This is a genomic window from Afipia sp. OHSU_II-C1 (genome assembly GCF_000497575.1).
Classification (GTDB): Bacteria; Pseudomonadota; Alphaproteobacteria; order Rhizobiales; family Xanthobacteraceae; genus Afipia.
The window spans coordinates 1-57,671 of the sequence record NZ_APJI01000001.1; the positions used below are offsets into that span (position 1 = coordinate 1).

Annotated in this window: 46 protein-coding genes and 1 pseudogene (1 of these 47 running past the window's edge); 19 read left to right on the top strand and 28 right to left on the bottom strand. The window is 61.3% G+C overall.

The window, feature by feature from the left end; genetic code table 11:
• Positions 1–170: 170 nt before the first annotated feature.
• The 3 genes from I554_RS0100005 to I554_RS0100015 all read left to right on the top strand — a co-directional run bounded on the left by I554_RS0100005 (position 171) and on the right by I554_RS0100015 (position 3,790).
• Entirely contained in the window at positions 171–1,994 is a 1,824-nt protein-coding gene (locus I554_RS0100005) for an IlvD/Edd family dehydratase (protein WP_024573894.1), read from the top strand.
• Between the two features lie 121 nt (positions 1,995–2,115).
• Entirely contained in the window at positions 2,116–2,850 is a 735-nt protein-coding gene (locus tag I554_RS0100010; RefSeq protein WP_024573893.1) for an SDR family oxidoreductase, read from the top strand.
• A gap of 193 nt (positions 2,851–3,043) precedes the next feature.
• Positions 3,044–3,790, top strand: coding sequence for an SDR family NAD(P)-dependent oxidoreductase (locus I554_RS0100015; RefSeq protein ID WP_024573892.1), 747 nt, complete (start codon positions 3,044–3,046; stop codon positions 3,788–3,790).
• A gap of 16 nt (positions 3,791–3,806) precedes the next feature.
• Here the strand turns inward: I554_RS0100015 and I554_RS0100020 are convergent, their stop codons facing one another.
• The 12 genes and pseudogenes from I554_RS0100020 to I554_RS0100080 form a co-directional block, all read right to left on the bottom strand.
• Positions 3,807–4,232: a DUF4399 domain-containing protein gene (locus tag I554_RS0100020; RefSeq protein WP_024573891.1), complete on the bottom strand. Its 426-nt coding sequence runs from the start codon at positions 4,230–4,232 to the stop codon at positions 3,807–3,809.
• 8 nt (positions 4,233–4,240) lie between these two features.
• Positions 4,241–5,644, bottom strand: a complete 1,404-nt coding sequence (locus I554_RS0100025; protein WP_192817747.1) for an SUMF1/EgtB/PvdO family nonheme iron enzyme — start codon at positions 5,642–5,644, stop codon at positions 4,241–4,243.
• 302 nt (positions 5,645–5,946) lie between these two features.
• Positions 5,947–7,263: an MFS family transporter gene (locus tag I554_RS0100030; protein WP_024573889.1), complete on the bottom strand. Its 1,317-nt coding sequence runs from the start codon at positions 7,261–7,263 to the stop codon at positions 5,947–5,949.
• A gap of 54 nt (positions 7,264–7,317) precedes the next feature.
• Positions 7,318–9,030, bottom strand: coding sequence for an IlvD/Edd family dehydratase (locus tag I554_RS0100035; RefSeq protein ID WP_024573888.1), 1,713 nt, complete (start codon positions 9,028–9,030; stop codon positions 7,318–7,320).
• A 118-nt stretch (positions 9,031–9,148) separates the two neighbouring features.
• Positions 9,149–10,129, bottom strand: a complete 981-nt coding sequence (locus I554_RS0100045; protein ID WP_024573887.1) for a fatty acid desaturase family protein — start codon at positions 10,127–10,129, stop codon at positions 9,149–9,151.
• 40 nt (positions 10,130–10,169) lie between these two features.
• Positions 10,170–11,693 carry an altronate dehydratase family protein gene (locus tag I554_RS0100050; protein WP_024573886.1) on the bottom strand — a complete coding sequence of 508 codons (1,524 nt, stop codon included), beginning with the start codon at positions 11,691–11,693 and terminating at the stop codon, positions 10,170–10,172.
• Positions 11,694–11,864: 171 nt separating this feature from the next.
• Complete coding sequence (locus I554_RS0100055) at positions 11,865–12,641, bottom strand: aldolase/citrate lyase family protein (protein ID WP_024573885.1); 777 nt, start codon at positions 12,639–12,641, stop codon at positions 11,865–11,867.
• 92 nt (positions 12,642–12,733) lie between these two features.
• Entirely contained in the window at positions 12,734–13,819 is a 1,086-nt protein-coding gene (locus tag I554_RS0100060; protein WP_024573884.1) for a malate/lactate/ureidoglycolate dehydrogenase, read from the bottom strand.
• Positions 13,820–13,821: 2 nt separating this feature from the next.
• The gene (locus I554_RS0100065; RefSeq protein ID WP_024573883.1) at positions 13,822–14,550 is read right to left on the bottom strand and encodes an ABC transporter ATP-binding protein; all 729 of its coding nucleotides are present in this window, start codon (positions 14,548–14,550) and stop codon (positions 13,822–13,824) included.
• Between the two features lie 3 nt (positions 14,551–14,553).
• A pseudogene (locus tag I554_RS25355) lies at positions 14,554–16,331 on the bottom strand (branched-chain amino acid ABC transporter ATP-binding protein/permease).
• Complete coding sequence (locus I554_RS0100075; protein WP_024573882.1) at positions 16,328–17,203, bottom strand: branched-chain amino acid ABC transporter permease; 876 nt, start codon at positions 17,201–17,203, stop codon at positions 16,328–16,330. The pseudogene I554_RS25355 and the gene I554_RS0100075 overlap by 4 nt, the downstream one beginning before the upstream one ends.
• 163 nt (positions 17,204–17,366) lie before the next feature.
• The gene (locus tag I554_RS0100080) at positions 17,367–18,512 is read right to left on the bottom strand and encodes an ABC transporter substrate-binding protein (protein WP_024573881.1); all 1,146 of its coding nucleotides are present in this window, start codon (positions 18,510–18,512) and stop codon (positions 17,367–17,369) included.
• 299 nt (positions 18,513–18,811) lie between these two features.
• On the opposite strand from I554_RS0100080, the gene I554_RS0100085 reads away from it, so the two are divergent.
• A complete protein-coding gene (locus I554_RS0100085) occupies positions 18,812–19,315 on the top strand; it encodes a hypothetical protein (RefSeq protein WP_024573880.1) in 504 nt (167 codons plus the stop codon).
• Positions 19,316–19,389: 74 nt separating this feature from the next.
• On the opposite strand, the gene I554_RS0100090 is transcribed toward I554_RS0100085, so the two are convergent.
• A complete protein-coding gene (locus I554_RS0100090; RefSeq protein ID WP_024573879.1) occupies positions 19,390–21,744 on the bottom strand; it encodes an MMPL family transporter in 2,355 nt (784 codons plus the stop codon).
• Between the two features lie 244 nt (positions 21,745–21,988).
• Between I554_RS0100090 and I554_RS0100095 the strand changes: the two genes are divergently transcribed.
• The 8 genes from I554_RS0100095 (at position 21,989) to I554_RS0100130 (ending at position 29,459) form a co-directional block, all read left to right on the top strand.
• On the top strand, positions 21,989–22,786 hold the full coding sequence (locus tag I554_RS0100095) for a rhodanese-related sulfurtransferase (protein ID WP_024573878.1): 798 nt from the start codon (positions 21,989–21,991) through the stop codon (positions 22,784–22,786).
• Entirely contained in the window at positions 22,779–23,000 is a 222-nt protein-coding gene (locus tag I554_RS0100100; protein WP_024573877.1) for a SlyX family protein, read from the top strand. The genes I554_RS0100095 and I554_RS0100100 overlap by 8 nt, the downstream gene beginning before the upstream one ends.
• Positions 23,001–23,133: 133 nt before the next feature.
• Positions 23,134–24,315, top strand: a complete 1,182-nt coding sequence (locus I554_RS0100105; RefSeq protein WP_024573876.1) for a substrate-binding domain-containing protein — start codon at positions 23,134–23,136, stop codon at positions 24,313–24,315.
• A gap of 192 nt (positions 24,316–24,507) precedes the next feature.
• Positions 24,508–25,275, top strand: a complete 768-nt coding sequence (locus tag I554_RS0100110) for an ABC transporter ATP-binding protein (RefSeq protein ID WP_024573875.1) — start codon at positions 24,508–24,510, stop codon at positions 25,273–25,275.
• Between the two features lie 178 nt (positions 25,276–25,453).
• Positions 25,454–26,176, top strand: coding sequence for an ABC transporter ATP-binding protein (locus I554_RS0100115; protein ID WP_024573874.1), 723 nt, complete (start codon positions 25,454–25,456; stop codon positions 26,174–26,176).
• Entirely contained in the window at positions 26,173–27,195 is a 1,023-nt protein-coding gene (locus I554_RS0100120) for a branched-chain amino acid ABC transporter permease (RefSeq protein ID WP_024573873.1), read from the top strand. Before I554_RS0100115 ends, I554_RS0100120 begins: the two co-directional genes overlap by 4 nt.
• A 10-nt stretch (positions 27,196–27,205) precedes the next feature.
• Positions 27,206–28,264, top strand: a complete 1,059-nt coding sequence (locus tag I554_RS0100125; protein ID WP_024573872.1) for a branched-chain amino acid ABC transporter permease — start codon at positions 27,206–27,208, stop codon at positions 28,262–28,264.
• A gap of 34 nt (positions 28,265–28,298) precedes the next feature.
• Complete coding sequence (locus tag I554_RS0100130) at positions 28,299–29,459, top strand: hypothetical protein (protein WP_024573871.1); 1,161 nt, start codon at positions 28,299–28,301, stop codon at positions 29,457–29,459.
• 7 nt (positions 29,460–29,466) lie between these two features.
• On the opposite strand, the gene I554_RS0100135 is transcribed toward I554_RS0100130, so the two are convergent.
• The 6 genes from I554_RS0100135 to I554_RS0100160 all read right to left on the bottom strand — a co-directional run bounded on the left by I554_RS0100135 (position 29,467) and on the right by I554_RS0100160 (position 34,698).
• On the bottom strand, positions 29,467–30,240 hold the full coding sequence (locus I554_RS0100135; RefSeq protein WP_024573870.1) for an alpha/beta hydrolase: 774 nt from the start codon (positions 30,238–30,240) through the stop codon (positions 29,467–29,469).
• 203 nt (positions 30,241–30,443) lie between these two features.
• Positions 30,444–31,733 (bottom strand): DUF445 family protein, encoded by a 1,290-nt coding sequence (locus I554_RS0100140; RefSeq protein WP_024573869.1) that lies wholly within the window; start codon positions 31,731–31,733, stop codon positions 30,444–30,446.
• A gap of 240 nt (positions 31,734–31,973) precedes the next feature.
• The gene (locus I554_RS0100145; RefSeq protein ID WP_024573868.1) at positions 31,974–32,462 is read right to left on the bottom strand and encodes a phasin; all 489 of its coding nucleotides are present in this window, start codon (positions 32,460–32,462) and stop codon (positions 31,974–31,976) included.
• Between the two features lie 162 nt (positions 32,463–32,624).
• On the bottom strand, positions 32,625–33,221 hold the full coding sequence (locus I554_RS0100150) for a GNAT family N-acetyltransferase (RefSeq protein WP_024573867.1): 597 nt from the start codon (positions 33,219–33,221) through the stop codon (positions 32,625–32,627).
• Positions 33,218–34,312, bottom strand: coding sequence for an alpha/beta fold hydrolase (locus I554_RS0100155; protein ID WP_024573866.1), 1,095 nt, complete (start codon positions 34,310–34,312; stop codon positions 33,218–33,220). The genes I554_RS0100150 and I554_RS0100155 overlap by 4 nt, the downstream gene beginning before the upstream one ends.
• Entirely contained in the window at positions 34,309–34,698 is a 390-nt protein-coding gene (locus I554_RS0100160; protein WP_024573865.1) for a hypothetical protein, read from the bottom strand. Before I554_RS0100160 ends, I554_RS0100155 begins: the two co-directional genes overlap by 4 nt.
• Before the next feature lie 177 nt (positions 34,699–34,875).
• Between I554_RS0100160 and I554_RS0100165 the strand changes: the two genes are divergently transcribed.
• On the top strand, positions 34,876–35,787 hold the full coding sequence (locus I554_RS0100165; RefSeq protein WP_024573864.1) for an alpha/beta hydrolase: 912 nt from the start codon (positions 34,876–34,878) through the stop codon (positions 35,785–35,787).
• Positions 35,788–36,740: 953 nt separating this feature from the next.
• Here I554_RS0100165 and I554_RS0100170 read toward each other — a convergent pair.
• The 4 genes from I554_RS0100170 to I554_RS0100185 form a co-directional block, all read right to left on the bottom strand.
• Entirely contained in the window at positions 36,741–39,980 is a 3,240-nt protein-coding gene (locus tag I554_RS0100170; protein WP_024573863.1) for a cytochrome P450, read from the bottom strand.
• 133 nt (positions 39,981–40,113) lie between these two features.
• The gene (locus I554_RS0100175; protein WP_024573862.1) at positions 40,114–41,115 is read right to left on the bottom strand and encodes an alpha/beta hydrolase; all 1,002 of its coding nucleotides are present in this window, start codon (positions 41,113–41,115) and stop codon (positions 40,114–40,116) included.
• Between the two features lie 15 nt (positions 41,116–41,130).
• Entirely contained in the window at positions 41,131–42,672 is a 1,542-nt protein-coding gene (locus I554_RS0100180) for a wax ester/triacylglycerol synthase family O-acyltransferase (protein WP_024573861.1), read from the bottom strand.
• A 113-nt stretch (positions 42,673–42,785) separates the two neighbouring features.
• Positions 42,786–43,586: an alpha/beta hydrolase gene (locus I554_RS0100185; protein ID WP_024573860.1), complete on the bottom strand. Its 801-nt coding sequence runs from the start codon at positions 43,584–43,586 to the stop codon at positions 42,786–42,788.
• A 279-nt stretch (positions 43,587–43,865) separates the two neighbouring features.
• Here I554_RS0100185 and I554_RS0100190 point away from each other — a divergent pair, with 279 nt between their 5' ends.
• Positions 43,866–46,568 carry a bifunctional acetate--CoA ligase family protein/GNAT family N-acetyltransferase gene (locus tag I554_RS0100190; RefSeq protein ID WP_024573859.1) on the top strand — a complete coding sequence of 901 codons (2,703 nt, stop codon included), beginning with the start codon at positions 43,866–43,868 and terminating at the stop codon, positions 46,566–46,568.
• Positions 46,569–46,574: 6 nt separating this feature from the next.
• On the opposite strand, the gene I554_RS0100195 is transcribed toward I554_RS0100190, so the two are convergent.
• Positions 46,575–47,630 carry an alcohol dehydrogenase gene (locus I554_RS0100195; protein ID WP_024573858.1) on the bottom strand — a complete coding sequence of 352 codons (1,056 nt, stop codon included), beginning with the start codon at positions 47,628–47,630 and terminating at the stop codon, positions 46,575–46,577.
• A 207-nt stretch (positions 47,631–47,837) separates the two neighbouring features.
• Between I554_RS0100195 and I554_RS0100200 the strand changes: the two genes are divergently transcribed.
• Positions 47,838–48,746 carry a LysR family transcriptional regulator gene (locus tag I554_RS0100200; RefSeq protein WP_024573857.1) on the top strand — a complete coding sequence of 303 codons (909 nt, stop codon included), beginning with the start codon at positions 47,838–47,840 and terminating at the stop codon, positions 48,744–48,746.
• A 33-nt stretch (positions 48,747–48,779) separates the two neighbouring features.
• Here the strand turns inward: I554_RS0100200 and I554_RS0100205 are convergent, their stop codons facing one another.
• The 3 genes from I554_RS0100205 to I554_RS0100215 form a co-directional block, all read right to left on the bottom strand.
• Positions 48,780–49,691, bottom strand: a complete 912-nt coding sequence (locus I554_RS0100205; RefSeq protein ID WP_024573856.1) for a FecR domain-containing protein — start codon at positions 49,689–49,691, stop codon at positions 48,780–48,782.
• A 9-nt stretch (positions 49,692–49,700) separates the two neighbouring features.
• Positions 49,701–51,062, bottom strand: coding sequence for a tetratricopeptide repeat protein (locus I554_RS0100210; RefSeq protein ID WP_024573855.1), 1,362 nt, complete (start codon positions 51,060–51,062; stop codon positions 49,701–49,703).
• A gap of 127 nt (positions 51,063–51,189) precedes the next feature.
• Positions 51,190–53,010, bottom strand: a complete 1,821-nt coding sequence (locus I554_RS0100215) for a glycosyltransferase (protein ID WP_244432691.1) — start codon at positions 53,008–53,010, stop codon at positions 51,190–51,192.
• A 56-nt stretch (positions 53,011–53,066) separates the two neighbouring features.
• On the opposite strand from I554_RS0100215, the gene I554_RS0100220 reads away from it, so the two are divergent.
• The 4 genes from I554_RS0100220 to I554_RS0100235 all read left to right on the top strand — a co-directional run bounded on the left by I554_RS0100220 (position 53,067) and on the right by I554_RS0100235 (position 56,869).
• The gene (locus I554_RS0100220) at positions 53,067–54,233 is read left to right on the top strand and encodes a nucleotide disphospho-sugar-binding domain-containing protein (protein ID WP_024573853.1); all 1,167 of its coding nucleotides are present in this window, start codon (positions 53,067–53,069) and stop codon (positions 54,231–54,233) included.
• 134 nt (positions 54,234–54,367) lie between these two features.
• Positions 54,368–54,781 carry a Zn-ribbon domain-containing OB-fold protein gene (locus tag I554_RS0100225; RefSeq protein ID WP_024573852.1) on the top strand — a complete coding sequence of 138 codons (414 nt, stop codon included), beginning with the start codon at positions 54,368–54,370 and terminating at the stop codon, positions 54,779–54,781.
• A gap of 4 nt (positions 54,782–54,785) precedes the next feature.
• Positions 54,786–55,925 (top strand): thiolase, encoded by a 1,140-nt coding sequence (locus I554_RS0100230; protein ID WP_024573851.1) that lies wholly within the window; start codon positions 54,786–54,788, stop codon positions 55,923–55,925.
• Between the two features lie 23 nt (positions 55,926–55,948).
• Positions 55,949–56,869 carry an SDR family NAD(P)-dependent oxidoreductase gene (locus tag I554_RS0100235; RefSeq protein ID WP_024573850.1) on the top strand — a complete coding sequence of 307 codons (921 nt, stop codon included), beginning with the start codon at positions 55,949–55,951 and terminating at the stop codon, positions 56,867–56,869.
• A gap of 18 nt (positions 56,870–56,887) precedes the next feature.
• Here the strand turns inward: I554_RS0100235 and I554_RS0100240 are convergent, their stop codons facing one another.
• Positions 56,888–57,671 carry the 3' portion of a crotonase/enoyl-CoA hydratase family protein gene (locus tag I554_RS0100240; RefSeq protein WP_024573849.1) on the bottom strand. It continues 5 nt past the right edge of the window, so only the last 784 of its 789 coding nucleotides appear in the window; its start codon lies beyond the right edge, outside the window; it ends in the stop codon at positions 56,888–56,890.

A 57,671-nucleotide genomic window follows, 5' to 3' on the forward strand; every position in this document is an offset into this window, starting at 1 on the left:
AAATCAGCGATTTACTTGGGGAATGTGGGATTAGACGGAGGTCTTAGCAGAGATTTTCGGCTTTGTCCCAAAGATCGGATGTTTGAGCCGCGAGCGTTGCAGATGCCGCTTCGACATGCAAACATTACCGACGCCGACACACGCGTTGTGTGCAGTGCGGGAGAAATCTTGTGAAAAAAAATGATGATAACGCCGCAACAAAAAACGGCGGGACGCGCAAACTCCGGTCCCAGCTCTGGTTCGACAATCCCGATAATCCGGGAATGACGGCCCTCTATCTCGAGCGGTATCTGAATTACGGGCTGACACGGCACGAACTGCAATCCGGCAAACCGATCATCGGCATCGCCCAGACCGGCAACGATCTGTCGCCCTGCAACCGCCATCATATCGAGTTGGCCCAGCGCGTGCGCGAGGGCATCCGCGAGGCCGGCGGCATCGCGATGGAATTTCCGACCCACCCCATTCAGGAAACGGGCAAGCGGCCGACTGCGGCGCTGGACCGCAACCTCGCCTATCTCGGCCTGGTCGAAATCCTGTTCGGCTATCCGCTGGATGGCGTGGTGCTGACCACGGGCTGCGACAAGACCACGCCTGCCTGCATGATGGCGGCTGCGACCGTGAACATTCCCGCGATCGTCCTTTCGGGCGGGCCGATGCTGAACGGCTGGTTCAATGGCGAGCGGACCGGTTCCGGCACCGTGGTCTGGAAATCGCGCGAGGAAATGGCCGCCGGCAAGATCGATTATGACGAGTTCATGGAGATCGTGGCCTCAAGCGCGCCCTCCGTCGGTCACTGCAACACCATGGGCACCGCCTCAACCATGAATTCTCTTGCCGAGGCGCTCGGGTTTTCGCTCCCCGGCTGCGCAGCCATCCCGGCGCCTTATCGCGAACGTGGCCAGATCGCCTATGAGACCGGCAAGCGCGCCGTTGAAATGGTGTGGGAGGATCTGAAGCCGTCCGACTTCCTGACCCGGAAGGCATTCGAGAACTGCATCGTGGTGAACTCGGCCATCGGCGGCTCCACCAATGCTCCGATCCACATCAACGCCCTCGCCCGTCACATCGGCGTGGATCTCTCGATCGAGGACTGGCAGACCATTGGCCACGATGTGCCGCTGCTGGTGAATATGCAGCCCGCAGGCTTCTACCTCGGCGAGGAATATCACCGCGCCGGTGGTGTGCCGTCGGTGGTGCGCGAACTGATGAAACACAAGCGCATCCACGAGGACGCGCTCACCGTCAACGGCAAGACCATGGGCGAGAACTGCAAGGATGCGACCGCTCCGGACAGCGACGTGATCCGTACGTATCACAAGCCCTTGGTGAAGGACGCCGGCTTTATCGTCCTGCGCGGCAACCTGTTCGATTCCGCGATCATGAAGACCAGCGTGATCTCGAAGGAATTCCGCGACCGTTATCTGTCCAATCCGAAAGACCCGGAGGCCTTCGAGGGCCGCGCCATCGTGTTCGAGGGGCCGGAGGACTATCACCACCGGATTGACGATCCGTCGCTCAACATTGACGAGCACTGCATGCTGTTCGTGCGCGGCGTCGGGCCGATCGGCTATCCCGGCGGCGCGGAGGTCGTGAACATGCAGCCGCCCGCGGCGCTGATCAAGAAGGGCATCACGTCGCTGCCCTGCATCGGCGACGGGCGACAGTCCGGCACATCGGGCTCCCCCTCGATCCTCAACGCCTCACCGGAAGCAGCTGCCAATGGCGGGCTTGCGATCCTCAAAACCGGCGACCGGGTACGCATCGACCTCAACAAGGGCGAAGCTAACATCCTGATCTCCGACGCCGAGGTGAAGAAACGTCACGCCGACCTGATGGCCAGCGGCGGTTTCAAGTATCCAAAGAACCAGACGCCATGGCAGGAGCTTTATCGCGACACCGTCGGCCAGCAGGCCACCGGCGCGTGCCTCGAACTCGCAACCCGCTATCGCAACATCGCCGGCACCATCGGCGTGGCGCGCGACAATCATTGAACCTCGCAATGTCATTGCGAGCGAAGCGAAGCAATCCACCTTAGGTAAAATGGATTGCTTCGTCGCTCCGTTCCTCGCAATGACAATCTGAAACGATGGTCACAGGACAGGGAATCGTCACATGTCTGATCGGCTGAAAGGCAAGCGTGCCTTCATCACCGCGGGCGCAGCCGGCATCGGCCGCGCCTGCGCCCTCGCCTTCACCCGCGAAGGCGCGACCGTGATCGCGACCGACGTTGACGAAGCCGGTCTCGCTTCTCTGAAGAAAGAGGGCATCGCCGAGGTCCATAAGCTCGACGTCCGCGACACCGCGGCTGTGAATGCGATGGCATCGAAAGCCGGCAAGGTCGACATCCTGCTCAACGCGGCGGGCTTCGTTCACAACGGCACGGTGCTGGACTGCTCCGATGGCGACTGGGACTTCTCGTTCGACCTCAACGTCAAGTCGATGCACCGGACCATCAGGGCGTTCCTGCCCTCGATGCTGGAGAACGGCAGCGGCTCGATCGTGAACATCGCGTCGGCTGCCGGCGTGTTCAAGGCCGCGCCGAACCGCTATGTCTACAGCGCCACCAAGGCCGCCGTGGCCGCCCTGACCCGCGCCGTCGCGGTCGATTTCATCACCAAGGGCATCCGCTGCAACAGCATTTGCCCCGGCACGATCGAAACGCCATCGATGCTGGGCCGGGCTGCTGCGCTGGGAGCTGGCGGGCGTGACATGTTCGTCAGCCGCCAGCCGATGGGCCGCCTCGGCACGGCCGACGAAATCGCATCACTTGCGGTCTATCTCGCCAGCGACGAAAGCGCCTTCACGACAGGCGTCGCCCACATCATCGACGGCGGCTGGACGCTGTGATTTCGACGCTCCACCAAAAGCGAAATAGAGTGAGTTATTCACCTCTCCCGTGGGGAGAGGTCGGATTGCGAAGCAATCCGGGTGAGGGCGTAGAATCTCTCGATAGATTTAGTGCCCCTCTCCCCGCCAGGGAGAGGGAGCAGTCCGCAGTTGCCGCAGCAATATCCTCGTAAGAAACCTCGGGAGAGCCACCGTGAACAAGATCGACCTCAACGGACGGTTCGCCGTCGTCACCGGCGGCGCGCAGGGCTTTGGCCGCGCCATTACCGAACGTTTCGCCGCCTCCGGCGCGAAGGTCGCGATCTGGGATTTCGACCAGGCTTTGGCCGAGAAAACCGCCAGGGAGGTCGGCGCCGCAGTGACCGTGCTCAAGGTCGATGTCACCGATCCCGCCGCGGTCGAAGCGGCGAAGGATGCCACGCTGAAAGCGTTTGGCCGTATCGACATTCTTGTGAACAACGCAGGCATTGCGGGCGTCAACAAGACCGTTGCCGATCTGTCCTATGACGAATGGCGGCAGGTGATGAAGATCAACCTGGATGGCCCTTTCCTCTGCTGCAAGGCCATCGTGCCGGTGATGCTGAAACACAATTACGGGCGGATCGTGAACATCGCGTCCATCGCAGGCAAGGAAGGCAACCCCAACGCCTCGCACTACTCGGCCTCGAAGGCCGGTGTGATCGCGCTGACCAAATCGCTCGGCAAGGAACTGGCGGGCACCGATATCGCGGTGAACGCCGTGACACCCGCCGCCGCAAAGACCGCGATCTTCGACCAGATGACGCAGCAGCACATCGATTTCATGCTGTCGAAAATTCCGCGCGGGCGATTCCTGAAGGTGGAAGAACTGGCCTCGCTCGTGGCATGGATGGCGTCCGAAGAATGCCTCTACACAACCGGCGCGGTGTTCGACATTTCCGGCGGCCGCGCGACGTATTGAGCCGATCCAACCCTGATCATTTAACCGTCACGGTGATCTTCTTCGAGACAACCGGAGGATCGAAGGGATAGTGTTTGGCGTCGCCGAGCACGAGTTGAAGCGTGTGCTTCCCGGGAGGCAATTCGATGCGCGCCTCGGTCTGTCCCGCGCCGAAATGAAGATGGGACTTGTCTTGCGGGATAGGCTCCTTGGGGTCGAGCGGTTCGTTCACATCGATCAGCAGATGATGGTGCCCGGCGTTGGTAAAGTTGTCGCCGGCGTGGGTAACGCCCATGTTGCGCAAACCGAAGCGGCACCAGAACGCCCCCTTGATCGTCGCACCATCCTGCGGCCAGACGAAATAGAGATACGCATCCTTGCCTGCCGGTGTTCCCTGGGCGTGAACCACAAATGGCAGCAGCGACAGCGCCGCCGACAGCGCGATGGTTCTGATGATCGCCATGACGCCTCCTAACGGGAAAGAGCAACGCGGAAGCCGTGGGTGGGATAGCGCACCCCGACATCATATCGGTCCCGGCTCGCCGGCCGGGCGGAACGCATATCGTTGCGCCACGAACCTGAGCGGATCACGCGCGAGGAACAATCGCCGTCGCTGACCCAGGCCGAGCCGTCGGACGGCGCACCCTGATAGTTCTTGTGCCAGCAGTCCTCGACCCACTGATCGACGCCACCGCCCATATCATGGAGTCCAAACGGATTCGCTTTGAGGCTGCCGACCTTCATCGGCTGCTCGACAGCCGCACCCTCGATGCAGTTTTTGCAGTTGACCATGCCGGGCCGGAACTGATCGCCCCACCAGTATCGTGTTTGGGTGCCGCCACGCGCGGCATATTCCCACTCCGCTTCGCTCGGAAGACGATAGGTCTTTCCCGTCATTTGCGTGAGCCATGCGGCAAACTGCCTGGCATCGTTCCAGTTCACGTCCGTCACGGGTGCGTCTTCCCTGTCCACGGCCACAAACCCGCACGCCTTGGCCGCCGTGCATTCGTTCCATTCCCTCACCGTCACGGGATATTTGCCAATCGCGAATGGCTTGATCGCCACCTGATGAACCGGCTTTTCGGTGATGTCGTCATTGCTGCCCATGGCGAAACTGCCTCCGGGAAGCGAAATCATTTCAGGCTCCTTGATCGGTTGCAGCGAAGGCTGCTGCTTCGTCGCGGGCGCAACTGCCGTGGTTGGCGCCTTTGGTGCGGCCTGAGGGGCAATCGGCGGCGGCGCCGTCTTTGCGACATCGACCGGAGATGGAGATGCCGCAGGCGACGGGCTGGCGAGCTGGCTCTCCGGCCTGACCAAAAGATACCAAAGCGCCCCGCCCGCAACAGCCAGGAGAAGCAAAGTGGCGGCAGCAAGCAATGCAATCACCAATCTGGTCCGGCCTGTCGATATCGCGGACGGATCGGGAAGAACCCGATACACCCGCACCGGGTCCGTAATGTTCTTGACCTGGCGGTCGCCGAGCGACTGATAGCCGCAAACGAGCTTGTGCTTGATCTGTTCGTAGATGCCGCCGGAAATATAGATCTGTCCCGGTGCAGCTATTCCTTCCAGGCGTGCGGCCACGTTCACGCCATCCCCATAAACATCATCATCCTCGATAATGACGTCGCCGAGGTTGACCCCGATGCGGTAAACGATCCAGTGCTCGCGGGGCAGCGACGCATTGCGGCCGACCATGCTTTGCTGAATCACGATGCCGCACCGGACGGCTTCCACCGGACTGTCGAAGATTGCGAGAAATCCATCGCCCGTTGTCTTGACCAGCCTGCCATGATGTTCAGCGATGGTCGGCTCGATCAGGTCGCGTTCAATCCGCTTGACGCGCGCATAAGTCCCGTCTTCATCCATCTGCATCAGGCGGCTGTAACCCGAGATATCGCCTGCGATGATGGCCGCGAGACGGCGCGACGACGCCTCGTGCGAAGACCCTCCGTCGTTGCTCGAATGGATATGATGGATTTCGCCGCGCATGATCAGCGCCTCGCCATCGGAACACGCAACTTTCACGGCGGCGAATGATGTTTCGCCGCTTGGCATCAAGCAGGCGCGAAAGCTACGCTGTACAGCTTGTTCCGACAATCACCTGAAAGATATTCGGCTCGGTTCCCGATAGGTCAGACTGACTGCCGGATAAGGCCGAGGTTTCGCGAACTGCTCTAGTCCGGATCAGACTCGTGACCGTGCAGATAGCCCTTGACCTTGGGGTCCGGCATCAGGATCGCAGCGAGGAACGCGATGCCGCACAGAATGGTTACGTACCAGAAGAAGCTCGATTCGATGCCGTGATCCTTGAACCACAACGCGACGTACTCCGCAGAGCCGCCGAACAGCGCATTCGCGATGGCATAGGCGAAGCCGACGCTGAGCGCCCTCACCTCCGGTGGAAACATCTCCGCTTTCACGACGCCGCTGATCGAGGTGTAAAGCGATACGATCGCCAGTGCGAGGACGATCAGGACATACGCCATGTACGGACTGGTGACGCCGCCGATCGCGTACATCAGCGGCACAACACACAGCGTCGCCAGCAATCCGAATATCCGCATCTGCGTACGGCGACCGATCCTGTCCGACAACGCACCGAACGGCGGCTGCATGATCATGTAGGTGAAAAGAACCGCGCTCATGACGATGTTCACCGTGCGGTGATCCATATGCGCCGAGTTCACCAGATACTTCTGCATATAAGTGGTGAACGTATAGAAGATCAGCGATCCGCCCGCCGTATAGCCGAGCACCAGCAGGAACGGCTTCAGGTGATGGGTGAATATGTTGCGCAGGGTGCCCGCGCCCTCCTGCGAGCGGCTCTTTTCGGACGACGTCTCGTGCAGTGACATCCGCAGATAAAGTGCGACGATGGCACAGAGCGCGCCGATCAGGAACGGAATACGCCAGCCCCACGCGCGCAATTCCGCATCCGTCATCGAAAGCTGAACGACGAGCACGACGAGCGATGCCAGAAGCTGCCCGCCGATCAGGGTGACGTATTGGAACGATGCGTAGAAACCGCGTTTGCCCGGAAGCGAGACCTCGCTCATGTAGGTCGCGGTGGTGCCATATTCGCCGCCGACCGAAAGTCCCTGCACCATGCGGGCCAGCAACAGCAGGATCGGCGCCGCGACGCCAATAGTGTCATGGGTCGGCAGCAGGCCGATGGCGAGCGAGCCTCCGCACATCATCAGGATGGATGTGACCATCGAGGTTTTGCGGCCATATCTGTCGGCGATGGTGCCGAAAATATATCCGCCGATCGGGCGCATCAGAAAGCCGATGGCAAACACCGCAGCGGTTTGCAGCAGTTGCGTGGTCTGGTTGCCCGCGGGAAAGAACGCGTGCGCGAAATAGAGCGCCGTGAACGCGTAAGCGTAGAAATCGTACCATTCGACGAGATTGCCCGATGAACTTCCGACAATGGCCCAGATTCTCCTGCGGCGGTCGGCGTGCTGTTCCGCCGTCAGTGTCATGGTGCTCATCGCTTTCTCCCCTTCGGTGAATGGTTCAAACGAAACGGTGCACTTTCCTGTGGCTCAAGCCTTGCCGGGACCCTCCCGCCGCATGAAATCGAAATCGCAGCCTTCATCGGCCTGCGTGATCGTTTCATGAAAAAGGTGCGCATAGCCGCGCGCGGCCCAGTCGGGCGCCACCGGCTTGGGCAATGCTTTCTGGCGCATCGTCAGTTCGACTTCATCGACCAGAAGATCGATGCGCCGTTTCGCAACATCGAGCCGAATCATGTCGCCAGTCTGCACCAGCGCAAGCGGACCACCCACCGCCGACTCCGGCGTGATGTGCAGAACGATGGTGCCGAATGCTGTGCCGCTCATGCGGGCATCCGAGATTCGCACCATGTCCTTGACGCCGGTGCGCAGGATTTTCTGCGGGATCGGCAGATACCCGGCCTCCGGCATACCCGGCGCGCCCTTCGGGCCGGCATTGCGCAGGACCAGCACGTCATCGGCCTTCACATCGAGATTGGGATCGTCGACACGGAGCGTCATGTCCTCAACCGATTCGAACACCACCGCCCGCCCGGTGTGCTGAAGCAGCTTCGGCGTCGCCGCCGACTGTTTGATGACAGCACCCCGCGGCGCCAGATTGCCGTGCAGCACGGCCATCGCGCCTTCGCGGTTGATTGGATTGTCGCGAGGCCGGATCGCATCCTGCCCCGGAACTTCCTCCGCATTGGCGACGACATCGCGCAGCGTTCCACCCGCGATGGTTTTCGCATCGAGATCGATCAGGTCGCCGAGCTGCTTCATCAGCTTCGGCACGCCACCCGCGTGATGGAAGTGCTCCATATAATGTGCGCCCGACGGCTTGAGATCGATCAGCACTGGCACCTCGCGGCCGAGCTTGTCGAACGCATCGAGGTCGATGCGATGCGGCGTCCGATTGGCTATCGCCGTCAGATGAATCAGCCCGTTGGTCGAGCCGCCGATGGCCTGCAACACCACCTGCGCATTCCTGAGCGCGGCCGGCGTCAGCAGTTCGCTGGGACGCGGGCCTCCGGTCACGGCCATTTCAGCGGCGCGCTTGCCGCTGTGTTCGGCCGAGCGTATTCGCTCGGAATGCGGCGCGGGAATCGTCGCGCTCATCGGCAGCGACAGGCCCAGCGCCTCGGTGACGCAGGCCATGGTGCTGGCGGTGCCCATCACCATGCAGGTGCCGACCGACGGCGCGAGGCGCCCGTTGACAGCCTCGATCTCATCCTGATCTATTTCACCCGCGCGAAACTTGCCCCACATGCGACGGCAATCGGTGCAGGCGCCCAGCACCTCGCCCTTGTGATGCCCGACCACCATCGGCCCCACCGGGATCACCACGGTCGGAAGATCGGCGCTCACCGCCGCCATGATCTGCGCCGGCAGGGTCTTGTCACAACCGCCGATCACGACGATCGCATCCATCGGCTGAGCGCGGATCATCTCTTCGGTATCCATCGCCATCAGGTTGCGCAGATACATCGAGGTCGGATACGAAAAACTCTCGGCAATCGAAATGGTGGGAAACACCATCGGCATCGCACCCGCCAGCATGACGCCCCGCTTCACCGCCTCGATGATCTGCGGGACATTGCCGTGGCAGGGATTATAATCGCTGTAGGTGTTGGTGATGCCGACAATCGGGCGCTCCAGCGCGTCGTCGGAATAGCCCATCGCCTTGATGAAGGCCTTGCGCAGGAACAGCGAAAATCCGGGATCGCCGTAGCTGGTCAGCCCTTTCTTGAGACCCTTTGTCATTCTGTCTTCTCGTCCTGGTGTCCTGAAAGCGTGATCGGCCGCGTCGGCCATTCCTGCGCATGCGCAAGCGTCGCTGCACACAGCGATACCATGAGCGCGATTGCGATCCTTGCGGCGGTCATGCGGCGGAGGCAGGCCGCGCGCGCGACGTGGCGAGGCGCAGCACGTCGAGATAGCTAGGAGCGACGTCAACCCGCTGGATCAGGCCCTTCTCGGTGAGCAGGCGGTGTGCCTCCTCGAGCCGGTAGCACGGCAGATACATGAACAGGTGATGCTCGGCGTGATAGTTCACCCAGTACGGCGCGATCAACGCGCGCTCGACGATGTTCGCATGGGTTGTGCGCGCATGGCTGAATGGATCTGGACCGGTCGAGGTGCAGGCATGCTCGGCAATGTTGCGCACGCGGGTCACCAGCGGAAACCATGTCGCCATCGCGACGACCCAGACGCCGAAGAACCAGATGCCCGCACCGGCCAGCCAGAACAGGCCGAACAAAATCGCGTTGACGCCGAGAAACCGCTGCATGGCGATCCGGCCGCTGGTCAGGAAGTTCTCGGTCTCCTCATCGCGCATCGCGTCCGTCAGCACAGGTTCGCGCCGGGCGAACAGCGCCTTGAATGACGGCGAACGCTGCTTGATGAAGGTTTGCCCGGTGAGGTCGCGGAAAGCCTTGCGGTAGAAGCTGTCCTTTGAAATCGGAAACGGCGCCGATAGCCCAAGATCGGGATCTTCCGGCTGCTGCGTGAACCGGTGATGCTTGAGATGGTAGGTGCGATAGCCCGCCAGCGTCGCACCCACCGGCACGGCGCAGATCCAGTTGCCGACGAACTCGTTGATCTTCTGGTTGGTGTGCAGTCCGCCGTGAGCCGCCTCGTGCATCAGGATCGCCAGCCCAAGTTGCCGCGTGCCGACAATCATCACGGCGGCCAGCCAGATGAACGGGTTCGGCCAGATCGTCACAAGGGCAACGGCGGCGGCGATGGTGCCCCAGCAATGCACGACCAGCCACATGCCGCGCCAGGAGTCACGCGCGGTCAGCCGCGCCCATTCCTCGGCAGAAAAGATCGTCTTGGGATCGACACGTTCAACGGCCGGCATGGCGTCCTCCCTGCGGTCGATTTTGCCTCGACTCTTCAGGCTACATCGTAGCGCCTAATACCCATGGCGCAAATTCCGCAGCGCCAAAATCGAACGCCTCGCTCTTGGTCTGTTCTCCGGAGGCGACCCGCAGAATCAGGTCGAAAATACGCTGGCCGCATTGCTGCACGGTTTCGTCACCGTCCAGGATGGTTCCGCAGTTGACGTCCATGTCGTCTTCCATGCGGCGGAACATCGGCGTGTTGGTCGCGAGCTTGATCGACGGTGACGGCTTGCAGCCGAACACACTGCCGCGCCCTGTGGTGAAACAGACGAGGTTCGCACCGCCCGCCACCTGCCCCGTGGCGGCCACCGGATCGAAGCCCGGCGTATCCATGAAGGTGAAGCCTTTTTTGGTGACCGGCTCGGCATAGCCGACCACATCGACGAGGTTGGTGCTGCCGGCCTTGGCCATCGCGCCGAGGGACTTTTCAAGAATGGTGGTGAGACCACCGGCCTTGTTGCCGGGGCTGGGGTTGGAATCCATCTCCGCGCCGTTGCGCTGCGTGTAGTCTTCCCACCACCGCATCAACGCGACAAGTTTCTCGCCGACTTCAGGACTGACCGCTCGGCGTGTGAGAAGGTGCTCCGCGCCATAGGTCTCAGGCGTCTCGGAGAGGATCACCGAGCCGCCATGGCGCACCAAGAGATCGCTCGCCGCGCCCAGCGCCGGGTTGGCCGACACACCGGAGTAACCGTCCGAGCCACCGCATTGAAGCGCGACTGTCAGTTCACTCGCCGGACATGGCTCCCGCTTGATGTTGTTCGATTCCGCCAGCACTTCGCGCACGAACGCGACCGCCTTCTCCACCGTCTTGCGCGAACCGCCGACATCCTGAATGTCCAGCGATCGCAGGCGTCCCGCCAGCCTCTGTTCTTCCAGAAATCCGCCGATCTGGTTCATTTCGCAGCCAAGACCGAGAATGATCACATGCGAAAAATTCACATGGCGCGCGTAGCCGCCGAGCGTGCGGCGAAGCACCGTCAGCGGCTCAAGCTGGGTCATGCCGCAACCGGTCTTGTGGGTCAGCGCGACAACGCCATCGACGTTCGGGAACGCCGCCAGCGGATCGTGACCCGTGAACGGATTTTTCTTGAACACATCGGCGACGAGCCCCGCGACATGCGCGCTGCAATTCACCGAAGTCAGAATGCCAATGTAATTGCGTGTCGCCACGCGGCCGTCGGGACGGCGGATGCCCTGAAACGTCGCAGGCAGATCGAAGTTCGGCGTCGGCTTGACGTCCACGCCATAGGCATAGTCCTTGGAGAACTCACCCATCCCGATGTTCTGCACATGGACATGCTGGCCCGGCGCGATCGGAACGGTGGCAAAACCGATGATCTGACCGTAGCGCATCACCGGCTCGCCGACGGCGATCGGCTTCACCGCCACCTTGTGGCCCGCGGGAATGCGTTCGGTCGCGGCGACACCCTGCGCCACTTCGGCGCCAGGCAGCAGCGCCGTCCGCGCAATCACCACGCTGTCATCGGAGTGAAGACGGATTACGGGTGTCGCGGCCATGGTTGTTATCCTTGTTTAGCTCTGGCGTCTTTCACCTCTCCCCGTTTACGGGGAGAGGTCTGAGACAGAGCGTAGCTCCGGGTGAGGGGCAATTGCACGTTAGGCAGAATGGCCCCTCACCCGCTCGCTTCGCTGGGAACCTCTCCCCGCAGGCGGGGAGAGGTGAAGATGCTACGCCTTGCCGCCGGAGTTCTTCCGCGTCTCGGCGATGTGGCTCTTGGCGGACATCGCGAGCAACCCGCTGTCATTCATGATCGTCACCAGCTTGAACCCGCGCTCGATGGCAAGTGCGGCGCCCGGCGCGCCGCTGCAATGAATGCCGGGGAAAATGCCGCGCTTGTCGCATTCCTTCACGATCCGCTCATAGATCTTGATGATTTCCGGTTCGGTCCGGTCGAGCGTCGGATGCAGGCCATAGGAAAAGCCGAGATCGGACGGGCCGATATAGACGCCGGCAATGCCCTTCACGTCGAGGATCGCTTCGAGATTTTCGACCGCGGTCTTGGTCTCGATCATCGGAATGCAGAGCGTCTCTTCATTGGCCGTCTGCTGATAGGTACCCGCTGAACCATACATCATGGCGCGGATCGGTCCGTTGCTGCGGGTGCCGCGGGGCGGATACTTCGCATACTGCACGAAGCGTTCGGCTTCCTCTTTCGTGTTGATCATCGGACAGATGACCCCGTAAGCGCCGCCGTCGAGCACCTTGCCGATGATGCCGGGCTCATTCCACGGCACGCGCACCATCGGTGTCACCGGATGCGCCTGCATCGCCTGGAAGCACTGGATCATCGACTGATAATCCTGCACGCCGTGCTGCATATCGACGGTGACGCTGTCGAAACCGCACTGCGCCATCACCTCGGCAGAAAAGCCGGAGGGGATCGCAAGCCAGCCGTTGACCACCACCTTGCCCGCAGCCCAGATTTCCATGACCTTGTTTGCCATACGATCGTTTCCCGTTTCTGTTTTGATTGTTGTTGCTTGGTTTGGACGCGGGTCATGCATGAGATGCCCTCCGGCTAAACCTGATCCTCGACCTATCCGGTCGCCTTGGCAACGGCGGCGTCATCGATACCGACCGACCGCGCCGTTGCCGTGATGGAATTCCATGTCTCGTCGGTCAGGGGCACCCCGTTTTTGGTGCGCTCCGCGCGCGTGGCCGCTTCCGGCTCGCCCGGAATCAGCACCGCATCGTGCCCCTGCGCCAGCTTGCTGTCCTTGAAATAGGCGATGTACCGGGCGACTTCCCCATCGAAGAAATGCGCGGGGTCGACCACCTTCGGATCGATGAAGATCGCCAGCATGCCGTTGGAGAAACGCCGGTCGGTCTTGGTCGCACCGTTGCCGGTCAGCGCGCCGCCGAGCAGTTCGCACATCAGCGCGAGGCCCGAGCCCTTGTGCTCGCCGAATGCGCGGATCGCGCCCTTGCCCTGTGCATGGACACGCGGGCCATCGGCTTCATAAGGCCCGTAAAGCACATGCGGGTCTTCGCTGAGCGTGCCATCCTGATCGACCAGCGCGCCCTTCGGCAGCTTCTTGCCGCCGCGGCTCGCCACCATCACCTTGCCTTCGGCAACGATGGAGGTTGCAAAATCCAGCACCACCGGCCCTTGTCCGGGGCGCGGAATGCCGACGCAATAAGGCGCAGTGGAGAGCTTGCGCGCGACACCCCCATAAGGCGCGACCAGCACCGAGCCCGCTGCATTGACGAAGAAGATCGAGACCAGACCTTCCGCCGCCGCCATTTCCGCCCAGTCGCCGACGCGCCCGAGGTGACCTGAATTCTTCAGCGTCATCGCGGAGAGACCAACGGCCTTGCATTTGTCGATGCCGACTCTCACGGCTTGCGGCGTCACTGTTTGCCCATAGCCGAAGCCGCCATCGACCACCGCGATCGACGGCGTGTCGACCACCAGCTTGATGGTCTGGTCGGGAATGATCGCGCCCTCTTTCACCCACTTCACATACTGCGGCACGCGGATGACGCCGTGGCTGTCGTGGCCGGTGAGGTTCGCTGTCGTCAAATACATAGCGATGCGATCCGCCTCAGCTTTCGAGGAGCCGGCACGGGAGAAGATGTCAGATACGAAGCCGATCAGCTTCTGGGAGTTGATTGTTACCATCGTTAAACAGCTGCCTTGGTATGGCCGCCTAGATAAGCGGCTCTGATTGCTTCGTTGCTCCACAGTTCGTCGGGTTTCCCGCCGAGAGCAAGACGGCCCGTTTCCAGCACGTAGCCGTAGTCGGCGACGGACAATCCCATTCGCGCATTTTGCTCGACAAGTAAAACAGTCGTTTCCTTGCGGATTTCGGCGATGATCCGGAACACGGCCTGCACGATCACCGGCGCAAGGCCGAGCGACGGCTCATCAAGCAACAAGAGCCGCGGCTTTGCCATCAGCCCGCGCGCCACCGCCACCATCTGCAACTGCCCGCCGGACAGTGTCCAGCCGAGCTTGTCGGAAAACGCGCGGATATCGGGGAACAGATCGAACATCGCATCGGCTTCGCGCGACAGTTGCGCTTTCGCGACCCGGCGATTCGACGCGCCGAGCATAATATTTTCTTTCACGGTGAGGCCGGGAAACACCCGCCGCCCCTCCGGAACGTGCGAAATACCGAGACGCACGATAGCTTCCGGCCCGAGGCCCACAATCGACTTGCCGTCGAACAGGATTTCCCCGGCCGCCGGCTTGGCGAGGCCTGATATCGCACGCAGCGTGGTGGACTTGCCCGCCCCGTTGGAGCCGAGCAGCGTCACCACCTGCCCCTGCTCCACCTTCAGTGAAATGCCCCGCAACGCTTCGATTTCGCCGTAGAGCACAATGAGGTCGTTGATCTCGAGCAAAGCCATGACTCACTCCGTCCCGAGATAAGCGGAAATAACATCGGGATGCTGCAACACCGCCAGCGACTCGCCGTCGGCAATGCGTTTGCCGAAGTTGAGCACGGTGATGTGCTGCGCCGCCTCGCGCACCAGCGTCATGTCGTGATCGATGATGAGAATGGTGAGCCCTTGCGCTGCGATGCGCTTGAGCAGGTCATGCAGTTCGACCTTCTCGCTGGAGTTCAGACCGGCCGCAGGTTCGTCCAGCAGCAACAGCGTTGGATTTCCCGCCAGTGCGCGGGCGATCTCGATCAGGCGCTGGTGGCCATAGGAGAAGCTGGATACCAGTTCGTTGGCCCGCCCGCCGAGGCCGACGAACGTCAGCGCCGACATCGCCCGCTGCGTCAGCGCGTCCTGACCGCCCTCGCCGATCAGCGTATTGCCCGGACGCTCCGCGCCGATCACCACGTTTTCCAGCGCGCTCATCGAACGGAACAGCCGGATATTCTGGAAGGTTCGACCGAGGCCTGCCGCCGTGCGCTGGTGCGCGGGCATGTCGGTCACGTCGGTGCCGTCGAGGACGATCCTGCCGGCGGTCGTCTTGTAGAGGCCGGACAGCATATTGAGTGTGGTGGTCTTGCCCGAACCATTCGGTCCGATCAGCGCGTGGACGCTGCCCCGGCGCACGGAGAGATCGACCTTGTCGACGGCCTTCAGACCGCCGAAGTGCTTCGACAGGCCGGTGACTTCAAGCACCATGTCGCCACCGATCCTGGCCGGTGCAAGTTGCAGCGCGGGGCTAGCAATCTGCGGCGGCGACCTCGCCCGCCATTTGGTGATGATCTCCTGAACGAACCCCCAGATGCCGTCCGGCATGAAGCGCACAATCAGGATCACGAACAGTCCGTAGATCGCCAGATACAGTCCCGGAATGTTCTTCAGGAAGCGTAGCCATTCCGGAATCAGGATCAGCAACCCGGTGCCGATCACGGCGCCGATTGGCGATCCGACGCCGCCCAGCAGCGCCATGGTGAGGAAGACGATCGATTCCGCGAAGGAGAACTGGTCCGGACTGACATAGGAGAAGCCGCCGGCGAACAGCCCGCCGCCGATTCCGCCAAGCAGCGCAGACAACGCAAACGCCGCGACCTTGGTGCGGAAGATATCGATGCCCGCGACGCCCGCAGCGAGTTCATTGTCACGTACCGCGCGCATGGCGCGGCCGATCCGCGTATCCGGCAGATGCCAGACGAGATAGCCGATCACCGCGAGCGCCGCGACGCAGAACGCGAGAAACGACTGCTGCGACTGGAACAGCGCCGGCCGTCCGATTTTCGAGATGCCGTCGGGGCCGCGCGTCAGCCAGATCGCATTAATCATGACCAGCGAGACAATCTGCTGGAACGAGATCGTGACCATGGCGAGGTAATGGCCGCCAAGCTTGAGCGTGCTCATGCCCAGCAGCGCTCCGGCGGCCAGCGCCAGCAGCGAACCTGCCACAAGACATATCCAGAAGTTGATCTGGTAGTCGGCAGTCCCGAGACCGACCGCATAGGCGCCCAGTCCGAAAAATGCCGCCTGCGCCAGATTGATCTGCCCGCACAGCCCGAGCACGACCGTCAGACCGAACACGGCGATGGCAAACGTGGCCGCCTGCATCAGGATGTTGAGCACGTAACCATCGAAGTTCATCGTCGCCGCGGCAAACACGGCGATCGCGGCGACGACAAAATATGGCAGATGCCGCAGCACCAGGGGCGTCGAGCGCAGGGTGGCGGTAACCGTATGTTCTGGCTCGGCATGCTCATGCTTTTTCCGCCACGCGTTCGCCGAAGATGCCTTGCGGACGGAAGACCAAGAACAGGATCAGCACAAGGAACGCGAATGCATCCTTGTACGGAACCGACACATAAGCCGCGCCGAAGGTCTCGATGATGCCGAGCGCGATCCCGCCGATGATTGCGCCGGTCACATCGCCGAAGCCGCCGATGATCGTGGCCGCGAATGCCTTCAGCGCAATCGTCGCGCCCATCTGGATCGAGACGAACAGGATCGGCGCGACCAGGATGCCGGCCAGCCCGCCAAGCACCGCGGAATAGATGAAGGTGATCATGATCATGCTCGACACCGAGATGCCGAGAAGCGACGCCATTTCCTTGTCCTGCGACGTCGCCTGAAGCTTCTTGCCGAGCATCGTGTGCTCGAAGAACCAGTAGTTCAGGATCACCAGCGCAATGGTCACGGCGATGATCAGCAGATACTGGCTGTCGAGATAGACCGGCCCGAGTTGAATGCCCGGTGTCTCAAACCACCCCTCCAGCACCTGCGGCGCCGGTCCGTAGATCGCCAGTACCGAATTCGCCAGAAAGATCGATGCGCCGATGGTGGCGATGATGACCGGCAGAAAGGTGCGGTGACGCAGCGGATAGTACACGCCGAGATTGAAGATCACGCCGAATAGCGCCATGCCGCCCAGCGCTATCAGAAATGACAGCCAGTACGGCCATTGCAGATCGACCGCGAACACCACCATCAGGAATGCCGCCACCATCGAGAACTCGCCCTGCGCGAAATTCACGACGTTGGTCGCGCGGAAAATCAGCACGAAGCCGAGCGCCACCAGCGCATACACGGAGCCGATGCCGATGCCCGTAAAGAGCAGTTGAAGAATCTGATCCATATGAGGCTCGCTCAAGAGAGACGGGGCACGTTGCTGGCGGCGTCATTGCGAGGAGCGAAGCGACGAAGCAATCCATCCTTCTTTTGCTTTGGATTGCTTCGCTTCGCTCGCAATGACGGCGGCGGGCTCGTGCACAACTGGCGAAACGCCGCCGACATAGTGTCTATCGCTTCGCTTCGATATGCTTCTCGAAGACGATGTTGCCCTTGTCGTTCTTCACGATGTTGTAGCCGTGAAGGCCGTCGCCGTTTTCATCGAAGTTGTACTGGCCTTCCGCGCCTTCGAATCCCTTGATCGCGAGGATCGCAGAACGGACCTTTTCCGGCTCGGTGGACTTTGCGGTGTTCATCGCCTTGGCGAGCACGGTGACGGCGTCATAGGTCCATGCGCTCTGATTGTCCGGCGCAAGCTTGTAGGCATCGCGATAGGCCTTGCCGTAGGCCTTGGCCGTCGGACTGGACTCTTCCGCATAATCCGCGACACCGTAGGTTCCGTAGAGCGACGCACCCGCAAGGCGGGTCGAGGATACGCCGACGATGGACGGCGAGCCGACCCACGGAATGTTGACGCCGAGCTGGCGCAACTGGCGCGCGAAGATGCCGAGATCGTTCTCGAACGTGAAGTAAGAACCGAGAACGTCCGCACCGGACTGCTTGATCGCCAGCACCACCGGGGTGAAGTCCTGACTCTGGTTGGCATAACCCTGATCGAGCACCGGCGTGATGCCGAGCTTGCTCAGTCCCTCGGTCAGCGCCTTGCCGCCCGCCGTGCCGAACGCGTCGGTGGAATGCAGCACCGCCCACTTCTTCTTGCCGAGCGTGTTGCTGCCGTAGTCGGCGATCACGCTGCCGGAATAGCTGTCGTTCGGGCGGAAGCGGAACAGCCACTTGTTGCCCATATGGGTCAGGTTCGGATCGGTTCCACCGATCGCCATCGGCTTGCCGAGCTTCAGGACATCCGGCGCCATGGCATGCACCTGCGTCGAGCGGATCGAGCCGAGGAACGCAACGATATCCTGCTGCGCGGCGAGCTTGGAGAATGCGAGCACGACACCGGGATTGGTGGTCTGGTCGTCTTCGGTGATGAGTTCAACCTGCTTGCCAAGAACGCCGCCTGCCTTGTTGACGGCCTCGAGCGCCAGCTTTGCGCCGTTCAAGGCGAACTTTCCCTGCTCGGCGGCGGAGCCGGTGACTGGAAGGACCATACCGATCTTGATGGTCGCGCCCTGAGCCCCGGCACTTCTTATCAACGAAGGCGCTGCAAGGACCGCACCAACGCCAACGGAAAACTCACGTCTCGTCAATTTCATCGTCGTCCTCCCAAATGGCCGTGCTTTTTTCCGCCGGCCTTGGACAGGATTAGAAGTCCGAAAAACGAGATTGTCTACCGCTCCAGGGAGGAAATATCCCAAACATCCGATCATTGCACCGCAGCGCGCGGAACGCCCGAAAAGCGCCGAACGCAGCCTGACGAGCCGATGTCACAAGACTTACACGCAGCCCGGCACCGCTATTTTCTCGTTTTGGTGCACCGCGCCACATTTTCCAGTGAACCAAAGCGTGGTATGAGCGACAAATACTTATCGCCCGCTAACGATGGTGTTTAGAGATGTCTTTCCCGGTGTCGTGTTTTGATTTTCGTGGTTTCCGCGGTGCTGCCCTGGCCGCCGCATTCCTGATGGCTCCCGCGCTCGCACAGGCCGAGCCCGCGCCATTTGCCAATTATGCAGGCAACTGGTCCGGCAACGGCACGATTACCATCGCCGAAGGCGGTACCGAGCGTATCCGCTGCCGCGGCACCTATACGGTGGATGGTAGCGGCAACAACCTGCACCAGGTGCTCCGCTGCGCCAGTGACAGCTACAAGTTCGAACTGACCAGCGACATCGCAGCACGGGGCGGCAATATCACAGGCTCCTGGAGCGAAGCCAGCCGCGGCGTCAACGGCAGCGTCGAGGGCAGCATCGCGAACGGTCAGGTCACCGCACTGGTCCAGACCAACGGCTATGCAGCGACCTTCAACGTGGTGACGCGCGGCAACCGGCAGTCGGTCAACATCAGTTCCAAGGGCGAACTGCGCGGCGTGACCATCAGCCTCGCGAAGAGCAACTAAAGCCCGGAATTTAAAAAGGCCCGCCGATCATGATCGGCGGGCCTTTTGCTGTCTGGAATCGAGGGGCGTCTCGCCTACTTCCTGCCCCATGCCGCCTTGATGCGGTGAGACGTGCTGATCAGCCACATCGCCGTCGGCCGCAAAATGAAGAGATCGGCGATCAGCGCCGCGATCATGGCGAAGGCGCTGAGCCATCCGAACAGGCGCAGCGACGGCAGATCGGAAAACACCGTCACAACCAATCCGCAGGCCAGCACCACCGTGGTCAGGATCAAGGCTGGGCCGACCAGAACCGTGGCGCGTTCGACCGCCTGCGCCTCGTCGACACCCGGCTTTTCTTCCAGCCGCAAGCGGTTGAGGAAGTGAATTGTCGCACTCAATCCCAACCCGAACGACACCGTCAACGCGACCACACTGGCGAATTGCAGCCCCTCGCCCAGAAACCACAACACGGTGCCCGAGAGAACCACCGGGAAAATACCGGGCAGGATGCTCGCGAACATCACCACCACCGAGCGGAACGCCAGACCGATAAAGGCCGCCACCAGAATAAACTCGATGGTCAGGCCATGATTGAGCTTGCCGATCATGCTGGCGCTGTTGCGCGCGGCGATGGCCGACAGGCCCGTCACCGCGATATTGTAACCGGGGTGAGCGCTGCGGACCGCGCCCATCGCGGCGTCGAGCTTCTCGACCGTCGGCAGAATCTGGCTCGAGTCGAGGTCAGGCACGCGCCCCGACACCACGACCGCGTCCTGCTGCTCGGAAATGAAGCGCCGGACCAGATAGGCCGGCAACAGGTCAACGTATTCTTTCAGGATCGCCACGTCCGAACGGCCGGCCTTTTCCGCCAGCCAGCGGCGCAGCGTCTCGATCGACCAGACGTTGCCGACTCCCGCCTGCTTCTCGATGATCGAGTGAACGGCGGCGATGGTATCGAGCGTTTCCTGATCGTAGAGCGACTTGCCCTTCGGAAACTCGATCAGCACGTCGATCGGGTTGGCGCCGGTCAGCTTGGCATCGAGACGGCTTGAGGCTTCGACGGCCTGCTGCTTGTCCGGCACCTGATCGGCCAGCCGATATCTGGGCTCAAGGCTCGCATAGATGATGCCGAGACCAACGACCACGACCAGTGCAATCAGGCTGAAAAGACCGGGATGACCGACCATGCGCTTGGCGATCCACGCGCAGAACGCGCGCAGCGCTTCCACGCCCCGGTCTGCGCCCTTGATCTTGGTCGCGAGCAGATTCTCTTTCCGGACCAGCAGAACGCCGAACACCGGCACCAGCGACAGCACGGCAATCAGCGCGATGATCGTCGCCATCAATCCGGCTTCGCCGAAAGTGCGGATCAGGTCGGAGTCGGAAAACTGCAGGGCAAGGAACGACAGCGCCGCCGTGCCGTGGGTCAGCACGCAGGCCGGTCCGACCACCAGCACGGCATTACGAAACGCCGTGTACTTGTCCTCACCCGCAATCAGCCGGTCGCGCGCGGCGAAAGTGAGCTGCATCGAGTCGGCGAAACTGATCACCATGATCAGCGGCGTCATCACGTTCAGGAACATGTTGAGGCTGAAGCCGAGCCAGCCCAGCGTGCCGATCGACAGCAGGATCGCCAGCAGCGGCGGAAATGCCGCGACGATCATGAACGAAACGCGACGGAAGAAGATGATCGCGATGATACAGCCGGCCAGAATGCCCGCGATGTTGTAGGTCAAACCGTCCCGCTCGACCGCGTTGCGGATTTCGAGCTGCATGACCGGCACACCGGACAACTGGCTGCTGAGGCCGGTATCCGCGAGGTCTTCGGTCATCAGCTTGCGGACTTCGCCGATGGTGGCGTTGAGACCCTTGTTGCCGACGATCTTCGGGTCCAGCGCCAGCACGATCAGGGCAAGCGTGCCGTCGTCCGACAGCAGTTTACCCTTGATGACTTCGTTTTCCTTTACGCGCTTGATGAAGGCATCATATGCGGCGCCTTCCGGCAGCGTTTCAGGAAACAGGGCTGCGGGAAGCCGTCCGCCCTCGGGCGGCTGCCGGGCGGAGAACAGCGAGATGATGCCGCGCGTCCCGTCGACGAGTTGCAGATCGGTGACCAGATCGCGCAACTTTTCGAGCGAGGCGCGCTCCAGCAGCGACTTTCCTTCCACCACCACCAGCACATCGTATTCGCTGGACGGGAAGCGCTTGGTGACCTCTTCGTACTGCTTGTATTCGGGGGTGTCGGAGCGGAACAGCTGGCTCAGCGAGTCGTCGATCTTGATGCGCTGGATGCCGAACACCGCGACCACGCACAGCGCGAGCAGGATGACCGCCGCCGTACGGGGCGCGCGCAGCGCAATCAGCCCGATCCGTTCCAGGCCGAACGCAATGCTGAAGTGTTTTTTTCCGGAATCGCTGTGAGCGGGCTCTTTTGAAATCTGATGCAACGGGACTGTTCCGATTCGAAGGTAAGCCGACGTTTTGTCTAGCAGATTTCCCCGGCGTGGTGGTTCGCAAGTCCGCTTTATTTCCACCGCGCGCTCTTGACGCGCCCCGCCATGACGGGAATGCAACACCCGCCATGGGGCCAAATTTGCCCCAAAATGCGGCAAACTGGCTCGTCATATCCATGCGGAAACCGAGCCGAATACCGGTTTTTGCGCGCCGCCCGGTCCTGATATAACCCCCGCCATGTCATACAAGGTCGCTGCTTTTTATCAGTTCATCGCGCTCCCCGATTTCGAGAATCTGAGGGAGCCCCTGCGCAACATGTGCGTGGCTCTCGACATCAGGGGGATCATTCTCCTCGCCGCCGAGGGCATCAACGGGACGGTTGCGGGCCGCGAGGCTTCCATCGACGCCCTGATAAACCAGTTGCAGAACGGTGCGCTGTTCAACGGCCGGCTCGACAATCTGGAACTGAAATTCTCCACTGCGAACGAGATGCCGTTCAACCGGATGAAGGTCCGGCTGAAAAAAGAGATCGTCCGGCTCGGGGATCCGGAAACCGACCCCAACGCGAGGGTCGGCATCTATGTCGATGCCGCCGACTGGAACGCGCTCATCAAACAGGACGACGTGCTGCTGCTCGACACCCGCAACGGCTTCGAGGTCGAGATGGGGACATTCGAGGGCGCCGTCGATCCGAAGATCACCCGCTTTGGCGAATTTCCGGACTTCGCCGGCCGGACGCTCGATCCCGGCAAGCACAAGAAAATAGCGATGTTCTGCACCGGCGGAATTCGCTGCGAGAAGGCCAGCTCCTACCTGCTGTCGCAGGGTTTCGAGGAGGTCTATCATCTCAAGGGCGGCATCCTGAAATATCTCGAGGAGATTCCGGAAGCGCAAAGCCTGTGGCGCGGCGAATGTTTCGTCTTCGACCAGCGCATCGCGCTCGGTCACGGGCTCAGCGAACGTCAGGTCCTGCGCGGAGACGGCGCGGACCACGACGCCACCGAGATCGACATGAGCGAGCAAGCCGATGACTGAACCCGCCTCGCCCGCTTCACGCATTGATGCGCTGGAAATCCGCATCGCGTATCTCGACGAGACCATCGAGACCCTGAACAACACCATTACCGCGCAATGGAAGCAGATCGACGCCCTGAGCCGGGAGATGCTGGCCCTGCGCGAGCGGCTTGATGACGCCGAGATGAAATCGGAGACGGGCTCCCCGCCCGATCAGCCTCCCCCTCATTATTAACACCAGTGGCGGCTGGGCCCACCTGTGCCGCCAGCGCATTTAATGTGCAGGGCACTGAAGCACCGGCAAAAAAATTGGTAATTCCATGCGGGATATGTATGGTCCGGCCTTGAGGAAACTGGGGAGGACAATAATGCGTAAAATTGCAATTCTCGCTGGCGTCGCGGCCGCACTGGCTGCAGCACCGGCGGCAGCCGACGATCTCAAGATCGCGCTGATCTACGGTAAAACCGGCCCGCTGGAAGCCTATGCCAAGCAGACCGAAAACGGCCTGCGCATGGGTCTGGAATACGCCACCAAGAACACCATGACGGTCGACGGCCGCAAGATCGTCCTGATCACCAAGGATGACCAGGGCAAGCCGGACCTCGCCAAGGCGGCGCTGGCCGAAGCCTATCAGGACGACAAGGTCGATCTCGCCATCGGCACCACCGCCTCTGGCGCGGCGCTGGCCATGCTGCCGATCGCCGAGGAAAACAAGAAGGTGCTGATCGTCGAGCCGGCGGTTGCCGACGCCATCACCGGCGAGAAGTGGAATCGCTACATCTTCCGCACTGGCCGCAACTCGTCGCAGGACGCGATCTCAAACGCGGTCGCCATCGGCAAGCAGGGCGTCACTGTCGCCACGCTCGGTCAGGACAACGCGTTCGGCAAGGACGGCGTCGCCGCGTTCAAGGAAGCACTCGGCAAGACCGGTGCGACCTTGGCAGCGGAAGAATATGTCCCGGCAGCTACGACCGACTTTACCGCGGCAGCCCAGCGCCTGTTCGATGCGCTGAAGGACAAGCCGGGCCGCAAGATCATCTGGGTGATCTGGGCCGGCGGCGGCGATCCGCTGACCAAGATCCAGGACATGGACCCGAAGCGCTACAACATCGAACTGTCGAGCGGCGGCAACATCCTGCCGGCACTCGCGGCCTACAAGCGCCTGCCGGGCCTCGAAGGCGCGACCTATTACTACTACGCCATTCCAAAGAACCCGATCAACGACTGGCTCGTGACCGAGCACCAGAAGCGCTTCAACGCGCCGCCGGACTTCTTCACCGCCGGTGGTTTCGCTGCGGCGATGGCGGCCGTGACCGCCGTGCAAAAGGCGAAGTCGACCGACACCGAGAAGCTGATCGCGGCGATGGAAGGCATGGAGTTCGATACGCCCAAGGGCAAGATGAGGTTCCGCAAGGAAGACCATCAGGCGCTGCAAAGCATGTATCACTTCAAGGTTAAGGTCGATCCGAACCTCGCATGGGCCGACAACGAACTGGTCCGCGAGCTCAAGATCGAGGACATGACCATCCCGATCAAGAACAAGCGGTAAGACTCTTTCACCTCTCCCCGCTTGCGGGGAGAGGTCGGAAACTGAGCGCAGACGCTGTTCCACCTTCAATGTCGTCCCCGCGAAAGCGGGGACCCATCACCGCAATATGCTGTTGAAGCCCACCGTAGGAGAACCATACTCATGGAGTATGGGTCCCCGCTTTCGCGGGGACGACAACTTGATGATGGCTGCATGTCCCTCACCCTTGAGACCCGTGACCTGACCATCCGTTTCGGCGGCCATGTTGCCGTCAACAAGGTGAGTTGCACGTTTCGTCCGGGCCAACTCACCGCCATTGTCGGGCCGAACGGCGCCGGCAAGACCACATATTTCAACCTGATCTCCGGACAGCTCCGTCCGATCGCCGGAGATGTGCTGCTTGCGGGCGAAGACATCACGCGCCTCACTGCGCCGCTGCGCACCCGCAAGGGATTGGGCCGCGCCTTTCAGCTCACCAATCTTTTCCCGAACCTGAGTGTCGAGGAAAACGTCCGTCTCGCCGTGCAGGCCGCAAGCGGCGTTCACTACGAAATGCTGCGCCCGTGGATGAAGCGCCGCGATCTGATCGAGCGCGCCGACGCCATTCTCGACTCCATCGCCCTCGGCAATCGCCGCGCGGTTGCCGCAGCTGCGCTCTCGCATGGCGATCAGCGCAAGCTGGAAGTCGCATTGATGATGGCGCTGGAGCCGAAGGTGTTCATGTTCGACGAGCCCACCGCAGGCATGAGCGTCGACGAGGTGCCCGTCGTGCTCGATCTGATCGCGCGGCTGAAGCAGGACACCAGCAAGATCATTCTTCTTGTCGAGCACAAGATGGACGTGGTGCGCTCGCTCGCCGACCGCATCATCGTCCTGCACAACGGACAACTTGTGGCCGACGGCAAGCCTGCCGAGGTGATCGCCTCGCCGATCGTGCAGGAAGCCTATCTCGGCATCGCGCCCGGAAAGAGTGCGGCATGACTTTCACGATGCACCCGCAACCAACTCAGCGCAGTTCCCTCCCCCCTTGCGGGGGAGGGTTGGGGTGGGGGGTAAACCACAAGCGCAATCTTCGTGATAACCCCCACCCCCGACCCCTCCCCGGGGGGAGGGATGCAGTAAGCGCAACCATCGCAATTCATCCACAAGAGACCGCGGCATGAGCGACATGCTGACCCTCACCGGCGTTCACACCCACATCGCGCAGTATCACATCCTGCACGGCGTCGATCTTAATGTGCCGGAAGGCCGGATCACCATGCTGCTCGGCCGCAACGGCGCGGGCAAGACCACGACGCTGCGCACCATCATGGGACTGTCGCCGCCCTCCTCCGGCCAGATCGTTCTGGCGGGCCAGAACATCGAAAAGAAATCCACACCGGACATCGCGGGTCTCGGCGTCGGCTATGTGCCGGAAACCATGTCCGTGTTCTCGGACCTGACCGTGAAGGAAAACCTGATCCTTGCGGCGCGCGAAGGTCCGCTCGACGACACGCGCCTGCAATGGATCTTCGGCTTCTTCCCGGCACTGAAACGCTTCTGGCTGTCCCGCGCCGGTTCGCTGTCCGGCGGGCAGAAGCAAATGCTGTCCATCGCCCGTGCCATCGTCGAGCCGCGCAAGCTGCTCCTGATCGACGAGCCGACCAAGGGTCTCGCGCCCGCCATCGTCGTCAACCTGATCGAATGCCTCGCCGAGGTGAAGAAGCGCGGCGCGACCGTCCTACTGGTAGAGCAGAATTTCCGCGTGGCGCAGGAAGTCGGCGACAACGTGCTGGTGATGGACAACGGCAAGATCGTGCATCGCGGCGCCATGGCCGAACTCGCCAAGGATACATCGTTGCAGGAAAAGCTGCTGGGTCTCAGCCTCGAGGCGCATCAATGACCGACACGACGACGACCCCGGCGACCGTAGAGCCGCTGCCGCAAGCCAATCGCGATTTCATCCCGCTGCTGCTGCCGGTCGCACTCGCGCTCGTCATGATCCCCTTCATCGGTTCTGGCAGCACCTGGGTGACGCTGACCATCGCAAGCCTCGCCATGGGCATGATGATCTTCATCATGGCTTCGGGCCTGACGCTGGTGTTCGGTCTGATGGACGTCCTGAACTTCGGCCACGGGGCATTCATCGCGGTCGGCGCCTATGTCGCGACGCTGGTGCTGGCGCCGATGGCCGGATACGTCCAGGCCGACTCGCTGTGGCTCAACCTGCTCGCGCTGGCTCCTGCCGCGCTGCTGGCGATGGCGGTGTCGGGCGCGCTCGGTCTCGTCTTCGAACGGGTGCTGATCCTTCCCGTCTACGGCAACCACCTCAAGCAGATCCTGATCACCATGGGCGGGCTGATCGTGGCCGAGCAACTGCTCTACGCGCTGTGGGGGCCGGAGCGCATTCCGCTGCCGCTGCCGGCCTCGCTCCGCGGCTCCTTCATCCTCGGCGACATCGCCATCGCCAAATACCGCGTGCTGGCGATGGTCGTCGGCCTTGTGGTGTTCGGTCTCGTGCTGCTGGTGCTGAACCGCACCAAGATCGGCCTGCTGATCCGCGCCGGTGTCGAAAACCGCGAAATGGTCGAGGCGCTGGGCTATCGCATCAAGCGGCTGTTCCTTGGCGTGTTCATGGTGGGCTCGGCGCTCGCCGGTCTCGGCGGCATCATGTGGGCGCTCTATCGCGAGGAAGTTCACGCCTCCATCGGCGGAGAACTGACCGTTCTTGTGTTCATCGTCATCATCATCGGCGGCCTCGGCTCCATCGGCGGATGCTTCGTCGGTGCGATTCTGGTCGCCATGGTCGCGAACTATGGCGGCTTCCTTGTGCCGAAGCTGGCGCTGATCTCGAACATCCTTCTGATGGTCGCAATCCTGATGTGGCGGCCGCGCGGACTCTATCCGGTGACCAACAGATAAAGATTTGCAGATGATGATCCTTTCCGGCGATCCGCCGCGCAGCCGCGTTCTCAGCCTCCTGCTCATCGTCATCGTGACGCTGCTTGCGCTGGCGCCGTTCCTGTTCCCCGGCGCGAAGGCGATGAATGTCGCGACCAAGATCTGCATCTTCGCGCTGCTGGTCGCGTCCTACGATCTGCTGCTCGGTTACACCGGCACGGTGTCGTTCGCGCACACCATGTTCTACGGCATCGGCAGCTACGGTATCGCGATTGCGCTCTACGCCATGGGCCCGACATGGGCGGGCGTCGCCACCGGCATTGTCATCGGCCTGCCGCTCGCCGCGCTGCTCGCGCTCGGCATCGGGCTGTTCTCGCTGCGCGTGCAGGCGATCTTCTTTGCGATGATAACGCTGGCGGTTGCCTCAGCCTTTCAGGTGTTGGCCTCGCAACTGTCGTGGCTGACCGGCGGCGACGACGGCCGCAGCTTCCGTCTGCCGGAGTTGCTGCGTCCCGGCACCGTGATCATTCCGAAAGAAGTCTTCGGGTTTGAATTCAACGGCCGCACGCTGACCTACTACATTGTCTTCGTGGTCGCGGCTGCGCTGATCCTCACGCTGCTCCGGATCGTGAATTCGCCGTTCGGCCGCGCGCTGCAAGCCGTGCGCGAGAACCGTTTCCGTGCCGAGGCCCTCGGCTATCGAACCGTGTTTCACCTGACATGGGCCAACGTCATCGCCGCCCTTGTCGCGGCCTGCGCCGGCGTCCTGAATGCCCTGTGGCTGCGCTATGCGGGACCGGAGACACTCTCCTTCACGATCATGATCGACATTCTGCTGATGGTGGTGATCGGCGGCATGGGCACGATGTACGGCGCGATCATCGGCGCGGCGATTTTCATTCTCGCTGAAAACTATCTTCAGGCGCTGATGGGCGCGGCCTCGAAGGCAACCGCGGGCGCTGGCATTCCCGTGCTGCCTGCCCTGCTGCATCCCGACCGCTGGCTGCTGTGGCTCGGCCTGCTGTTCATCGCCAGTGTGTACTTCTTCCCGACGGGAGTGGTCGGCAAACTGCGCGGGAAGAATAAATAGGTTCCGAGAGCAAACAGGGCGAAGTCTAGGAATTATGAACCAGGCGCCAGATGCTCATCGCGTTCTGCTGATCGGCGCAACGGGTGCCTTCGGAAGTCGGCTCGCCGTAATGCTGGCGAAGCTTGAGGGACTTGAGCTTGTCCTCGCAGCAAGAAAGATCAACCGGTTAAACCGGATAAAAGACGATTTGAATGCGCGTGGCGCGAACGCGCGCATAACAACAATCGCTTTTGACAAGACTCATCCGGAGATGATCTCAGGCATCGCTCCGTGGGCCATCGTGGATGCCGCCGGACCGTTTCAGGAAAACGACTATACCATTCCGCTCGCATCCGTGAATTGCGGTGCCCATTATGTCGATCTCTCGGATGCAAGGACCCATGTCGAGGGGTTTACGTCAGCTGTTGATGCTCAAGCACGCGCCAATAATGTGCTGGCCGTAACAGGCGCAAGCTCGACACCAGCACTTTCACATGCAGCACTGACGCAGCTGGTCGCTGGCTGGCAGCAGATCGACGAGGTCCTTGTGGCGATTTCTCCGGGCGCAAAGGCGCCTCGTGGATTGTCCGTGGTGCAGGCTATCTTATCCTATGTGGGGCAGCCAGTGCGCGTGTTTGAAAACGGCCAGTGGCAGCAGAATTTCGGTTGGTCCGGGGTGCGCAGGCTCGACATGCCTGGACTTGGCGCACGATGGGTCTCACTTTGTGAAACTCCCGATCTTGATCTGCTGCCGAAAAATTTCGTGATCAATCGCAGCGCGTTGTTCTTGGCAGGACTTGAACTCTCGCCGATGCACCTCGGCCTCTCCGCACTAAGCCTTTTGGTAAGATGGAATCTGATGAAGTCGCTAAGGCCACTCGCCCGACCACTCCGCGCAATTGCCGGAGTACTCGCACCATTTGGCTCTGATCGCGGTGGCATGTTGGTACAAGTATCGGGTCGCGACGGGAAGGATCGCTATGTCACTGCGCGTTGGTCTTTGCTTGCAGAGAAAAATGCCGGCCCAAACGTCCCAGCGGCCGCGGCCGCGGCTATAATACGCGCGCTGCATAGCGGGCGAGAGATACGGACTGGCGCACAAGCCTGCGTCGGATTGCTATCTTGTGAGGCCATTCTAGATGAACTCACAAATCTACCGATCTCAACACGCACAGATCAAGTTTCGCGATCCGAACTCACCCCCCAGGAGGGGTGAGTCAGTTTCACCTCGCCGGGTCCGGATAAACCATGCTCCGCCAGCCGCTGCGATCGAACGGCTTCCATTCGCCTTCCGGCTGCGCGAGGCGCTCGGCAACGGCATAGACGATCGCGGGATGATGCCCCATCCCGCAATGGCTGGCGCCCTGCACTTCGATGTTCTCGGCATACGTGCCGGGCTGCTCGATGCAGCTCTGCCACGCGCAGATCCCGTCGGTGCGGCTGAAGATCGCCGTGGTCGGCACAGGCGGCGTCTTCGCCATCTCGCCGCCGAACTCCGGGTCATGATGATCCGCACGGCGTCCGCTGACGGTCTCATACGTGCGCCATGCGTTCGTCGCCCTTGGATTGCCTGCGAACGGGCTGCCGAGCGTGATGACCGAACGCACGCGGTCAGGCATCATCTTCGCAAGCTGGCGCGCGTAGATGCCACCGAGGCTCCATCCCACAAGGCTCACCTTGCGGCCATGGGTCTCGTTGAGATCCTGCAGGAGATTGAGCATCGCATCCTGAACGCCGGCGCGGGGACCGAAGTTGCGGCCAAGTCCCCAGCCGCTCACGGCATAGCCGCGGCTCTTGAGGAACGTGCGCAGCGGACGCGTCGCGGTGTCGCTGGTAATCAGGCCCGGCAGCACGAGCACCGGATGACCGTCACCCTTGGGCGCGAGGCTGAGCAGCGGAAGCGCGCCGAAGAATGCGCCGAATTCATTAATGGCGCGCGCCTCCAGCATCATCAGCAATCTGGACGGCGGGCGAAGCGTCTGGGCAGCAACGGACATTCGATTTCCTTCTTGTCAGTACGTTTCCGGCTTTCGGCCGGCGCGACAAAATCAATTCCGATATGCGAAACGAATCACGGCAACACGCCAATCAACGCACATTGATTCAAGCTATTGGGCAAATTCCGGCATTTCAAGCCGCCTCCGGCGCGTTTGAAACAGGTGTTGCAAATTGCCGACAGGCCGGATTTTCGCTTGGATAATCAGAGCGTTTTGACCACCACTTCCGCGGTGTGCAGTGCAAGACCCGCAAGTCCACCGATCAGCGCGCCATTGAACCGGATGTATTGCAAATCCTTGCCGATGTTGATCTCGATCAGGTTGATCAGCTGTTTCATGTCCCACGACTTGACCTGATCGGCGATGAAGCGTGACACGCCGCTCTTCTGATCGGCGATGAAGCTGCGCAGCACCGCGACAATTCCCTTGTTGATCTCCGCGCGCATCTCGCTGTCGGTGGCGAGTTGTTTGCCCGCCTCCAGGAACACATTGGTCAGGTGATGTTGCAGCACGTTGCTCTCGTCGCTGGCGCTCCTGTCGATGAACGCCTTGACGCTGGCCCAGATGTCACGCGTCAGCGCGGCAAGCTCCGGGCGCGCCAGCAGATCGCGCTTCAGTCCGTCGATACGGTCCGCATACGTCTTGTCGTTCGCCAGCTTGTCGGGAAGCGTCAGCAGGATGCGATCGACCTCGCCGCGAAACGGATGCTGAGGATCAGAGCGCACTTCTTCAAAGAACGATGTGGCCGACGCAGCAACCCTCTTCAGCAGGAACTTGTCCGCACGATAGAGTTTCAGCAGTGTCGGAAGTTCGTTGCGGATTTTCTCCCGGATCAGCTCGAGCGTCTCGGGCTTGTTGATCGACTCGTGAATCGCCTGCAACAGATCGTCGAGCATGCCTTTGTGGCGTCCCTCGGCGATGAAGCCGCGCAGCGTTCCCGCCGCCAGCGGCGCAAGATCGACGGTCTGCAACTGCGTCACGATCCGGCGCGTGAAATACGATTTCAGTCCCGACGTTTCCGCAGCGGCCAGCGCCTCCGGCAAAAGACGCAGAACGAAACGCGCCAGATCCGAGCTCTTCTTCGGATCGGTCAACCAGTCCGAAATGAACGAGGCGAAATCGACCTCGCGCAGCTTCGCATCGACCGGCGCCGGACTAAGGAAATGCACCTCGATGAATTCGCCGAGTTTCTCGGCGATCCGGTGCTGGTTTTGCTGGATGATGGCGGTGTGCGGTATCGGCAATCCCAGCGGCCGCCGGAACAGCGCAACCACTGCGTACCAGTCCGCGAGCCCGCCGATCGTCGCCGCCTCCGCGAACGCTGCGAGAAATCCGAATCCCGGATGCACGCGCTCCATCGCCTTCGCGACAACGAGCACAACGACGCAGCCAACGAGGACGAGCGTCGCGAGCATCTTGACCCGGCGCAGTTCCGCCGCGCGCGCGATGTCGCCGGTATCCGCGACCAGCACGAATTTTCCGTTGTCAGCCATACGCGTATTCCACAAAAGTGGGCACCGGTTTTGGGATCAGAATACGCGCCTCCTTATTAGAAGAGCATTTTCTTGACGCAAACCGGCTTCCACTTTGCCGGAAAATGCTCGCACGATCCCGCTCAGCCGACATTGCATCGCGGACCCGCTCCCGTCAAAGGAAGGAGGTGCGCGGCAAACAAAGGCCCGCTCGAAGCGGGCCTTTGATCGTCGAATTGTAAGGTGGTCGAGGCCGGACGATCAGGCCGACTTGGTGTAGGACGCGACCTTCGCGAAGTTATCCTGCGCGGTCTTCGCACCGTCGGCGATCAGCTTGCCGAAGTATTCGGTGGTCGCCTTGGCGCGCGACATCACGACTTCGCCCTGGGCGCGGAGCAGATCGCCCTGGATCGTGACGGCTTCGTTCAGCGACTTCGCCGACGCGAGCTTGTCGATGCCCGAGAACAGCGCCTGCGCGTCTTCGTAAACGGCCTGCTGGATGCTGCGGGAGATTTTCGCGGTCTCGCTGACCGAACCGGCAACAGCGGTTTCGATCGCCGAGGTCACCTTCTCCGAACCGGTGTGGATCTCAGCAGCACGGTCCTTGGCGGTGCCGGCGGCCTTCTTCACGAACTCACGAGCAGCTTCAGGAACTTCCACGTTCGGGAAATTCTTCAGCGCGTCGGTGACGGGCGCGAAAGCGGTCTTCACGGTGTTCAGCACGGACTCGGTGTTGAAAGAATTGGTCATTGTCTGTCTCCATCCTCAGGGTTGCGAGCTATGGGCTCATCCCCGTCCGGTATGGCCCGGGGCAAGGTGGTTATGCCAAAGTCTTAGATGCACTGCAACAAGAATGTTGCAATGCGTCATCACGAACCCGTGATATAATGAAATTTCAGCTATTACAGCAACTTAGCCCACAGCTTCGGAAACCCCGTAGGCTTCGAGCTGGGCACGAACCTTGGAGACATTATGGCCGAGGACCACGATATCGTGGGTCTTTCCCGCCAGGTCCCTGACCTGATCGTGCAGCAGCGCCTCTGCCTTGAAGCCGAGGCTCTCGAACAGGGCGATCGCCCCGGTCTGATCGACCGTCATCTGGGCCATGATCTTCTCCAGTCCCGACCCCAGCGCCAGCGCGAAGGTTTCCTGAGACAGCGCGCGGCCTACTCCAAGACCGCGGACATCCTTGGACACCACCATGCGGATCTCGCCGACATGCGGCGACCATGACAGCAGGTCCCGGACGATGGTGCCGCAGCCCACCACCGTAGTCCCCTTCACGGCCAGCAGGCTGACCAGCCCGCCGCGCTCCAGCTCCTTGATCCAGGCCGAGAGCACCTTCGGCTCACTGATGTTGCGCGGAATGAACAGCAGGTCATGGATCGGCAGCTTCTGCGCGAACGCGAGGACAGCCGCCTCGTCCGCTGCCGTCATATGGCGAAACTCGATTTCACCGCCCTCGGTCATGACGCGGCGCGGATAGGAACGGACTTCGGTGCTGTTCATGTTGATCGCTCACTTAACCAGGAATCGAGTTTGGGCCAGAGACGCTTGATGGCGTTCGCACCGGCAACGAGACTGACATGGCCGCCCTTGAGGATAATCTCGGTCTTGTCGGTCGATCCGATCTTCGCGATCAGATGCTTCGCAGCGTCATAGGGGACGATGTGATCGTGCTCGGCGACCGCATGCAGCACCGGCACCGTAATCTTGGAAATGTCCGCGGGACGTCCGCCAACGGTCATGGTGCCGTTGAACAGCTTGTTGTCCCACATCAGGTCCTTTGTGGTGGTCCGGAAATATTCGCCGGCCAGCGGCAGCGTGTCCTGCGCCCAGCGGTCGAACATCCGGTAGGATTTGACGAACTCGTCGTTCCAGATGTTTTCCCAGAGCTGGATCTGGCCCACGGCGCGCGACGCGGGCCGCAGCATTTCAAACGATGACAGGATCATCTCGGGCGGAACGTTGCCGACGCTGTCGACCAGTTTATCCACGTCGAAGTAACGCCGGTCGGAAAAATTCTGAAACAGCTTCATCTGCCGGAAATCGATCGGCGTCGTGAAGCACACCAGATTCTTCATCGGGCCATCGTTGAAGATCGAGCCGTAAAGCAGCGACAGGACACCGCCGAAGCAATAGCCGATCACATTAACGTCGGTCTCACCGGAATCTTCCTGCACCCGCCGGATGCAATCCGGAATAAAGCCGAGAACGTAGTCCTCCATCCGCAGCGATTTTTCCTCAGGGCGCGGCGCCGTCCAGTCGAGCATGTAGACATCGAAACCCTTCTTGAGCAGGAATTCGATGAAGCTCTGTCCGGGCACCATGTCGAGAATGTAGCCACGATTGGTGGTCGCCATCACGATCAGGATCGGGATGCGATAGATCTCATCCGCCAGCGGCCGGTAGTGATAGAGATTCATCGTGCCTTTGGAATGGATGATATCCTTCGGCGTCGAGCCGAGCGCCGGACCTGACGAGGCGAAATATTCCACGCCCTTGATGCTGCGCTGGATCGCGCGCTGGACCTCGGTCTGGATGCGTTCGCCGACCTGCGCGATATCCGGCATCGCGTTCGCATTGGTCTGGACATTCATGGCGTGCCTCCCCCGGTCGCGGACGGCGGCTGTTTGGTTCGCGGAGGCCTTGGCATGGCCAGCCCGTTGCTGCCCTGCGACGCGACGTCGGCATGCACGCGATTGAGCAGCGCCCTGATCTCGTTCAGCTGACTTTCGATCGATTGCAGCCGCTCGCCCATGCTGACCATCTGCGCGCGGCTGGGCAGGTTCATGCTGACCAGGTAACGCTCCATCAGATCGCCGACGGTCTTTTGCGCACCGACCGAGGCCCCGGTGAGCTGATGCGTAACCCGGCTGAACTGTTCCGAACCCATGACCTGATTGGCCATGGCGTTGAAACCCTTCTCCATCTCGGCAAGCATGGTGTGCCACACCTGCACCGGGTCGTTCGGCTTGTCGGACATCCTGGCGCCCCTCCCGAAGCGGTAACAAGGCCTCGTTGGGCCTGCCTTTTTTAGCCATTCCATACCGTTGCGGGACCGAGGTCAACATTGGCCCGCCATCAAGCCGCACGCCGCCTCCTGTACGGCGCAAAAAGCCTGCGATAGGGTTTAGCCTTGTTTATCTTGAGGGACGCACACGTGAACGCACACCAGCCACCGCAGATGGCGAAGACCAATGGAATCGAGCTTTGCTACGAAATCTTCGGCGCGCCGGACGCGGAACCGCTGGTCCTCATCATGGGCCTCGGCGCACAGATGATCCTTTGGGACGATGAATTCTGCCGGGATCTGGCCGGCCGCGGCTTCCGTGTCATCCGCTTTGACAACCGCGACATCGGTCAGTCGACCAAGCTGTCCGGCGGCAAACCCCTGCGCGCGATCGAGTTGCTGAAACTGCGGATCTTCAAGATCGCGCCGGAAGCCCCCTACAAGCTGTGGGACATGGCCCGTGACGTCGTCGGACTGCTCGATGCGCTCGGCATCGGCAAGGCGCATATCGTCGGCGCATCGATGGGCGGGATGATCGCGCAGGAAATCGCGATGCAGTATCCGGGCCGGGTGCTGTCGCTGACCTCGATCATGTCTTCGACCGGCAACCCGAGATTGCCGCAGCCGACCCGCGAAGCGTCCGCCATCCTGCTCGCGCCGCCGCCAAAGACCAAGGCGGAATACATCGAACGTTTCGGCACGACCTGGAAAGTCCTGCGCGGCGGGCCGTTTCCGCTCGACGAAGCGAAAGATGCCGAGCGCGCCGAGCGCACCTACGCGCGCGGTCTCAATCCCGCAGGCGTCGGCCGGCAACTGCGCGCCATCCTTGCGTCAGGCAATCGCACAGACCGGCTCCGGTCGGTCAAGGCACCGACGCTTGTGATTCACGGCACCATCGATCCATTGGTGCGGGTGGAAGCCGGCAAGGACACGGCGGCATCCATTCCCGGCGCCAAGCTGCTGCTGATCGACGGTATGGGGCACGCGCTGCCGATCCCGATGTGGCCGACCATCATCGGCGCGATCGCCGATCATGCGCAGGGCGCGGCGGGCAAGCAGTAAGTCCGCAGTCCTCACAATCCCGATCATCCTCTGCGAGACGGCAAATTCAGTCATTCCGGGATGCGCCGCTTGGCGCAGGCCCGGAATCCATCCTGCGGGAAGCCGGTGAGTGAACATGGATTCCGGGTTCGCGCGAAGCCGCGCGCCCCGGAATGACGAGTGGGGAAATTCCGACTCCCGAAACATTTCGTGATGGGGATACGTATCCCCGCGCTCCGTACCGCGCTTAAGTTCGCTGCGTCCTGGTCGTGAGGGGCGCTTCTCGAGGGCGCTTTGAAGCGGAGCAGGATGCGGCGCCTGCGCGCGTGTCTCGCACACACGTCGTCCGGGAGGCTGGGGTCACCGTCCGGGCCAACTACGTGGCTCTGCCGTTCGCCGGCTGGACGCGGAGCGGACGAAGGCGGCGAAAGCCGTCCGGATCAGGGGTCGAGTACCTCCCCCGTCCGCACCCGGAAGTACGGTCCCCTCGCCCAAAATCGCCGCAATGGAGCGCCGCAAGGCGATGCGCTTCCGGACCTCACATCGCTTCGCACGCGATGCCGGAAGCGAAACGATACAAAGGTGCGCCTCGCGGCGCTCCATGCCCCTCGTTTTGAGGGCGCGAACGAGACAGGCCTCGCGCGCGCTGAGGGGCGCAACGAAAAGCTCACCTCGCGCGATGCGCGAGAACGATGACGCGCGCCTTTCGTTGGCGCGAATGGGGCAAGCCCCACGCGCGCATGCTGTTTGAAAATTGAATCTGGAAAATGACGATGAGCCGCTGAAGGTAGCCACACCGTCACTGTCATGGCTGGACTTGTTCCGGTCATCCCGATAACGAAGACACCGTGCTCACTTCATCGGGATCACCGGGACAAGCCCGTTGATGACAGCCGTAAATGGCGCACGCTGTCGCATCACACTCAATTGTCGTCCCCGCTTACGCGGGGACGACATGGAGAGGGATTGTAGCGTCAGCTCCCCGCCCAGACGTCCAGCACGTAACGGTTTTGCGTTCCCATGGCGTCGATCCAGCTTGCAGCAGCGGCTTCATCCGCACCCGACTTCTCGCGATAGATCGACATCAGCACGCGCTTGACGTCGGGCTCCATCTTGCCGCCATCACCGCACACGTAAATGATCGCCCCGGCTTCGATCAGCTTCCAAACCTTGTCCTTCTGGGCGGCGATCAAATCCTGCACGTAACTCTTCGGCGTGTCTGCCCGCGAGAACGCGACATGCAGTTCTGTGATGCCCTGATCCGCGAAGCCTTTCAGCTCATCGGCATACAGGAAGTCTTGCTCGGGATGACGGCAGCCGAAGAACAGCATCGAGGGGCCGAGCGACTGTCCCTTGGCTTTCATCGCGGCGCGTTCCTGCAAGAAGCCGCGGAACGGCGCGAGGCCGGTGCCGGGACCGATCATGATGATCGGCACCGATGCTTTTTCCGGCAAACGGAAACCGGCCTTGGTTTCGCGAACAGTGGCATAGACCACATCGCCCGAGCGGCGGCTGGAGAGATAGTTCGAGCAGACGCCCCTGTAGATGCCACGCCCTGAAACCGCAGGCGCAGCGACCACACCGACGGTCACGCTGCATTTCGATGCCCCCGCCACCGCAGGCGACGACGAAATCGAATAGTATCGCGGCGACAGCAGCGAGAGCATTTCAAGATAGGTGTGGAACGGCAACTCGCACGCCGGGTATTCTTCCATCAGGTTGTAAACCGACTTCCGCTTGGCGAGGATCTCCGAGCGATAGAGTTCGGTCGAGGCAGGATCGTCGCCGGTCAATGCCTCGAGCTTCGGCTTGGTCATCGGGCAACGGGTATGCTCCGACATGATCTGGATCTGCTTGCGGGTCGCGACCTGCTGCAACTCGACAAATTCACCCAGCAGACGGCCGACCGACACGGCATTATCGACCGGAAGCTGCGCGCGGCGGCCCGTCGCCACCTGAAGCTTGACCTGGTCTGTCGGCAGGAAGCCGAAACGCCGCGCGACCGCGTCCACAAGCGCCGGGGCATTCCGTGGAACGACACTGAGGTGATCGCCGACGCGGTACGTGATGTTCTCCGGCAGCTCCACTTCAATATGCCGTGTCGAACGGGTCGATGGATTGGCGCCGGACTGATTCTGCAACTCGTCGTTGACGATGATCTTGACGGGCACGGCGCCGCCTGAAGCCGCGATCGTATTGGCGGCACTGTGCGCCACCGGCTCGATCTTGTAGAGCGGCTCGTCGTTGGCTTCGCGCGTGAACCCCGTCTCGATGCCGGCTTCCCTCCCGGCAAGCTCACGCACCGACTTGAACCATTTCTCGAACTGTCCATCGAGATCGTCGCGGGCATCGCCCTCTCCGCGCGGCAACCCGGCCTTCGCGCCGTGGGCGGCAAGCTGCTCGTCAATCAGGCGCGGAATCGACTGGTAAGTCGCCAGCCAGTCACTGTTGCCGCAACCGAACACGGTATAGCGTACCCCCGCGAAAGCGTCTTTCGGAAGATCGCTGTTCAGCCAGTTGACGAACTTGGTCGCATTGTCAGGCGGCGCGCCATTGTAGGACGCGCAGAAGATGATGACGTCGCCCTGATCCTTCAGGTTGCCGACATAATCGTCGAGCGGCGCGAGTTTGGTCGCGAACCCGTTGACCTCGGCCAGATCCGCGACGCGATGCGCCAGTTCCTCGGCGGTGCCGAGATTTGAACCGTACAGAACAAGCAGCGGCGTGTTGTGACCGGGACGAACGCGCGCCGGCGCGGCTGTCCCGGATGTATCGGCGACCGCTGCACCGGGGCGGTTGGCGACAATGGTGCGATCCTTGTCCGAACGCGCCCTCACCTTGATCTTGAAGCCATCCGGCTTGATCGTCAGCGTTTCCTTCAGATGCATCTGGTAGCGCGTATGGTCGAGCAGCTTGAAACGCTGAAGGATCATGCCGAGCGCCAGTGCAGCCTCATGCATCGCAAAGCCGCGGCCGATACAGGCGCGCTGACCGTTGCCGAACGGCTTCCAGGCGTTCGGCGGACGCTTCGCCTCCGCCTCGCGGCTGAAATTCTCCGGATCGAACACGTCCGGGTTTGGCCCCCACACCGACGGATCGCGATGCAGCGCCATCACCAGGATCGTAACGAAGGTGCCTTTCTTAAGCTTGTACTTTCCGCCGATGGTTTCATCCTTGAGCGGCGACACGCCGTAAGCGGGCGCCGGCGGCCACATCCGCAGCGATTCCTTCAGAATCTGCGAAATGTAGTGAAGCTGCGTGACCTGCTGGAAGGTCGGCTTGGCGTTGATATCAGCGCCGAGAACGCGATCGACTTCCTCATATGCCTTCTTGAGCACTTCAGGGTGCTTGAGCATGGCATAGATCGCGCAGGACAACAGGCCGCTCGTGGTCTCGTGCCCGGCGATCAGAAAAGTGTTGATCTGATAGCGAATGTTGACGTCGTCGAGTTGCTCGCCGGTCGCCTTGTCGACACCGGTCATCATCGCATTGAGCATGTCCTTGGTGCCGGCAGCAGCTTCCGCATTCTTGCGGCGCTCGGCGACGATTTCGTCGACCATCTTGTTCATGAAGGCGACGTCGTCCGCGAGATCGGCACGCCGTGCGCGCATGAACAGCCCTTCGAGCGGAAGGCCGCGCGTCATCATGATCGTTTCAAGCGAGCGCACCAGCGCGCCGACGAACGGGTGATAATCCTCGCGGTAGAATGAATTGAACCGATAGTCGAACCCGCACAGCCCGATGGTGTCGAGCGTCAGCGCGGTCATGTCATGAACGACATCGATTTCGTCGTCGGCGTTGAGGCGCTCCCACTTCTTGACGAGTTGTTCTGCGATATCGACCATCATCGGGTGATAGGACTGCATCGCCCGGCCGCCGAACGGTGACAACAGGATGTTGTGCGCCTTGCTCCAGTTCGGCTCGGTGGTGTCCGCAGTGAACAGGCCATCGCCGCCGATGGCGCGCACGCGGCGCAGCGCCCCGCGCACTGCCTTGTCGAACCGCTTCTCGTCGCTCAACTCGTTGACAAGTTCGAAGCCCGAGACGATCACCAGCGGCTGGCCCATCATGTCGAGCCAGAAGATCGGTCCAAGCTCCTTGGTCTTGCGGACCAGATCCTGCACGGGCGCACTCGAGTCCAGCGACAGCATGTTGCCGACGACCGGCTTCTTCGGCGGATGCGGAATCGGATTCAGCTTATTCTGGGACGCCATCGCTCGGATATCTCCTGCCCACGTGACTTATTGATGCCCGGCTGGCCCGGAGCTTTTCTCCGAAGCTACTGTTCCGGCGCATCTTTTGCAAAGAACTTATACTGCAAGGGCTTTGGCTGACCTCCCGGCGGCGTTACCCGAAACGCCGCTTGCGCCACTCGAGGATCTTGGCGCTGACCTCGCCGGGCTGCTCCTGCTGTGTCCAGTGGCCGCTGTCCCTGATCAGGTGTTTTTCGAGATCAGGAACAATATTCTCCATTCCATCGCAGGAGGACGGCGGAAGCACCGCATCATTCTCGGCCATGATCATCAGCGACGGCACGCGCACCGTGTGGTCGATGTGCCCGGATCGCTCCCAGTTGCGGGTCATGTTCCGATACCAGTTGATCCCGCCGGTGAAGCCCGAGACCTTGAATGCATTCACGAACACCTGCATTTCCTCAGGCTTCAGGATTTTCTCGCGCGGGTCGAGCTTGCCGTCGTAACCCGCAACCATCTGCGGAAAGGCCATGTTCAGCTTCGGCGACGCGCCGAGACCAGCCGCTGGCGGGCCCTCGCCGGCTTCCGGCGCTTTATTCTGCGGCATCGGCTTGCGCATGAAGAAGTCGAAGGTCTGCTCCACACGGCTGTCGAATATCTTGTCAGCGCGGCGTTCGGGGTCCTGAAACTGCGCGATGTAGAGATGGTCGCCATACCGCTGGCGAAGCAGCCCGATCGGATCGCTCGGCGTGCGCGGCGTATGCGGCGTGTTGACGCCGATCACACCGGCGACCCGTGACGGATGCCGCAGCGGCATCTGCCAGACAATAAACCCGCCCCAGTCGTGGCCGACAAAAATCGCCTTGTCGATGTTCAGGTGATCGAGCAGTCCCACCAGATCAGCGGTGAGGTTTTCAATATCGTAATCCTCAACCTTTTCGGGTCGGTCCGTGGCACCGTATCCGCGCTGATCGGGCGCGATGACCCGAACGCCCGCCTCGCTCAGCGCCTTGATCTGGTGCCGCCAGGAAAAGGCGATCTCGGGCCATCCATGGCACAGCACCAGCGGCGGCTTGTCTGATTTGGGACCGGCTTCGTAGAAGCCCATGCGAATGCCATTGACCTGGGCATACTGAAGCGGCGGCATTTCCATCATTGCAGGTGCCACGCTTTAACTTGCCGCGCTTGCACGGTTGCCGGGCGGCGCGACGGCGGCGGCAAGAAGCTCGAACTCCTTGGGCAGCATGTTCGCCAGCACCTCAACATGCGGAATGATGTTTGCTCCGGCGATGAAGCCGAAATCGAGCTGATCGCGGTAGCTTTGGACAGTGATGTTCAATGCAAGGCCATGGGTCGCAATCGAAACCGGGAAGATATGAAGCAACTCTGCACCCACTGCATAGAGTGTCTGCCGCGGTCCCGGCACGTTTGAGATCGTGACGTTCGCACTCGGCGGAAGTACGTCGGACAGGTTCGAACGGCTGTAGAGCAGCGCCAGCACCTGGATCAGGATCGGCGCGCCCAGCATCGAGATGTTGGAGATCGAGGGCATGAGCGCACGCAGCGGGTGCGACATTTCCTTGGACTTGGACGATTGGGCGATGATCGCCTGAAGACGCTCCTTCGGGTCTTCGATATTGCTCGCCAGCGAGCAGATCATCCCGAACACCTGGTTGTTGGCTTCGGTGTTGCCCTCCTCGCGCAGCGAAATCGGGACGGCCGCCGTCAGCGACCGGTTGGGCAATCCGCCATGCTCGAGCAGATACCTGCGCAACACGCCGCTCGACAGCGCCATTACCACGTCATTGAGTTTGCCGCCGGCCTGCTTCGCGATTGCCTTGGCTTCCGGCAGCGAGACCGAGACGCCGGCAAAACTGCGTTCCGATGAAATCGTCTTGTTCAGCATGGTCGATGGCGAGACCATGCTCGCCAGACTCTCCCGTGATTTCGGGTCCGACACCTTCGCGACCATGTCGCGGATGCTCTTGACGGTTTCCGGCACCCCGCCGAGCATCCTGATGCCGCTCTCGATCTGAAACATCGCGTTGTCGAACAGCACGGATCCAAGATCGCTCTTGCCGCTGCGCGGCAGATCGAAGCTCTTTGCCTTTGACGCATCGAGCGGCTGACGCCAGAGTTGCGTATAAGAATCCAGCATGTTGGCCGCGATGTCCCGCGGCTCGTTGGCTTGCTTGTTCGGAACGACCTTCGGAAACTCGCGCGGCACCGGCGTGATGTCATAGATCATGTTGGTGAGCGCGGCGCCCGCGCCACCGTCAATGCAGGCATGGTGCATCTTGGAATAAAGCCCGACCTCGTTGTTCTCCATGCCCTCGAACACGTAGAACTCCCAGAGCGGGCGCGCCCTGTTGAGCAATTTGGCGTGAATCCAGCCCACGGTGCGTTCCAGCGTTGCACGATCGTGCGGCGCTGGCAGGCCACCGCGGAATATGTGGCGATTGATGTCGAACTGATCGTCCTCGACCCAGCTCGGATTATCGATGTCGAGTGGTGCTTTTTCCAGCCGCGCCTTGAGGATTGGGGCAACATGAATCCGGTCCGCGATCATCTTCTTGAAGTCTTCGAAGAAATCGCCCTGATAACCGTCCTTCAGCTTGAAGATCGCCATGCTTCCGACGTGCATCGGCATCTCGGGCGTCTCGAGATAAAGAAACGATGCGTCCATCGAGGACAGCTTCTTGGCGTGACTCATAGTACCCTCCCTTGAACAGGCGAGATCACGATGTCCCGGAAATTCGTTCCATCCTGTATCGTGATCCGAGAGCCGCTGTCGCCTTTCAGGCGATCTCGTCCGGCAGTATTCTTTTATGCGCCCACTTTCTCCGGCCGCGCATAAGCCAGCGCGAACGGTCCTGACCGATCGAACGGATGAAATTCGCCTTCCTTCTGCGCGAGACGGTCGGCGACGGCCCACAGCGCAGCCGCGTTCACCCCAATGCCGATATGGCTCGCGAGCGTGATCTCGATGTTTTCGGCGGTGTTGGCCTCGCGCACGAGGCAAGTCCGCCAGTTCACGATACCGTCGGTACGGGTATAGAGCGACGACGTCGGCACCGGCAGATCGCCGGACAGCGCCTGAATGTCCTTGATGTCCGCATCCTCGATGGTTTCGCCCGACACCATCTCGTACACGCGCTTGGCGTTTGTCGCGGTGATGTCGCCCGCGAACGGGCTGCCGAGCGTTACGACATAACGGACCATCTCAGGCATCCGTAACGCCAGATCACGTGCGTAGACGCCTCCGAGACTCCAGCCGACCAGGCTGACCTTGCGGCCGGTCGCGCTGTGAACGCTGGCCAGCAGCTTGCCGAGTTTGTCGCGCATGCTGTAGACGCCGCCGGTGTTCCGGCCGAACCCCCACGGATGGGTCGAAAATCCGAGCAGATCGAGATAGCGCCGCAGGATGAGCGTTGAGACATCGCTCGCCAGCAGGCCCGGCAGGACCAGCACGGGATGACCGTCGCCGCGCGGAGCCGTCAGAAGTGCGGGTGCCATCAGCAACGTGGCGTTCAGTTCGAACACCCCTCGCCCCTCGGCCAGAAACAGACCGAGATTCGGCGGACGTAGTCGGCCCTTTTCGGCGAGGTGGCTCTCGTTAACTGTCATTGCGACCTGCCCGGGCAAACAGCTTCATCACACACGCTCTTACTGCTCCGCACTGAGGCAGTCCGCACAGTCTAGAAGCATGTCGGGGTTCCTGCCAATCGGCTTTCGACCAAAAGGATGATGTGGTGAATTTTATTGCTCTGCACCATGTTCCGGAACAAGGTGCACAAGGCCACTACCCGAGGAATCGCGACATGCGACCTCTTGCCCTTGGACCGGCCCTGACGCATTTCCCGCCCGATTGCGATAGCCTGTGACGACGATGGCCCGAGACCTTTCATGAGCACGTATCGCCTCGACCACCTGTTTGCGCCGCGCTCGATCGCAATCGTCGGCGGAAGTTCGAAGCCTGCGTCGGTCGGGGGCGCAACGTTGCGCAACCTGCTAGCCGGCGGTTTCAGCGGACCGATCTACATCGTCAACCGCAAGCATTCCGAAATCGAAGGCATCAAGACGTTTCACGACATCAAGGATCTTCCCGCGATACCCGATCTCACGATCATCTCGACACCGCCTTCCGCCATTCAGGATATTGTGAAAACAGCCGGCGCCCGGGGACACCCGGCCGCGATGGTGCTCTCCGGCGGTCTCGGCGTCGGCACCGGATCTTACACAGAGGCGATCGCGCAAGCGGCCCGGAAAACCGGCTTGCGCCTGATCGGACCATCGCTCGGCGTTCTGGTGCCGCGGATAAAACTGAACGCCAGTTTTGGATCGCGCCTGCCGCAGGCCGGCGACCTTGCGTTGATATCGCAGTCCGGTGCGATCTCGACCGCACTGGTCGAATGGGCAGCGAACCGCAATGTCGGTTTCTCGGGTATTGTCTCAACTGGCGAAAATCTCGACGTCGATTTCGGAGATTTACTCGACTATTTCGCACTGGATTCGGACACGCGCGCCATCCTGCTCTACGTGGAATCGATCAGCGACGTGCGAAAATTCATGTCGGCGGCGCGAGCTGCGGCGCGCGTCAAACCTGTGGTCGCCATCAAGTCGGGCCGGCATTCGCAAGGTGCACGGGCCGCGGCCACGCACACCGGCGCGCTGGCGGGATCGGATGCCGTCTACGACGCCGCATTTCGCCGCGCCGGTCTGCTGCGCGTGCTGGATCTAGATGAGTTGTTCTCCGCCGCGGAAACACTGGGGCATCTGCAATCGTCCCATGGCCACCGGCTCGCGATCGTCACCAATGGCGGAGGACTTGGCGTTCTCGCGGTGGATCGGCTGATCGATCTCGGCGGTGAACTTGCGGGCCTGTCTGAAGACGTCAAGAAGAGCCTCGACAAGGTGCTGCCAGAGCGGTGGTCCGGAGCAAATCCCGTCGACATCCTGGGCGACGCCGATGGCGAACGCTATGCCAAGGCCTGCGAACTCGTCCTGGGAGACACGGCGAACAACGCGGTCCTGATCATGAATTCGCCGAACACACTGGCCTCACCGGTCGAGTCCGCGAAGGCCGTTGTCGCGGCAGTGAAAAAATTCCGTACTGAAACGTATTCCCGCAAGCCGGTGTTCGCCGCCTGGGTCGGAGATAACGGGGCCGCTTCCGCCGTGTTCGGGGAAGCAGGCATTCCTCATTTTCCAAGCGAAGCCGACGCCGTGCGCGGCTTCATGCATATCGTGCGCTATCGCGAAGGACTCGATATCGCGATGCAGACGCCGCCCAGCCTTCCGGAGGACTTCGCGCCAGACGTGGCCGCGGGACGCGCCATCATCCAGAACGCGCTGCGGGATCGCCGCAACTGGCTCAATCCGATCGAGATCAACGACCTTTTTGCAGCCTATTCGATTCCCATCGCCTCCGCGGTGCTGGCGCAGGATCCGGATCAGGCGGCTCGCGCAGCGACACCCATCCTGGCGGAAGGCAATACGGTGGTCGTCAAGATCAGCTCGCCGGACATTCTGAACAAGTCCGACGTCGGCGGCGTGCGGCTGAATCTCACCAGCGAGCGTGCGGTCCACGATGCGACCGACGATATCCTGCAACGGGCGCGCAAAATGCGGCCAAAGGCCCGCATCGACGGCGTGACGGTCCATCCGATGATCTTGCGCCCCCGTGCGCGCGAACTGATCGCCGGCCTTGCCGACGACCCGACGTTCGGTCCTGTTGTGGTGTTCGGACGCGGCGGCACCGCGGTCGAGGTCATCAACGACAAGGCGCTGTCGCTTCCGCCGCTCGATCTGAACCTGGCGAAAAGCCTGATCGCGCGCACCCGCGTCTCGCGCATCCTCAAAAGCTATCGCGACGTTCCTGCTGCGGACGAAGGCGCGGTCGCGCTGATACTGGTCAAGATCGCACAAATGGCGGCGGATCTGCCGGAGATCCGTGAACTCGACATCAATCCTCTGCTGGCCGACAAGGACGGCGTGATCGCGGTTGATGCGCAGGTGTCAATCGCGCCTCTGAGCGAAGCTCTTCGCGGCTCGGGTCACTACCGCTTCGCGATTCGGCCATATCCGAAAGAATGGGAACGGCACACCACGCTCAAGGACGGCCGGCAAATTTTCGTGCGGCCGGTCCGGCCCGAGGATGAACACCTTTATCCGGAGTTCTTCTCGCACGTCAGTCAGGAAGACATCCGGCTGCGGTTCTTCTCGGCGATGAAGGAACTGACGCATCCGTTTATCGCGCGTCTGACTCAGCTCGACTACGCACGCGCGATGGCTTTCATCGCCATCGAGGAAACCACCGGCAAGATGCTCGGCGTGGTCCGCCTTCACACCGAGGCGGACTTCTCCAGCGCGGAGTTCGCCGTGCTGGTCCGGTCCGACCTCAAGGGTGTGGGACTCGGCCTGCTGTTCATGAAAATGATCATCGAGTACGGAAGCGCGGAAGGCGTGCGCGCCATCCGCGGCCAGGTCCTCAGCCGGAATACCAGGATGCTGGATATGTGCCGGCGGCTCGGGTTTCAGATCGGACCCGATCCGCAGAACTCGGACATCTCGCTTGTCGTTCTGCCGTTTGCAGATGCACCCAGGTAATCTGCGTCAGGGAACGAGCACGGCGCGGCCGACCAGCTTGCCCTTCTTCAGATCGTTGAGCGCAGCATCAGCCTGCTTCAGCGGCATCCTGGTGACCGGAATCGGCGCGATCTTCTTCTCGCGCACCAGGTCGATCAACTCCTGCGTCTCGCGCAGGTTGCCGACGTAGCTGCCCTGAATCGTGATCGCCTTGATCGGAATCAGCGGCAACGCCCATGGCGCGCCGCCGCCAAACAGTCCGACCATAACGAGCTTGCCGCCCTTGCTGAGACAATCGAACCCGAGTTGCGCCGTCGCCGCGTTACCGACCAGATCGATCGCGCCAAGAACAGGCCTTCCCGCCTTCGCGGCAATCTGCTGCAAGGCATCCGGTGCCGCGCCATTGACGAATCCGAGCGCGCCGGCCTCCTCGGCAGGCTTGCGCTTACTCTCATCGATATCGACAACGATGGCGCCCTTGCCACCCATGGCTTTCAGGATCGACAGAGCCATAAGGCCGAGGCCGCCCGCACCGAAGATCACGATGGGCTGGTCCAGAATCGTTTCGAGTTTCTTGATCGCGCTATATGTGGTGACGCCGGAGCACGCATAAGGAGCCGCGGTCACCGGATCGAGACCCTTGAGGTCCAGCAGATAGCGCGGATGGCGCACCGTGATGTGATCGGCATAACCGCCGTCGCAATAAACGCCGATCGAATTCGGCTTGACGATGCACATGTTCTCGTCGCCTGCCTTGCAGGTCGCACATTCGCCGCAGCCGAGCCACGGATACACCAGCCGGATATCGCCGACAGCCACGCCCTTCGCCTCGGGCCCGAATGCAACGACTTCGCCCACCGTCTCATGTCCCATGGTCAGCGGCAACGAAACACCACGATCCTTCAGGGATAGCGGCTTGCGGCCATGGCCCAGATCATAGCCGCCCTCCCAAATGTGAAGATCGCTGTGACAGACACCCGCCGCCTTGACCTTGAGCAGGACCTGCGTGCCCTCGGGTTTCGGGGTCGCGATGTCGACTTCGGTCAGAGGTGCGTTGAAATCGGTGACCTTGAAACTCTTCATCGCGTCTCTCCCTTTTCTTATGCAGCCGCCTGACGGCGCGGATGCTGTTCGGGCGGAAGTAGAGGCGAGCCGAGGCAACCCTGTCAATATGGCGCGGCCCCTGCCCGCCTTCGCAGCCAGATGAACCTTGGCCGAAGGCCTCTTATGGATTACCCAAGGCTGGCTGGCACGATGTTCAAGCCCCGCCGGCGACTATCGAGAGTAGTGATGACCGACCAGTTTGACTGGAATCTTGTTCGATCGTTCCTGGCGATCACACGCACCGGCAGCATGACGGCTGCGGCGAAGCGGCTGAAGATCGACTATTCGACGCTCAGCCGGCGTATCGCCGCGCTGGAAACATCACTTGGCTCCCAGTTATTCGACCGCCGCACCAGCGGCTCGTCGCTCACCGAAGCCGGAGAGCGGCTGCTCGAAATGGCCGAGCAGATGGACCAGCTTGCGACCTCGGCGGCGCAGTCGATCGGCGACTCAAAGGCGCAGGCCACCGGCGCAGTGCGCATCGGCACGCCCGACGGCTTTGGAACCAAATTCCTGGCACCGCGGCTCGGCAAACTCAGCGATCGCCACCCGGACCTCACCATCGAACTCGTGGCGATGCCGCGCGAGTTCAATCTCTCCCGCCGTGAAGCCGACATTGCAGTGAGCCTGACGCAGCCGACGGAAGGCAGGCTGCACGGCCGCAAGCTGACGGATTACGAACTCGGTCTCTACGCGTCCCGCGACTATCTCGCCAACAACCCGGCCGTGGAGACAACGGCAGATGTTCCGTTTCATCGATTCATTTCATACATCGACGATCTGATCTTCTCGCCCGAGCTCGAATACGCGCATTTCGTATCGCCGGATTTGCGCCCGGCGATCAAGAGTTCGAACCTGATCGCGCAGCTCAACTCCACCCTCGCAGGCGCGGGCCTGTGCGTGCTGCCGTGCTTTATCGCGCTCACCGAACCGGATCTCGTGCGGGTGCTGCCGAGCTTCCGCCTGATCAGGACGTTCTGGCTGTTGCTGCACAGCGACCTGCGCAACATCGCGCGCGTCCGCGTCACGGCAGATTTCATCGCCGAACAAGCAAGCCAGGCTCAGGCGCTATTCATGCCCAACGGACAAAAGTAAATCGAACGGCATTCGCCGTCTGCGATCTACAGCTTAGTAGCAGTATCCATAACAGCCGCCCGGATTGGAATTCGGCGGCGGATTGACCTGGTTGGTCTGGCTCGACTGCGACTTGTTCTTTGCAATGGAATTGCCGCCGTCGAAGATCGAGAAATATCCGAGCGGATCAGTGCCCGGCGGCTTCGCAGGATCGGTGACGATGGTCTTGCCGAAGCCGAGCCGCGCGGCCATCTGGTCGGTGGGCAGATCGGATACGCCGCCGGTCTGGCCGGGTCCGCTGGTCAGCGCAGCCATGATCTTCTGCAGCAGGAAGTCCGGAATCGGGAACGGCTCAGGGATCGGATCGTTCGGTCCGGACACCCACGTCATGTAACCGGGGCGGACTACCACCGAACCGACATTGTTCTTGATGACCACCGAACCGACATGGCCGATGACGATCTCACCCTGCGCCTGCGCCAGCTTCGGGTCGGAACCGGCGAAGCCCGGCGGGATCGGATAAACTACTGTCGCCACGCCGCCGCGAATGCCCAGCGTCGCCACCGGAGTCTTCACCGTAACGCCCGCCGTGTGGCTGATCTGCCCGCCGACGAAACGCATGACCCCCTTCGAGACGGTCGCGACCATCTTTCCGGTCCCGGCGGCCGGATCATAAACGTATTCGTCGATGACGATGTTGCTGTTGCGGCCGACATTCAGTGTCGAGGTGTCAGGGAACATGATCTGCGTCGATCCCTGCGCCGACGTCTGCACCCGCTCCTTGTAGATGATGTTGGTGCCGATGGTGAGTGTACGCGTTCCGGCGCCCGGCGGTGTGCCGGTTGCATTGAGATTCACGGCCCCGACGCGGCCTGAGTTCTGCGCCTCTGCCGCCGGAATAAGCGCGGTCGTCGAGAGCAGCACCGTCAGAAACGATGTGAAGTATGTCTCTTTGGAAAATAACATCTGCTGCCCTCAGAAACGAGCGGTCGGACCGAACATCACGGAGAAATTATCCAGGCGATAGTTCGGCAGCGAGGAATTGGTCTTGTCATACTGAACCGCAGCCGAGATGCCGAAGTTCTTCGTCACGGGTGCATTGAACAGCGCGCCCACCGACCACTGGTTGTCGCTGCGAGCGACCAGCGGATCGATGAACGGATTTGCGGCATCGAAGCGGGTCTCGATCCACCGCACGAACGGCGCCACGCTCCAGTTGCGTGACATCCAGACCAACGGTGGCGCGAACTCGAGCGTCAATGCGGCTTCAATCGCCCATTGGTCGAACGACTGATACACGAGAGAGGCATCGCCACGACGATACAGTCCGCGCGCGTCGAGCTTGATCTGCTGCGCGATATTCCAGCTCGCCGTAAGGCTGGTCGTATACCAGTCGCTTGAACCGAAGCCCGCGACAGGATCGACGTTCCTGAAATCCGCGCGGCGCCATTCGAAATCAGGACCGAAGGTAAATCTGTCGTTCACCGGAACTTTCACGCCAACACCGGCGCCGGCTGTTGAAAAGTACGACGATCCGCCGACCCAGGTGTTCCCGCCAACCACATAAGGCTTGATGGTGACGCCCGGCAGAAGTTCCGGCGCGAGCGCAAGCCGTGGGCCGAAGCTGACATCGACGAAGCCGACGTTCAGATCCTTCAGGCGCGATTGCTCGGTGAGATATCCGACGGCGCGCGTTTCGAGGATATCGCCGCGCTGGTTCTGCAAATCATAGTCGTGGCTCAGGCCGACCAACCCAAACCAGTTGATATCGGCCCTCCGCTGCGCGGTCGGCAGCAAAGCCAAATCCTGACCGCCGAGGCGCAGAACGCCGCCACCGGGCGCGAAGCTCGCATTGCTCTGCGAGCGAATACCAGTCTGCGCGAAACCAGAAAACCGGCTCGGCTGAAGCTGCTTTTCGGTATCAGGCAAGTAGGTCTCGATACGCTCCTTGGTGATCGCATCGATATCCGGGCTGGCCAGCGCTTCCTTGAAATAGCGCTTCGCCATCTCATAGGAGCCGAGCCGGAAATACAGCGCGCCGAGTTCGTATTTCACGCGCGTAAGCCTGGGATTGTAAAACAGCAGCCGCTCGAGCGCGCCGATCGCGGCTTCGTAGTCGCCGCGTGTCGTTGCAACCTTCACGTAAGCAAACGTGATTTCGTGATTACCGGGATTGCGGACCATCTGCTGAAACAGGTTCTGCTGTTCCGACGCGTCCTGTGCGCGCGCAACGCCCGCAGGAGCGAAAAAGACAAGCGCGCAAACTGCCCAGACGCTACGGGCCGATACGGCCTGCGTCCGCGAACCTGTCAAAAGAGACAATACCCGAAACCACATTTCAAAAATTCCCGTCGCCAATGACTACGGAAGAACCATAAAAGCGGTCTCCAATCAACGCTGTACGGCCCGTATCCAGTGGCCGAATTGATACAGGCTGAAGAAAACACTGGCCGTCGGAACTCGGTTATCCCTGCCTCAGGCGTATGCATTCGTACATGTGCGCCATCCATCGGTTCAATTCGCGGAAAGAAATTTTCGCCGGAAAATCAGCGGCTACGCCGTATTTCTGGACTTGGCTATCGAGGAATGAGCCCTCGGGCGGCGCGAGATTATGCGGTATCCCGGCACGGCGCCATGCATCGTCGTGAAGATGCAGGAACTGAAAATCGTTGCACAATCGACTCAATTTTCCGGCGCTGTCCGGATTGAACAAATCCGGCACATCGAACCATGAGACAGGACCAAGAGACGTCCTGCCTAAAATCTTACCGTTCAGCTTGTGTCGTCCCGCGAGCGACGTGAGCAACGCCGAGCCTGATTCCTCCCAACTCTCCCATGAATGCGAAAGACGCTCGGTTTCAGCCAGCGCTTCGGTGAGTATTCCATGTCCGGCAGGGAATTTCAGAGCACCCGTCGGCACACGCCCGAAGACATCCAGCTCTGCGAAGAAAACATCGCCGGCTGGAAGATCAGACTTCAGCAACAGAACGTCTGGATCGATCCACCATCCACCCAGCTTCTGAAGCAAAGCGTATCGAAAAAGATTCGCGTGAATGGCGAGCGGCCCCTCCTCGCCCAGCGGTCTCAACACAACTTCGCGCGGAAGAATTTCGGCCGCATCCCCTACCGATATCCAACCGGGAACATTCAGGTCGCGATTGTAGGAAAACACCTCGACGCGATGCCCGCTCGCAGCAAAGCTCTTCAGGCACATCAGTTGATACGGACCGATCGTCTCGCCGTGCCAGAAGGTTCTGACGGTCTGGGGAGCGATGGCATGCGGATGGTCCTCCTGCTGCAACACCGGAGCGCTACCGAAGGAACGCTGGCCGGGCTGCCAGCCCTTGACCTGTATGGACCGCGCCAGATGATCCAGCGCATCGTAGGGCACGCTTTGGGTGGAGAGCTTCTGCTTGAGCTCTTTCATCACCCAGAACTCGCGAAACCATCCTTCAATGGCCTGAGAGGACAGACGCGCTCCCTGCGGAACATCAATTCCGTACTGTCTGAACTGCGAATCCAGAAAGCTGCCTTCCGGCGGCCCCAGATTCTTCGGAATGCGCAGCGCGCGCCACAGGTCATTCCAGAGATGAACGAAATCGCTTGAGGCGAGCCGCTGACATGCAGCTTCGCATTGAGCGGGATCGAAGAACATCAGCACTTCGTTGGGATGAACCTCATAGGCGCTGGCTTTCGGACGAACCAGATGATCGATCGCATACTCGGAGGCGAGGCGCGTGATGAGCTGAGGTCCGACAATGCCGTGATCGGCTCCCGGCGCCACCGTGCCCGCCGCCGGCAGCAATCCCATCGCCTCATCCACGGCTGCCGTCATGATGGGCGACCGCGCGGGAAATTTCATCACAGCGGCATTGATGACGCCATCTTCCTGATATGCGAGATAGATCTTGTCGCCGGGCAAGGCCGGTTTCATCACGACGATGTCGAGGTCCATGTACCAGCCGCCGAATTTCTGGATGGCGAGATACCGGAACAGATCGGAATGCAGGGCGAGCGAAAGATCGCCGTCCTTGTGATGGAATTGATGGAGCGGGCCGGACAGAACCTCGCGCGCGTCCACAAGCTCGACGCCGTCGGGGACGTTCAGGCTCTCGTTATACGAATAGAGCAAGACCCGGGCACCGGTCGCAACAGCGCTCCGCAGCGATAAATCCTCATAGGAGCTGAGATTGGGCCCCGTCCAAAAAGTATGCACTTCCTGACGATGCGTCACAGGCGACAATGGCTGCATGCGATGTTCGATTGCCTTTTGATGCTCACTCATTATAGCCAGTATTCCGGCCTGCGTTGTCAACGCAAAGAGAGAAGCAAGACGCCGTCATGAAGACCGTTCTTTTTGCCTGGGAGCACGGCGGCGGCTTTGGCCATATCGCGAACCTGGAACGTTTGGCTGCACAGCTGAGCCGCCACCACGTGCGCCCGGTATTCGTGCTCAAGGATCCGCAAGCCGCACGTCTGATGGGACTCAATGCGGTTGTTTTGCAGGCTCCATCATGGCCCGCCGCGCAGTCCCTGCGCTCAACAGCGACGATGCACGATCAACTGGCCTCAAACGGTTTGACTGATGAGAATGGCCTGCGGTCGCTGCTGCAATCGTGGGACGATATTTTCAGAACCGTTTTGCCGGATCTTATGGTCGCGGACTATGCACCAGCGGCAAGCCTCATGGCGCGCGGAAGGATTCCGCTGGTCGTTGTCGGCAACGGATACACGGTCCCTCCCAGCGACATGAAACGATTTCCGCTGCTGCATCGTGTTCATCCCCCGCGCTGGAGCGAGGAAGAAACACTGGGAACAGTCAATCGCGTATTGCGATCTCTGGGCCGGCCTTTCCTTGAACAGCTGCCGCAGATGTTCTCAGGCGATGCGCAGATCGTTCTCACTTTTCCGTTGCTCGATCCTTATGATCTGCAAAGACCGGAGCCGCAGGCCGGCCCGATCTTCGACAGCCCGCCGCTGGAGGCTCGGACAGATGCAGACAGTATCTTTGTCTACCTGTCGCGCGGCGTGCTGTCCGCACTGCCTTTCGACATTGTTCCGGCGCTGGTCCCGGTCGCTGAACGTCTCATCATTTCCGCGCCGGACATAACAGGCGAGCAATCCGAAAATCTTTCGCGCTGCGGTGCGCGGGTCTTCTCGCAACATTTACCGTTGAGCGAGACACTGGCATCGGCGCGTCTCGCCGTTCATTTCGGCGGGGGTGGACTGGCATCGCACGCCATAGCGGCAGGCATTCCGCAACTTGTCGTCGCGACCCACATCGAGCAGCTCCTGAATGGGCTTCAACTTGAAAATGCCGGCCTCGGAAAAGTCATCGATAGTTTCGTGCCACCGGTCGACATCTCGAAATCTCTGGAAGATATCCTCGCCGACGACAATATGCGGCAGCATGCGGCACAGGCCGGTCATGAACATCGCAACATGCTGAAAAGCATGAAGCCGCTTGAAACATTTGAAGCAGCTGCCCTCAATCTTCTCGGCAAATAACCGGGCGGCGCTCGGCAACCGTGCATGCCCGCCCCTATTTTCCGACGCAGGAAGGCCACTTGCCTCGGCAGGGAATACCTGCATAAAGTTAATCGACCAATTAACAAAAGCCAACGATCAGGGAGAGACTGCAGATGGCTGCACCTTCGCGCGCCTTGCCGGTGCCAACGCCTGAAACCCAGCATTTCTGGGACGGCACACAGTCAGGGGAACTTCGTCTGCAGCGCTGCGACGATTGCTCGATCGTCTATTTTCCGCCTCGCCCGTTCTGCCCTTCGTGCGCCTCGCGCAAGGTCAGCGTGTTCAAGGCCAGCGGCAAGGGCAAGCTCTACAGTTATGTGATCAACCACCGGCCTGCCGCTCCGGGCTTCACGCCGCCATATGCGATTGCCGTCGTCGAACTCGATGAAGGCCCGCGGATGATGAGCAATATTCTCGATTGCCCGCAGACGCCCGAAGCGCTCGTGCTCGACATGAAACTCGAAGTCGCATTCGAGAAGGTCAGCGACAAGATCACCCTCCCCCAGTTCCGCCCGGCGAAGGGTTAAGAGCATGCGCAGAAATCAGGTTGCGGTCGTCGGCGCGGCAGAAACCACCAAACTCGGCGTCATTCCCGACATGTCGCAGATCCAGTTGCACGCGGACGCCGCACTGAATGCGCTGGCGGACGCGGGACTGAAGCTGTCGGACATCGACGGCATCGCGACTGCAGTCGAAACGCCCCAACAGCTCGCGCACTATCTCGGCATCACACCGACATGGGTTGACGGCACGTCGGTCGGCGGTTGTTCGTTCATGCTGCATGTCCGCCACGCCGCCGCGGCGATCGAGGCCGGACTGTGCAAGACGGTGCTGATCACCCATGCCGAGAGCGGCAAGTCGATGATCGGCAAGCTGCCGCGCTCGATTCCCGCCGACAGCCTGCAGGGCCAGTTCGAGGCCCCCTTCGGCGTCTACGGTCCGCCCAGCATGTTTCCAATTCCCGTACTGCGCTACATGAAAACCTACGGCATCACCCACGAGCAGATTGCGATGGTGTCGGTGATTCAGCGTGAATGGGCCGCGAAGAACCCGCGCGCGATGATGAAGGACTCGATCACGGTCGAGGATGTACTCAACTCGCGGATGATCGCTTACCCGTTCCGCATTCTTCAGTGCTGCCTCGTCACCGATGGCGGCGGCGCGCTGATCCTGACCAGTGCCGACCGCGCCAAGGATTTTCCGCAGAAGCCGGTTTACATCCTCGGCACCGGCGAAAGCGTCGAGACGCCGATGGTCAGCCAGATGGAAACCTTCAACTCGTCGCGCGCTTTCAAGGTGGCGGGCCCGACCGCGTTTCGCGAGGCCGGCATTGCGCACAAGGATGTCGATCACCTGATGATTTACGATGCCTTTGCGCATCTGCCGTTGTTCGGCCTCGGCGATCTCGGCTTCATGCCGCATGAGGAAACCGGCAAGTTCATCGCCGACCGCAACACCGCCATCGGCGGCAAGCTGCCGATGAACACCAACGGCGGCGGCCTCAGCTACATGCATTCCGGCATGTACGGAATGTACGCCTTGCAGGAAAGCGTGCGGCAGATGCGCGGCATCGCACCTGCACAGGTGCCAGGCGCGAAGATATCGGTGTGTCACGGTGTCGGCGGCATGTTCGCCGCCAGCGGCACCATCATTTTCACCAACGAACGCTGACAGCGAAAACAGGAGTTACAACAATGTCGAACAAGAAGTCGCTGGACGGCAAGGTCATCGTTGTCACCGGTGCGGGCCGCGGCATCGGCCGCGAGATTGCCCTGCTCGCCGCCGCCGAGGGCGCCAAGGTGGTGGTCAACGATCCCGGTGTTGCGGCCGACGGATCGGGCACCAACGCCGCCCCCGCCGAGGAGGTCGTCGAGGAGATCAAGAAGCGTGGCGGCACCGCCGTCGCCAACTTCGAAACGGTGGCGGAAGCCATTCCAGCCAGCAAGATCATCAAGCAAGCCGTCGACACCTACGGCAAGCTGGACGGCGTCGTGAACAACGCCGGCATCCTGCGCGATGCGATCTTCCATCGCATGAGCATCGAGGCATTCGAGTCGGTCATCAAGGTTCACCTGCTCGGCTCGTTCTACACCTCACACGCCGCCGCCCGCATTTTCCGTGAGCAGGAAAGCGGCGCATTCGTCCACTTCACCTCGACATCGGGCCTGATCGGCAACTTCGGCCAGGCGAACTATGCCGCCGCCAAGCTTGGCATCGTCGGCCTGTCGAAGTCTATCGCGCTCGACATGGAGCGCTTCAACGTGCGCTCGAACTGCGTGTCGCCGTTCGCATGGAGCCGTCTGATCGGCACCATTCCAACCGAGACCGAGGAAGAGAAGGCGCGTGTTGCGCGCATGCAGCAGATGGGACCGGAGAAGATCGCGCCGCTATCGGTGTTCCTGCTCAGCGACGCCGCCAAGGATGTCACCGGGCAGATCTTTGCCGTGCGGATGAACGAAATCTTCCTGATGGGCCAGTCGCGTCCGCTGCGCTCGATCCATCGCGACGGCGGCTGGACGCCGCAAACCATCGCCGAGCACGGCATGCCCGCGCTGAAATCATCATTCTACAAGCTCGATCGCTCCGCCGACATCTTCTCGTGGGATGCGATCTAGGAGAACGGGCGGCCGGCCTTACTTGAAGGACCCGTGCCGTCCGGTGCCACTGGCGAAGCGCTTGGCGCCTTCCAGCGTCTCGCCGGACGCAATGACATCGAGACCGCCCTGCATTTCATCAAGGATGGCAGACGTCTCGTCGAGATCCCATTGACGCAGCGCCGAGCGCTTGTCATTGCGCAGACACGCTTGCGGAAACTTCGCCAGATCCTGCGCCAATGCAATCGCATGCGCACGCGCTTCACCCTTCGGCACAAGGCGGTTGGCAATCCCGATATCGAATGCTTCCTTCGCGTCGACCGGCCGCCCGGTGAGGATCAAATCCATTGCGCGGGAATGGCCTATCAGCCGCGGCAGACGGATGGTGCCGAGGTCGATCAGCGGGACGCCGAAGCGGCGGCAGAAGATACCAAAGGTCGCGCCCTCGCCCACCACGCGCATGTCGGCCCACAGCGCCAGTTCCATGCCGCCCGCGACCGCATGGCCCTCCACCGCCGCTATCACCGGCTTGCTCAGACGCAAGCGGCTCGGTCCCATTGGCGCGATGGTGTCGTGTCCGCCAGGCTCGCGCTTTTTCTCGCGATCGCCGATCGCAACAGCTTTCAGATCAGCACCTGCGCAGAACGCGCCGCCTGTACCCGTGAATACGGCAACGGAAGAATCCGGATCGGCATCAAAGGCGCGAAAGGCATCGAACAGGCGGCGCGCCGTGGCGCCATCGACGGCATTCTTGCGCTCCGGCCGGTTGATGGAAACGATGGTAACGGGTCCTTCGTGCTCGACAAGAATGGTGTCAGTTTCG

Bases quoted from the DNA above. Each gene is read 5' to 3' on its own strand.
- I554_RS0100085 (WP_024573880.1), top strand. From the start codon at position 18,812: ATGTCTTTCCCGGTGTCGTGTTTTGATTTTCGTGGTTTCCGCGGTGCT.
- I554_RS0100155 (WP_024573866.1), bottom strand. From the start codon at position 34,312: ATGAATGTCCAGACCAATGCGAACGCGATGCCGGATATCGCGCAGGTC.
- I554_RS0100180 (WP_024573861.1), bottom strand. From the start codon at position 42,672: ATGAGTCACGCCAAGAAGCTGTCCTCGATGGACGCATCGTTTCTTTAT.
- I554_RS0100045 (WP_024573887.1), bottom strand. From the start codon at position 10,129: ATGCCGGCCGTTGAACGTGTCGATCCCAAGACGATCTTTTCTGCCGAG.
- I554_RS0100230 (WP_024573851.1), top strand. From the start codon at position 54,786: ATGCGCAGAAATCAGGTTGCGGTCGTCGGCGCGGCAGAAACCACCAAA.
- I554_RS0100105 (WP_024573876.1), top strand. From the start codon at position 23,134: ATGCGTAAAATTGCAATTCTCGCTGGCGTCGCGGCCGCACTGGCTGCA.
- I554_RS0100225 (WP_024573852.1), top strand. From the start codon at position 54,368: ATGGCTGCACCTTCGCGCGCCTTGCCGGTGCCAACGCCTGAAACCCAG.
- I554_RS0100095 (WP_024573878.1), top strand. From the start codon at position 21,989: ATGTCATACAAGGTCGCTGCTTTTTATCAGTTCATCGCGCTCCCCGAT.
- I554_RS0100060 (WP_024573884.1), bottom strand. From the start codon at position 13,819: ATGGTAACAATCAACTCCCAGAAGCTGATCGGCTTCGTATCTGACATC.
- I554_RS0100220 (WP_024573853.1), top strand. From the start codon at position 53,067: ATGAAGACCGTTCTTTTTGCCTGGGAGCACGGCGGCGGCTTTGGCCAT.
- I554_RS0100150 (WP_024573867.1), bottom strand. From the start codon at position 33,221: ATGAACAGCACCGAAGTCCGTTCCTATCCGCGCCGCGTCATGACCGAG.
- I554_RS0100065 (WP_024573883.1), bottom strand. From the start codon at position 14,550: ATGGCTTTGCTCGAGATCAACGACCTCATTGTGCTCTACGGCGAAATC.
- I554_RS0100010 (WP_024573893.1), top strand. From the start codon at position 2,116: ATGTCTGATCGGCTGAAAGGCAAGCGTGCCTTCATCACCGCGGGCGCA.
- I554_RS0100050 (WP_024573886.1), bottom strand. From the start codon at position 11,693: ATGGCCGCGACACCCGTAATCCGTCTTCACTCCGATGACAGCGTGGTG.
- I554_RS0100160 (WP_024573865.1), bottom strand. From the start codon at position 34,698: ATGTCCGACAAGCCGAACGACCCGGTGCAGGTGTGGCACACCATGCTT.
- I554_RS0100130 (WP_024573871.1), top strand. From the start codon at position 28,299: ATGAACCAGGCGCCAGATGCTCATCGCGTTCTGCTGATCGGCGCAACG.
- I554_RS0100210 (WP_024573855.1), bottom strand. From the start codon at position 51,062: ATGTGGTTTCGGGTATTGTCTCTTTTGACAGGTTCGCGGACGCAGGCC.
- I554_RS0100205 (WP_024573856.1), bottom strand. From the start codon at position 49,691: ATGTTATTTTCCAAAGAGACATACTTCACATCGTTTCTGACGGTGCTG.
- I554_RS0100120 (WP_024573873.1), top strand. From the start codon at position 26,173: ATGACCGACACGACGACGACCCCGGCGACCGTAGAGCCGCTGCCGCAA.
- I554_RS0100030 (WP_024573889.1), bottom strand. From the start codon at position 7,263: ATGAGCACCATGACACTGACGGCGGAACAGCACGCCGACCGCCGCAGG.
- I554_RS0100175 (WP_024573862.1), bottom strand. From the start codon at position 41,115: ATGATGGAAATGCCGCCGCTTCAGTATGCCCAGGTCAATGGCATTCGC.
- I554_RS0100135 (WP_024573870.1), bottom strand. From the start codon at position 30,240: ATGTCCGTTGCTGCCCAGACGCTTCGCCCGCCGTCCAGATTGCTGATG.
- I554_RS0100185 (WP_024573860.1), bottom strand. From the start codon at position 43,586: ATGACAGTTAACGAGAGCCACCTCGCCGAAAAGGGCCGACTACGTCCG.
- I554_RS0100195 (WP_024573858.1), bottom strand. From the start codon at position 47,630: ATGAAGAGTTTCAAGGTCACCGATTTCAACGCACCTCTGACCGAAGTC.
- I554_RS0100035 (WP_024573888.1), bottom strand. From the start codon at position 9,030: ATGACAAAGGGTCTCAAGAAAGGGCTGACCAGCTACGGCGATCCCGGA.
- I554_RS0100140 (WP_024573869.1), bottom strand. From the start codon at position 31,733: ATGGCTGACAACGGAAAATTCGTGCTGGTCGCGGATACCGGCGACATC.
- I554_RS0100055 (WP_024573885.1), bottom strand. From the start codon at position 12,641: ATGGCAAACAAGGTCATGGAAATCTGGGCTGCGGGCAAGGTGGTGGTC.
- I554_RS0100100 (WP_024573877.1), top strand. From the start codon at position 22,779: ATGACTGAACCCGCCTCGCCCGCTTCACGCATTGATGCGCTGGAAATC.
- I554_RS0100145 (WP_024573868.1), bottom strand. From the start codon at position 32,462: ATGACCAATTCTTTCAACACCGAGTCCGTGCTGAACACCGTGAAGACC.
- I554_RS0100075 (WP_024573882.1), bottom strand. From the start codon at position 17,203: ATGGATCAGATTCTTCAACTGCTCTTTACGGGCATCGGCATCGGCTCC.
- I554_RS0100170 (WP_024573863.1), bottom strand. From the start codon at position 39,980: ATGGCGTCCCAGAATAAGCTGAATCCGATTCCGCATCCGCCGAAGAAG.
- I554_RS0100025 (WP_192817747.1), bottom strand. From the start codon at position 5,644: ATGCAGATGGATGAAGACGGGACTTATGCGCGCGTCAAGCGGATTGAA.
- I554_RS0100235 (WP_024573850.1), top strand. From the start codon at position 55,949: ATGTCGAACAAGAAGTCGCTGGACGGCAAGGTCATCGTTGTCACCGGT.
- I554_RS0100190 (WP_024573859.1), top strand. From the start codon at position 43,866: ATGAGCACGTATCGCCTCGACCACCTGTTTGCGCCGCGCTCGATCGCA.
- I554_RS0100080 (WP_024573881.1), bottom strand. From the start codon at position 18,512: ATGAAATTGACGAGACGTGAGTTTTCCGTTGGCGTTGGTGCGGTCCTT.
- I554_RS0100020 (WP_024573891.1), bottom strand. From the start codon at position 4,232: ATGGCGATCATCAGAACCATCGCGCTGTCGGCGGCGCTGTCGCTGCTG.
- I554_RS0100200 (WP_024573857.1), top strand. From the start codon at position 47,838: ATGACCGACCAGTTTGACTGGAATCTTGTTCGATCGTTCCTGGCGATC.
- I554_RS0100215 (WP_244432691.1), bottom strand. From the start codon at position 53,010: ATGAGTGAGCATCAAAAGGCAATCGAACATCGCATGCAGCCATTGTCG.
- I554_RS0100115 (WP_024573874.1), top strand. From the start codon at position 25,454: ATGAGCGACATGCTGACCCTCACCGGCGTTCACACCCACATCGCGCAG.
- I554_RS0100125 (WP_024573872.1), top strand. From the start codon at position 27,206: ATGATGATCCTTTCCGGCGATCCGCCGCGCAGCCGCGTTCTCAGCCTC.
- I554_RS0100110 (WP_024573875.1), top strand. From the start codon at position 24,508: ATGTCCCTCACCCTTGAGACCCGTGACCTGACCATCCGTTTCGGCGGC.